The 56,691-nt window shown below is 60.0% G+C and carries 52 protein-coding genes (2 of these 52 cut by a window edge); 25 read left to right on the top strand and 27 right to left on the bottom strand.

Features of this window, described 5'->3' with window-relative positions:
• The 3 genes from JNJ66_04895 to JNJ66_04885 all read right to left on the bottom strand — a co-directional run.
• Positions 1 to 689 carry the 5' portion of a hypothetical protein gene (locus tag JNJ66_04895; GenBank protein ID MBL8159770.1) on the bottom strand. Its footprint begins 295 nt before the window's first position, so the window shows 689 of its 984 coding nt (coding positions 1–689); it begins with the start codon at positions 687 to 689; its stop codon lies off the left edge, out of view.
• Between the two features lie 137 nt (positions 690 to 826).
• Positions 827 to 1,492 (bottom strand): DNA repair protein RadC, encoded by a 666-nt coding sequence (gene radC / locus JNJ66_04890; protein ID MBL8159769.1) that lies wholly within the window; start codon positions 1,490 to 1,492, stop codon positions 827 to 829.
• Between the two features lie 77 nt (positions 1,493 to 1,569).
• Entirely contained in the window at positions 1,570 to 2,469 is a 900-nt protein-coding gene (locus JNJ66_04885; protein MBL8159768.1) for an LssY C-terminal domain-containing protein, read from the bottom strand.
• Positions 2,470 to 2,520: 51 nt separating this feature from the next.
• Here JNJ66_04885 and JNJ66_04880 point away from each other — a divergent pair, with 51 nt between their 5' ends.
• From JNJ66_04880 to JNJ66_04830, 11 genes are all read left to right on the top strand, one after another.
• Positions 2,521 to 3,792, top strand: coding sequence for a glycoside hydrolase family 1 protein (locus tag JNJ66_04880; protein ID MBL8159767.1), 1,272 nt, complete (start codon positions 2,521 to 2,523; stop codon positions 3,790 to 3,792).
• An 86-nt stretch (positions 3,793 to 3,878) separates the two neighbouring features.
• Entirely contained in the window at positions 3,879 to 4,433 is a 555-nt protein-coding gene (locus tag JNJ66_04875) for a hypothetical protein (GenBank protein ID MBL8159766.1), read from the top strand.
• Between the two features lie 214 nt (positions 4,434 to 4,647).
• Positions 4,648 to 5,493 carry an NTP transferase domain-containing protein gene (locus JNJ66_04870; GenBank protein MBL8159765.1) on the top strand — a complete coding sequence of 282 codons (846 nt, stop codon included), beginning with the start codon at positions 4,648 to 4,650 and terminating at the stop codon, positions 5,491 to 5,493.
• 180 nt (positions 5,494 to 5,673) lie between these two features.
• Entirely contained in the window at positions 5,674 to 5,883 is a 210-nt protein-coding gene (locus JNJ66_04865; GenBank protein MBL8159764.1) for a hypothetical protein, read from the top strand.
• A gap of 683 nt (positions 5,884 to 6,566) precedes the next feature.
• Complete coding sequence (rsmH, locus tag JNJ66_04860) at positions 6,567 to 7,451, top strand: 16S rRNA (cytosine(1402)-N(4))-methyltransferase RsmH (GenBank protein ID MBL8159763.1); 885 nt, start codon at positions 6,567 to 6,569, stop codon at positions 7,449 to 7,451.
• Between the two features lie 300 nt (positions 7,452 to 7,751).
• A complete protein-coding gene (locus JNJ66_04855; protein MBL8159762.1) occupies positions 7,752 to 8,096 on the top strand; it encodes a hypothetical protein in 345 nt (114 codons plus the stop codon).
• Positions 8,097 to 8,110: 14 nt separating this feature from the next.
• Positions 8,111 to 9,874: a penicillin-binding protein 2 gene (locus tag JNJ66_04850; GenBank protein ID MBL8159761.1), complete on the top strand. Its 1,764-nt coding sequence runs from the start codon at positions 8,111 to 8,113 to the stop codon at positions 9,872 to 9,874.
• Between the two features lie 45 nt (positions 9,875 to 9,919).
• A complete protein-coding gene (gene mraY / locus JNJ66_04845; GenBank protein MBL8159760.1) occupies positions 9,920 to 10,975 on the top strand; it encodes a phospho-N-acetylmuramoyl-pentapeptide-transferase in 1,056 nt (351 codons plus the stop codon).
• Between the two features lie 22 nt (positions 10,976 to 10,997).
• Entirely contained in the window at positions 10,998 to 12,272 is a 1,275-nt protein-coding gene (locus JNJ66_04840; GenBank protein MBL8159759.1) for an FtsW/RodA/SpoVE family cell cycle protein, read from the top strand.
• Positions 12,199 to 13,359 carry a UDP-N-acetylglucosamine--N-acetylmuramyl-(pentapeptide) pyrophosphoryl-undecaprenol N-acetylglucosamine transferase gene (locus tag JNJ66_04835; GenBank protein MBL8159758.1) on the top strand — a complete coding sequence of 387 codons (1,161 nt, stop codon included), beginning with the start codon at positions 12,199 to 12,201 and terminating at the stop codon, positions 13,357 to 13,359. Before JNJ66_04840 ends, JNJ66_04835 begins: the two co-directional genes overlap by 74 nt.
• Positions 13,356 to 14,291, top strand: a complete 936-nt coding sequence (locus tag JNJ66_04830) for a hypothetical protein (protein MBL8159757.1) — start codon at positions 13,356 to 13,358, stop codon at positions 14,289 to 14,291. Before JNJ66_04835 ends, JNJ66_04830 begins: the two co-directional genes overlap by 4 nt.
• Before the next feature lie 1,118 nt (positions 14,292 to 15,409).
• Here JNJ66_04830 and JNJ66_04825 read toward each other — a convergent pair.
• The 3 genes from JNJ66_04825 to JNJ66_04815 all read right to left on the bottom strand — a co-directional run bounded on the left by JNJ66_04825 (position 15,410) and on the right by JNJ66_04815 (position 20,371).
• Positions 15,410 to 16,198 carry a hypothetical protein gene (locus JNJ66_04825; GenBank protein MBL8159756.1) on the bottom strand — a complete coding sequence of 263 codons (789 nt, stop codon included), beginning with the start codon at positions 16,196 to 16,198 and terminating at the stop codon, positions 15,410 to 15,412.
• A gap of 84 nt (positions 16,199 to 16,282) precedes the next feature.
• Positions 16,283 to 19,201 (bottom strand): ATP-binding protein, encoded by a 2,919-nt coding sequence (locus JNJ66_04820; protein ID MBL8159755.1) that lies wholly within the window; start codon positions 19,199 to 19,201, stop codon positions 16,283 to 16,285.
• 78 nt (positions 19,202 to 19,279) lie between these two features.
• Positions 19,280 to 20,371 (bottom strand): hypothetical protein, encoded by a 1,092-nt coding sequence (locus JNJ66_04815; protein MBL8159754.1) that lies wholly within the window; start codon positions 20,369 to 20,371, stop codon positions 19,280 to 19,282.
• Positions 20,372 to 20,626: 255 nt separating this feature from the next.
• On the opposite strand from JNJ66_04815, the gene JNJ66_04810 reads away from it, so the two are divergent.
• Entirely contained in the window at positions 20,627 to 21,403 is a 777-nt protein-coding gene (locus tag JNJ66_04810) for a hypothetical protein (GenBank protein MBL8159753.1), read from the top strand.
• Between the two features lie 29 nt (positions 21,404 to 21,432).
• On the opposite strand, the gene JNJ66_04805 is transcribed toward JNJ66_04810, so the two are convergent.
• From JNJ66_04805 to JNJ66_04795, 3 genes are all read right to left on the bottom strand, one after another.
• A complete protein-coding gene (locus tag JNJ66_04805) occupies positions 21,433 to 21,825 on the bottom strand; it encodes a hypothetical protein (protein ID MBL8159752.1) in 393 nt (130 codons plus the stop codon).
• Between the two features lie 102 nt (positions 21,826 to 21,927).
• Positions 21,928 to 24,243: a type I DNA topoisomerase gene (gene topA / locus JNJ66_04800; protein MBL8159751.1), complete on the bottom strand. Its 2,316-nt coding sequence runs from the start codon at positions 24,241 to 24,243 to the stop codon at positions 21,928 to 21,930.
• Between the two features lie 165 nt (positions 24,244 to 24,408).
• Entirely contained in the window at positions 24,409 to 24,882 is a 474-nt protein-coding gene (locus JNJ66_04795; protein ID MBL8159750.1) for a hypothetical protein, read from the bottom strand.
• Positions 24,883 to 25,115: 233 nt separating this feature from the next.
• Between JNJ66_04795 and JNJ66_04790 the strand changes: the two genes are divergently transcribed.
• From JNJ66_04790 to JNJ66_04775, 4 genes are all read left to right on the top strand, one after another.
• Positions 25,116 to 27,734: a glycosyltransferase gene (locus tag JNJ66_04790; protein MBL8159749.1), complete on the top strand. Its 2,619-nt coding sequence runs from the start codon at positions 25,116 to 25,118 to the stop codon at positions 27,732 to 27,734.
• Positions 27,735 to 27,758: 24 nt separating this feature from the next.
• Entirely contained in the window at positions 27,759 to 29,390 is a 1,632-nt protein-coding gene (locus JNJ66_04785; protein MBL8159748.1) for a glycosyltransferase family 39 protein, read from the top strand.
• Positions 29,391 to 29,504: 114 nt separating this feature from the next.
• Positions 29,505 to 30,176 carry a hypothetical protein gene (locus JNJ66_04780; GenBank protein ID MBL8159747.1) on the top strand — a complete coding sequence of 224 codons (672 nt, stop codon included), beginning with the start codon at positions 29,505 to 29,507 and terminating at the stop codon, positions 30,174 to 30,176.
• A 29-nt stretch (positions 30,177 to 30,205) separates the two neighbouring features.
• Positions 30,206 to 30,589, top strand: a complete 384-nt coding sequence (locus JNJ66_04775; protein ID MBL8159746.1) for an FKBP-type peptidyl-prolyl cis-trans isomerase — start codon at positions 30,206 to 30,208, stop codon at positions 30,587 to 30,589.
• Positions 30,590 to 30,654: 65 nt separating this feature from the next.
• Here JNJ66_04775 and JNJ66_04770 read toward each other — a convergent pair whose 3' ends face one another.
• The 3 genes from JNJ66_04770 to JNJ66_04760 all read right to left on the bottom strand — a co-directional run bounded on the left by JNJ66_04770 (position 30,655) and on the right by JNJ66_04760 (position 33,191).
• Positions 30,655 to 31,863: an ABC transporter permease gene (locus JNJ66_04770; protein ID MBL8159745.1), complete on the bottom strand. Its 1,209-nt coding sequence runs from the start codon at positions 31,861 to 31,863 to the stop codon at positions 30,655 to 30,657.
• A gap of 2 nt (positions 31,864 to 31,865) precedes the next feature.
• Positions 31,866 to 32,573 carry an ATP-binding cassette domain-containing protein gene (locus JNJ66_04765; protein MBL8159744.1) on the bottom strand — a complete coding sequence of 236 codons (708 nt, stop codon included), beginning with the start codon at positions 32,571 to 32,573 and terminating at the stop codon, positions 31,866 to 31,868.
• A 135-nt stretch (positions 32,574 to 32,708) separates the two neighbouring features.
• Positions 32,709 to 33,191, bottom strand: coding sequence for an Hsp20/alpha crystallin family protein (locus JNJ66_04760; GenBank protein ID MBL8159743.1), 483 nt, complete (start codon positions 33,189 to 33,191; stop codon positions 32,709 to 32,711).
• A 172-nt stretch (positions 33,192 to 33,363) separates the two neighbouring features.
• Here JNJ66_04760 and JNJ66_04755 point away from each other — a divergent pair, with 172 nt between their 5' ends.
• The gene (locus JNJ66_04755) at positions 33,364 to 34,014 is read left to right on the top strand and encodes a type II secretion system protein (GenBank protein MBL8159742.1); all 651 of its coding nucleotides are present in this window, start codon (positions 33,364 to 33,366) and stop codon (positions 34,012 to 34,014) included.
• 8 nt (positions 34,015 to 34,022) lie between these two features.
• Here JNJ66_04755 and JNJ66_04750 read toward each other — a convergent pair whose 3' ends face one another.
• From JNJ66_04750 to JNJ66_04730, 5 genes are all read right to left on the bottom strand, one after another.
• Positions 34,023 to 35,318, bottom strand: coding sequence for a DUF2130 domain-containing protein (locus JNJ66_04750; protein ID MBL8159741.1), 1,296 nt, complete (start codon positions 35,316 to 35,318; stop codon positions 34,023 to 34,025).
• A gap of 128 nt (positions 35,319 to 35,446) precedes the next feature.
• Positions 35,447 to 36,184: a hypothetical protein gene (locus JNJ66_04745; GenBank protein MBL8159740.1), complete on the bottom strand. Its 738-nt coding sequence runs from the start codon at positions 36,182 to 36,184 to the stop codon at positions 35,447 to 35,449.
• Between the two features lie 156 nt (positions 36,185 to 36,340).
• Positions 36,341 to 37,078, bottom strand: a complete 738-nt coding sequence (locus JNJ66_04740; GenBank protein ID MBL8159739.1) for a hypothetical protein — start codon at positions 37,076 to 37,078, stop codon at positions 36,341 to 36,343.
• A complete protein-coding gene (locus JNJ66_04735; protein MBL8159738.1) occupies positions 37,075 to 37,812 on the bottom strand; it encodes a hypothetical protein in 738 nt (245 codons plus the stop codon). The genes JNJ66_04740 and JNJ66_04735 overlap by 4 nt, the downstream gene beginning before the upstream one ends.
• Before the next feature lie 94 nt (positions 37,813 to 37,906).
• On the bottom strand, positions 37,907 to 39,034 hold the full coding sequence (locus tag JNJ66_04730) for a methionine adenosyltransferase (protein ID MBL8159737.1): 1,128 nt from the start codon (positions 39,032 to 39,034) through the stop codon (positions 37,907 to 37,909).
• A gap of 354 nt (positions 39,035 to 39,388) precedes the next feature.
• Between JNJ66_04730 and JNJ66_04725 the strand changes: the two genes are divergently transcribed.
• Both JNJ66_04725 and JNJ66_04720 read left to right on the top strand, forming a co-directional pair.
• Positions 39,389 to 39,895 carry a hypothetical protein gene (locus tag JNJ66_04725; GenBank protein MBL8159736.1) on the top strand — a complete coding sequence of 169 codons (507 nt, stop codon included), beginning with the start codon at positions 39,389 to 39,391 and terminating at the stop codon, positions 39,893 to 39,895.
• 129 nt (positions 39,896 to 40,024) lie between these two features.
• A complete protein-coding gene (locus JNJ66_04720; protein MBL8159735.1) occupies positions 40,025 to 41,278 on the top strand; it encodes a replication-associated recombination protein A in 1,254 nt (417 codons plus the stop codon).
• A gap of 2 nt (positions 41,279 to 41,280) precedes the next feature.
• Here the strand turns inward: JNJ66_04720 and JNJ66_04715 are convergent, their stop codons facing one another.
• A complete protein-coding gene (locus JNJ66_04715; GenBank protein ID MBL8159734.1) occupies positions 41,281 to 42,369 on the bottom strand; it encodes a glycoside hydrolase family 6 protein in 1,089 nt (362 codons plus the stop codon).
• Positions 42,370 to 42,575: 206 nt separating this feature from the next.
• On the opposite strand from JNJ66_04715, the gene JNJ66_04710 reads away from it, so the two are divergent.
• Positions 42,576 to 43,037, top strand: coding sequence for a hypothetical protein (locus JNJ66_04710; GenBank protein MBL8159733.1), 462 nt, complete (start codon positions 42,576 to 42,578; stop codon positions 43,035 to 43,037).
• Between the two features lie 63 nt (positions 43,038 to 43,100).
• Here JNJ66_04710 and dprA read toward each other — a convergent pair whose 3' ends face one another.
• The 4 genes from dprA to JNJ66_04690 form a co-directional block, all read right to left on the bottom strand.
• Positions 43,101 to 43,964 (bottom strand): DNA-protecting protein DprA, encoded by an 864-nt coding sequence (gene dprA, locus JNJ66_04705; GenBank protein MBL8159732.1) that lies wholly within the window; start codon positions 43,962 to 43,964, stop codon positions 43,101 to 43,103.
• A gap of 742 nt (positions 43,965 to 44,706) precedes the next feature.
• Positions 44,707 to 45,465 carry a hypothetical protein gene (locus JNJ66_04700; protein ID MBL8159731.1) on the bottom strand — a complete coding sequence of 253 codons (759 nt, stop codon included), beginning with the start codon at positions 45,463 to 45,465 and terminating at the stop codon, positions 44,707 to 44,709.
• Positions 45,466 to 45,691: 226 nt separating this feature from the next.
• On the bottom strand, positions 45,692 to 46,015 hold the full coding sequence (locus JNJ66_04695) for a hypothetical protein (GenBank protein MBL8159730.1): 324 nt from the start codon (positions 46,013 to 46,015) through the stop codon (positions 45,692 to 45,694).
• Positions 46,016 to 46,189: 174 nt separating this feature from the next.
• Positions 46,190 to 46,603: a transcriptional repressor gene (locus JNJ66_04690; GenBank protein ID MBL8159729.1), complete on the bottom strand. Its 414-nt coding sequence runs from the start codon at positions 46,601 to 46,603 to the stop codon at positions 46,190 to 46,192.
• Between the two features lie 65 nt (positions 46,604 to 46,668).
• Here JNJ66_04690 and JNJ66_04685 point away from each other — a divergent pair, with 65 nt between their 5' ends.
• The 3 genes from JNJ66_04685 to JNJ66_04675 all read left to right on the top strand — a co-directional run bounded on the left by JNJ66_04685 (position 46,669) and on the right by JNJ66_04675 (position 48,715).
• On the top strand, positions 46,669 to 47,358 hold the full coding sequence (locus JNJ66_04685) for an AAA family ATPase (GenBank protein ID MBL8159728.1): 690 nt from the start codon (positions 46,669 to 46,671) through the stop codon (positions 47,356 to 47,358).
• Between the two features lie 57 nt (positions 47,359 to 47,415).
• The gene (locus JNJ66_04680; GenBank protein MBL8159727.1) at positions 47,416 to 47,820 is read left to right on the top strand and encodes a hypothetical protein; all 405 of its coding nucleotides are present in this window, start codon (positions 47,416 to 47,418) and stop codon (positions 47,818 to 47,820) included.
• 136 nt (positions 47,821 to 47,956) lie between these two features.
• Positions 47,957 to 48,715: a ZIP family metal transporter gene (locus tag JNJ66_04675; protein ID MBL8159726.1), complete on the top strand. Its 759-nt coding sequence runs from the start codon at positions 47,957 to 47,959 to the stop codon at positions 48,713 to 48,715.
• Positions 48,716 to 48,757: 42 nt separating this feature from the next.
• Here JNJ66_04675 and JNJ66_04670 read toward each other — a convergent pair whose 3' ends face one another.
• Positions 48,758 to 49,321, bottom strand: a complete 564-nt coding sequence (locus JNJ66_04670) for an aminoacyl-tRNA hydrolase (protein ID MBL8159725.1) — start codon at positions 49,319 to 49,321, stop codon at positions 48,758 to 48,760.
• Between the two features lie 248 nt (positions 49,322 to 49,569).
• Between JNJ66_04670 and JNJ66_04665 the strand changes: the two genes are divergently transcribed.
• Together JNJ66_04665 and JNJ66_04660 are read left to right on the top strand one after the other, a co-directional pair.
• A complete protein-coding gene (locus tag JNJ66_04665; protein ID MBL8159724.1) occupies positions 49,570 to 50,640 on the top strand; it encodes a hypothetical protein in 1,071 nt (356 codons plus the stop codon).
• Between the two features lie 394 nt (positions 50,641 to 51,034).
• Positions 51,035 to 51,289, top strand: a complete 255-nt coding sequence (locus tag JNJ66_04660) for a hypothetical protein (GenBank protein MBL8159723.1) — start codon at positions 51,035 to 51,037, stop codon at positions 51,287 to 51,289.
• A 143-nt stretch (positions 51,290 to 51,432) separates the two neighbouring features.
• On the opposite strand, the gene der is transcribed toward JNJ66_04660, so the two are convergent.
• From der to JNJ66_04640, 4 genes are all read right to left on the bottom strand, one after another.
• Positions 51,433 to 52,815 (bottom strand): ribosome biogenesis GTPase Der, encoded by a 1,383-nt coding sequence (gene der / locus JNJ66_04655; protein ID MBL8159722.1) that lies wholly within the window; start codon positions 52,813 to 52,815, stop codon positions 51,433 to 51,435.
• A 57-nt stretch (positions 52,816 to 52,872) separates the two neighbouring features.
• The gene (locus JNJ66_04650) at positions 52,873 to 53,565 is read right to left on the bottom strand and encodes an rRNA pseudouridine synthase (GenBank protein ID MBL8159721.1); all 693 of its coding nucleotides are present in this window, start codon (positions 53,563 to 53,565) and stop codon (positions 52,873 to 52,875) included.
• 24 nt (positions 53,566 to 53,589) lie between these two features.
• Positions 53,590 to 54,579, bottom strand: a complete 990-nt coding sequence (locus JNJ66_04645) for a response regulator (GenBank protein MBL8159720.1) — start codon at positions 54,577 to 54,579, stop codon at positions 53,590 to 53,592.
• A 63-nt stretch (positions 54,580 to 54,642) separates the two neighbouring features.
• Positions 54,643 to 56,691: the 3' portion of a PAS domain-containing protein gene (locus JNJ66_04640; protein ID MBL8159719.1), read on the bottom strand. Its footprint extends 606 nt past the window's final position; the window shows 2,049 of its 2,655 coding nt (coding positions 607–2,655); its start codon lies off the right edge, out of view; the stop codon is at positions 54,643 to 54,645.

Here is a 56,691-nt window from a genome sequence, read left to right as displayed (position 1 = left end):
GCGTCCTGAAACTGGTAGGCGTGCTTGAGGAACTGGCTGCCGGTGTCGAGCAGGGTGTCGAGCGCATCGTCAAACAGTTCGAAATGGTCGGGGTTGTGGGGGAGCAGGGAGGGTAAATCAATCTCATGCCGGTGGAGGTATGCCTCCAGCTCATGCCAGGCATTCAATACGATGGCCTCCAGGTCGCTTTTGGGCGACAGCGGCCAGTTGGCCAGGCGCGGCGCGATGGCACCAGTGTAATCCACCAGGAGCGCATGGCGGGGTGCGCGGATGACGAACGGCTTAAGCCGCCGGCGCTCGCTGGCGGGTATGTCCAGCAGATAGAGGCTGCGGCAGGTCGTTGGCAGCCGGTCCGGCAGAATATCGGTAATCCACATGCCGGCCGACGCCGGTCCGGGCGGCCGTCCGGCCACGATGCCCGTCCGCTGCATCCGGGTGATGCGCACCGTCAGCTCCAGTATGTCATTGGCGTCGGTGGTGGCGCTGCGCAGCTGTTGGAGCGTTGCCGACTGCCGCAACCACTGCCGTTCGGCCTGCCGCTGGACGGCCTCCGGCTGTCCGGTCAATACCAGTGCCTTGCCGTTCAGGTAGCGGTAGGCAAAATGGCGCATCATATCCGCAGTGGCTGTCGCCATATGCCGCTGGCGGTCCTCAAAATAGTGCCGCGAGGCGGCGCTGTGTGTCGTCATCGTCTGTCCCCCTCATGTTTTACTTCTCAAGCATACGCATCATCGCAACGTTATTCCTAATTTTTCCGCACTGCGTTTCATAAAAGGTTAATGCCTGGCTGGTGTTGCCCGGCAAGGATGGCGGCCGTCGGCACCTGCTAGAGAAGGTGATGCTGCCGGAAGCTGTAGTGGCCGCTTCTGGTCACGATGACATGGTCGCGCAGCGGAATGCCCAACATCTGCCCGGCTGCCGCCAGCTGCTGGGTCAGCGTGATGTCCTTGGGGCTGGGCGCGGCGTGGCCCGACGGATGGTTGTGAGCCACGATGATGCTGGCCGCCCGGTCGACGATAGGATCGGCAAAGACCTCACGCGGGTGGGCCAATACCGCATCCAGCGTGCCGATGGTGATGGTGCGCTGCGCCAGGAGCCGCTGCCCGCCGTCGAGCGACAGGCAGACACAGTACTCCTGTTGCTTATGGCGGATATCATCCAACCGCGCCAGGATATCGCGCTGGGTCCGCAGCGGCTCCTCGCGGCGCAGCACGTGCCGCCGGGTCAGCTCCATGGCAGCCAGCAGGCGGCTGGCGGTGGCCACGCTGACGCCTTTGACGGCGGTTAGCTGTTCGACCGTCAGGACATCAATGCCGCCGTCGAGCAGCTTCTGGATCTGCCGGGCGATGTAGCTGACGTCGCTGCCGCCATTGCCGTTGCCGATGACCGTTTCCAGCAATTCGAAGTCAGACAGGTGCGCCGCACCTTTCCGGACCAGCTTTTCGCGGGGCCGGTCACACAGGGCCAGGTCACTGAGGCGGCGTTGTTTCATTCTGGGTATGGTACTGCCGCAGGCCGGCAAGGCCAAGACCCAGTTAATGTACAGGTGTGGAATTATGAAAAATGCGCTTATCGCGGGCTGCGCCTGCCCGGTGTCAGCTTTGTCGCGACCGGTCCGCGCAGTTCCAGTACCCGGATGGTGCCGTCGCTGATGAACTTGTTGTCAAACTGCTGCCCGCGCACCTGGAACGGCTCGCCGGCCTGGACGATGGTCAGGTCGCGCAGCAGTCCGGCGTCTTCCAGTGTCTTGATGATCAGGTCGCGTTCACTGTCGGTGTCCTTATTGTTGCGGTGGGTGATCTGGCCGTTGCGCCAGCGGATACCATAGGCATGCAGATCCTCTATGGCCGCGCCGATCCAGACTTCACGCTCCCGTCCGAACAGGTGCTTCAGCTTCTCGACCCAGTAGTGGTAATGCGTATGATGCGTGTGGTGGGCCTTGCTTTCGGGCAGTTCCAGCCGCCAGAAGCGCACATGGTGCCGCGAGTAGGGGCTGAGCTCGTCGTTGCTGGGAATCTGAAAACCGATATCATGCGGCCGCCCGAACAGATACAGCTTGGAAAACGGCGCCGTCGGATAGGATAGACGGAAGGTGATGGCCAGCCCCTCGCGCAGCATGTTGCGCAGGGTCGCCTTGTCGGCCACGTACCAGCCGGCCCGGGTCATGGCCTCGACAAAATGCTTGCGGCTATGTGCCACAACGGCGATGTTGACCGGGTCCGACGGCCAGCCGTCACTCGTTGTCGAGTACATCGGAATATGGTTGGGCTTGATGAATACCCTGAACAGCCGCACCAAAGCTGGAATCGCACCGTACGCCAGTAGACAGTACAACAAAAACAAAGAGACCGCGAGTGGCAGTCGTTCGTCAAAATAAGGAAGGGCAGTGAAGACGGCAAAGTAAATGATGTAAGCACCGATCACGAAGATCGCTATCCGCCATAATGCCCGAAAAATCGTAAACAGCATAAGTCTTGTGCCACTAGTATACAATAGAAGCAGGTAATTGAAGCGTTAGCGATGTCCAAAACAAAAAAATCCCCCTCCGCACCATTCCTCTGGGGCGCCAGCAGTTCGGCGCACCAGATTGAAGGCGGCACTTTCAACCAGTGGACCGTCTGGGAGAAGAACAACGCGGCCGTCCTGGCCGAGCAGGCCAAATACCTCGGCCGCCAGTACCCCGATTTCAAGCGCCTCCGCCCCTATATCACTAAGCCCGAGAACTACATTTCCGGCCGGCTGGCCGACCACTACAACCGCTACGAAGCCGATTTTGATATCCTGGAGCAACTCGGCCTCAACGCCTTCCGCTTCAGCATCGAATGGTCCCGCATCCAGCCCGCCAGCGAGCACGACTGGGAAGACGAGGCTGTTGATCATTACCGCCGGTATCTGCAGTCCTTGAAAAAGCGCGGCATCACGCCGGTCGTCACGCTCTGGCATTTCACGCACCCGGTCTGGTTCGAGGCCAAGGGCGCCTTTGAACAGCGGCGCAACATCCGTTACTTCGTGCGCTATGTGCAGCGGCTGATGCAGGAGCTGGGCGAGGATATCGAATACGTCGTGCCCATCAACGAGCCCGACACCTACGCCCTGGAAAGCTACGCCCGCGTCGAGTGGCCGGCGCCACACCCGACGCGCCTCAACGGGCTCAAGGTGTACTGGAACCTGCTGGCAGCCCACCGCCAGGTCTACCGGCTGCTCAAACAGCAGCGCGGCCAGCACTATCAAGTGGGCTTCAATAAAGGCTACGCCTACTATTACACTGCCGATGGTGCCTGGAATAGCCGCCTGGCCGCTTGGGGCGCCTACCTGCTGGCCGATGACCTGGTCATGGCCCTGCTGCGCCGCCAGTACGATTACGTGGCCGTCAACTATTACTTCGCCGTCCGCCTGCGCGGCTTCCGCGTCAACAATCCGCCGAACGAACCGCTGAGCGACATGGGGTGGGGGATGCAGCCGCAATATCTGGCGCCGGTGCTGGTGCGCCTCTATCGCCGCTGCAAAAAGCCCATCCTGGTCACCGAGACCGGTGTCGCTGATGTCGATGACAAATACCGCAAATGGTGGATTACCGAGAACCTCAAGGCCCTCTCTGCCGCCCGGAAGCAGGGCGTCAAGCTTATCGGCTATATGCACTGGGCACTGCTGGATAATTTTGAGTGGGCCCATGGCCGCTGGCCCTGCTTTGGCCTGGTGGCGGTCAACTATGCCACGCTCAAGCGGACGATACGGCCGAGTGCCAAGTGGTATGCTGCCGCGATTGCTTACTTCCGCCACCGCCACCCCTGATGCAACCGCTCATATTGCTATTGATTATTTTTATAAAATAGTGTATAATAGCTATTGTCACATTCCCGAGACGAAAGGTGACACCCATGTCGCAGGATCCCACCGCTACCAACGGCGGCGACCCCTACGAGAAGTTCAAGGCGCTGACCGCCCCGCACTCCCAGCTGACCATGGCCCTGTTGCCCTACTCGATCCAGGGCATGACGGGCCAGGCCGCCGGACTCGGCTCCATGGGGCCGCTGTTCGGCGCAGCGCTGGGTGCGGCCGGCGGCATGCTCGGCGGTCTGCTGAACAGCCTGCCCGGCATGTCCGGTGAACCCGTCGCCCCCAAGACGTCGGGGGAGTACCTGGTCGACGTCATGCAGATGCGCACCGACTTCGTCGCGGCGCTGGTGCACTACGTCACCGTGGCCGAAGCGCTCGGCCAGACCGAGACGACCGACTGGACCAGCGGGATCTTCCCGCAGCTCAAGCAGGCGGTCAACACCTCGCAGGAGCCGGAGGTCCTGCTGGCGGCGATCGGCAGGCTGCGGCCCCAGGTGGGTCAGGGTGATCCGGCCCACCGGGCCGTGAACTACTTCCTGACCTCCCTGACGGGCCTGAACCTGCTCATGAGCACGCTGGGCGCCCAGGGGGGCTGACCCCCCACGGGGCCGCACCGTCACACCGACGGTGCGGCCCCTTCGCACGTTTACAGGGAGGGTCAGACACTTGTCCGGACATAATATTGACTTATTTAATCATTTGTGCTATAATACATCGGTACTAACATAAGGATGTATCCCGACCGCCAATCTATGGTAGGCTGTGTGGGTACCATAATTCACCATCAGGTGTAACGAGGAATATTCTATTATGTCATCAGTTAAGCATGCCATTATCGTCGCTGCCGGTTTCGGCTCCCGCCGTCTGCCGGTCACGAAGGCTGTTGAAAAAGAAATGATGCCGCTGCTGAACCGTCCTGTCGTCGACTATATCGTCCAGGACTGTATCGACGCCGGTGTCGAACACATCGTCTTTGTCGTTGGCGAAGGCTCAGAACAGATCAAGAACTACTACAGCACCCACGCCGTACTCGAGAAGTATCTCGCCGACCGCGGCAAGGACAAGCAGCTGGGCCAGATCGCTCCGCCGGCAGTCTCCTTTGACTTCGTCGAGCAGACCAACCACCAGCTCTTCAATATGTACGGCACCAACACCGCCGTCGCCATCGCCCGCAACCTGATTCCAGCCGGCGAGCGCGCCCTGGTCCTGATGGGCGACGCCTTCCTCTATAGCACTGGCCGCAACACCATCCGCGAAATGGTCGAGACGACCACTGAGGATGAGGCAGCCGTTCTGGCTATCGAAATCCCGCGCGAAGAAGTTACCCGCTACGGCGTCCTCGACGTCGACGAGAACGGCTACCTCCGCTGCATGGTCGAGAAGCCAAGCGTCGAAGAGGCCCCGAGTAACCTGATCAACTCCGCCGAGTACATCTTTACCAGCGACATGCTGGACGAGGTCGTCAAGTTCCACAACGAAGAGTACCCGGAAGGCAAGGAGCGCTACGTCAACATCGAACCGCTCGAGCGCTTCCTTGCTAGTGGCGGCAAGATGAAAGTCGCTACGCCTGCCGGTGTCTTCCTTGATGCCGGTACCACCGAAGGCTGGCTCCGCGCCAACATCTACCTGGCTAAAGAGCAGGGTATCGAGTACTAGAAATTCTCAGGCAAACCAGAAGGGCAGCCGCTGTATGCGGCTGTCTTTTTATGTGGAATATGACCTCCCGCCACCAGTGGGGGCGGGGCATACGCTTTTTCATGCAATGCAATTTCGTACATACGTCAAAGAAATGACATAAGACTTGACATTCCATCTTGCTTATGCTAGTATCAAATCATGAAAACAAACAACACAAACACCCAAAACATCGAAAGCGCCGTCGCCGAAGAAGTAGCCCTACTGAGCGAAACCTTCAAAAGCGACATGAAGACCTCGGTCCTGGTCGTCTCCCTGATGGCCAACCTGTTCGTCCTGACTGCCTGGCTGGTCCTCCAGACCACTAGCAGCTACGACGCCGAGATCATCACCGCCCTGATGAGCCGCTAGGCTCAAAAAGGGAAACACCCTTTCCAAAAAACAGCCCTCCACATAAGGGGCTGTTTTTTGTATCCCTGTTAATTTGCATATTTTCCACAAAAATGGGGATAAACGGCAGCGTTATGGGAATTCTTACATAAAAAGGTATTGCAGGGCGGCTGGCCGGGTAGTATGATGATGTCAGTGGAAAGCGGTAAAGGTAAAAAACGCAAAAGAAAATAATTGCCTTACCCCAAAACACAAAAACCACAATCAGCAAAAAACACGGAAGAATGTAGCAGCTACATATCGATGTAGTTAGACGAACTTTAACAATACGTCTTACTTGTATTTCAAAACAAATACAAACAGGGTAGGTAACCTCAAAAAACAAAAAGGTATCATGAAGCGCGATATCTGAGGCCAGCTACCTGACAGTCAATGGGTGGGCAGAAGACGGACACCACAATCTCGTCTTAGCACCTATCCCTATATTGTTTCATTACAATATGGGGCAATTTACACCTCCCAAAAACTCCACCTCACACAAGTCTCTCACTCTCACCGATAGAGGGCGCAGACAGCGATGACTCTCTTTCGCTATCCGCATTCACTCTCTATCAACCACAAAAACAAAAATCATGCCACGGCGGCCAGCCGCAAAAACAAATACATTGACTGTCAGATAGGTGGCCTCATACTATAACAATAGTATGCCACCAGAAGTATCCTCCCACCACATCCCAGTATTGCTTGACGCGACGCTCCAGTATCTGGATCCGCAGCAGGGTAACAGCTACCTTGATCTGACGGCCGGCTACGGCGGGCACGCCCGTGCCGTACTGGAACGCACAAGGGCAGCGTCAGCCATGACGCTGGTCGACCGGGATGAAAACGCCATCACGGCACTCGGGCCGCTGCAGCAGCAGGGCGCGACGCTATTGCATAGCGATTTCCTGACCGCCGCCAAAGGCTTAGTACTTGAAGGCAAGCGGTTCGACCTGATCCTGGCCGATCTTGGGGTATCATCGCCCCAGCTCGATGTGACCGAAAGGGGATTCTCCTTCCGGCGCGAAGCCGCTCTGGATATGCGCATGGACCAGCGGGCAGAGCTGAGCGCGGCCACAGTCGTCAACGACTGGTCGCAGGAAGCCTTGGCCACGGCCATCTGGCGCTACGGCGAAGAACAGAAGTCCCGGCGGATTGCCGAGGCTATCGTCGCCGCGCGTCCGTTGCATGCCACCACCGAGCTGGCGGACGTCATCCAGGCAGTAGTGCCCCGCCGCAAGGCGATAGACGCTACGATGCGCACCTTCCAAGCTATCCGAATCGCCGTCAATGAAGAACTGACGCTGATCGAAGGATTGCTGGGTCTGATACCGGATCTCCTGACGCCTGGCGGCAGGGTGGCCATCATCAGTTTCCACAGTCTCGAAGACCGGCTCGTCAAACGCTTCTTTGCCGAAGAAGAGCGCTCGGGCTACGAAGCCCGGCTGCGCGTACTGACCAAGCGGCCGATCGGAGGCGACACCCACGACGTTACCAATCCGCGCGCACGGAGCGCCAAGCTCCGGGCCGCAGTAAAAACCAAAAACTAGTCGACCCGCCCCAAAAAATGAGCAATCATCAAAAAGGGAAGACGAAACGAAAGGACGCAAGACATGCCAATCAAAGTTGTCGACGCATCAGAAGTACAAAAGGTTGAGGTTCACTTCCTCTAACCAGACCACGGTCTGTACTATAACAAGCCTTAGCGCTTGCATATAAGCGGGCTGGGCTGCCTCCAAAATAAAAGGCAGCCCCTGCTCGCTGTCTCAGCAGTTTCAGGGCCGGTCGCGGTTCTGTTCAAAAAGCATAAAAACAAATACTAAAAACAGTAAAGAAAACGTACAATATTAATGACGCAGTACTATGCAGCCAACGCGAACCGTCGCGATGCAGCTTGGCGGCGGAATCAGAACACTGTAGCCTACCGGGTCCAACGGGGCCTCGGTCCGGTTGCCAGTACAGTGATGGTGATTCTGCTCCTAAGCGTGTTGGGTCTCATCTACCTGACACAGCTGACAAAGACGAGTACCTACGGCTATAAGATCAACGAGCTTGAAACTAAGCGCCGCGAGCTGGAAAGCCAGCGTGCTGATCTTGAGGTCGAAAGTGCCCGTCTGCAGGCGCTGGAACGCGTCAAGAGCAGTTCTGTGGCCGATGCCATGACGACGCCGTCACAGGCTGATGCCCGCAACTAACCGGTCTTTTTTGTATGAATCCCATCCCGCACGCCCTGACCGGCCGCACTCGCGTCATCGCCGTCCTCTTTCTGATAATAGGCGCCATCTTTGTGATGCGCCTGTTTTATTTGCAGGTGATCCGCCACGATTATTACGCCGGGCGTGCCGCGGCGGCCCACGAAAGTAAGTTCGACCTGCCGGCCACGCGGGGGACTATCTATGCCAAGAGCGGTGACCAGGTGGTGCCGCTGGTCATGAACGAGCCGGTCTATACCGTTTATGCCGATCCGCACATCATCAAGGACGAGAAGGACAAGCAACAGATTGTCGATGTCATGAAGCGCGTCGCCGGCGGAGAGCTGGTTGAGGGGTTTGAGAAGCGGCTGGACAACAAGCAGAGTATGTACGCTGTCATGGCGCGGCAGGTCAGCAAGAAGCAGGCTGATATGATCAAAGCGGAAAAATTGCCGGGGGTCGGCGCGCAGGAAAGCCAGAAGCGGGTATATCCCGAAGGCGCGTTGGCGGCGAGCATCCTGGGCTTCGTCGACCGCGAGGGCAAAGGGCAGTACGGCGTGGAAGGCTCAATGGAGGAGCGGCTGCGTGGTGAGGATGGCCTGCGGACGGCGGATGTCGACGTGAACGGCGTGCCCCTGACGGTGCGCAGCAGCACCGACGTCATTCGGCAGCCCAGGGACGGAGACAATGTGGTGTTGAGCATCGACCGCAATATCCAGGCCTATGCCGAAGGGGCGCTGGACCGCGGGCTGAAGAACGCAAAAGCCACCCGCGGCTCGCTGCTGGTCATGGACCCGAACAACGGGCGGGTGCTGGCCATGGCCAACCTGCCGAGCTTTGACCCGGCCAAATATTATGAGAACGAGGATTACGCGGTCTTCCAGAATCCGATTGTCAGCGACCCGTATGAGGCCGGCTCCGGTATTAAGACGCTGACGATGGCGGCCGGCCTGAATGAGGGCGTGGTGAAACCGGAGACGACCTTCAATAACCTTGGCTACGACACTATCGACGGCATTAAGATCAAGAACGCGCTGTCTACTCAGAACATCGGCACCAATGATATGACGCAGGTGCTGCAGTTCTCGCTGAACAGCGGGGTGATGTTCGTGTTGAAGCAGATGGGCGGCGGCCGGGTGAACGACAAGGCGCGCTCCACGCTGTATTCCTACCTGCACGACCGGTACCGGTTGAATGAGCCGACCGGTATCGAGCAGACCAATGAGCAGAAAGGCTCGATGTACCGCCCGGACGAAGAGCTGGGCAATAACGTGCAGTATGCCACCATGGCCTTCGGCCAGGGGTTCAGCGTGACTATGCTGCGGGCGGCCTCGGCCTTCGGTTCGATCATCAATGGCGGCAAGCTCTATAAGCCGACGCTGGTAGAGGGTGTGCGCGACGCAAAGGGCGCGCTGATAGAGCAGCAGCCCGAGCTGGAACGGGGTGATGTGGTGTCGCCGGAGACATCGGGTACCATCCGCGAGATGATCCATCAGGCCCGGACGCGCGGCTTTGGGACTGTTGATAAGCCGGGCTATCTCATCGGTGGCAAGACCGGCACCTCGCAGACCATCGATCCCAAGACGGGCAAATACCGCGAGGATCAGACCATCGCGACCTACACCGGCTTCGGCGGCAACGAGACGCCGCGCTACGTGGTGATGGTGCGCATCGTCGACAGCCAGCTGCCGGGCTTTGGCGGCACGGTCGCCGCCCAGCCGATTTTTGCCGATATGTCGAATTGGCTGCTAGAATATATGAGAGTTCCAACAATAAAATAAAGACTCCTCCTGAGTGACATCCAGGTTGGATCTAGGTCATCCATCGTGCACGATTCCATTTTTACCCAAGAAGCTGTCCTGGCGTTCACTAACGCACTTATCAAACTGTTTGCGCTTGGCTTCGTCGGCTTTGCGGCCACCATGCTGCTGACGCCGTTCTATACCTTCACCGCCTATAAATACCGCTTCTGGAAGGTGCAGCGTACCACCAGTACCACAGGCGAGCTGCTGCAGGTCTTTTCTAAGCTGCACGCCGATAAGTTCCGCCGCAACATCCCCACCATGGCCGGGGCGGTCATGGTCATCGCCATCGCGCTGGTGACAGTTATCTTCAACCTTGACCGCCAGGAGACCTGGCTGCCGCTGGCGGCGCTGATCGGCGGCGGTATCGTCGGCCTGATTGATGACATCATCAACATCCGGGGTCTGGGCGGCGGCGTCAGCGGGCTGCGCAGCTCCATCAAGTTCAGTATGATTGCGGCGCTGGCGGCTGTGCTGGGCCTGTTCTTCTTTACCAAGCTGGGCGCGAGCAACGTCTTCCTGCCGTTCATTGGCAACATCGATATCGGCTGGTTGCTGATTCCGCTGTTTGTGGCGGTGGTGGTCTCGACGGGTAACGCCGTCAACATCAGTGACGGCCTGGACGGGCTGGCTGGCGGGTTGCTGGCGATCTCGTACGGGGCCTTCGGGGTCATCGCGCTGCTGCAGGGCTTCCCGCTGATTGCCGGCTTCTGTTTCACGGTGGTTGGCGCGCTGCTGGCGTACCTCTGGTTCAATATCTATCCGGCCCGGTTCTTCATGGGGGATGTCGGTTCGTTCGCCTTGGGAACGGCGCTGGGCGTGGTGGCGATGCTGACCAATACGGTCTTTCTGTTGCCGATCATCGGCCTGCTGTTCGTGCTGGAAGCGGGCTCGAGCCTGATTCAGATCCTGAGCAAGAAATATCTGGGCAAGAAAGTCTTTATCTCCGCACCGTTGCACCACCACCTGGAAGCCCAGGGCTGGCCGGAGACCAAGGTGACGATGCGCTTTTGGGTGATTGCGCAGGTCTGTGCCATGGTCGGGCTGCTGATAGCTTTAGCCGGAGGCTATATTATATGAGAACTGGAGGCTATATCATCTGATGCGTGAACTAGCCTTCCGCCGCCGCGGCGCCACCAAAGCCACCGGCGAACCAGACCTGATACGCCGCCACCGTCCGGACTACCTGCTGATAGTGGCCATGGTCTTTCTGATGATGCTGGGACTGGTGGTGCTGTATGGCATCAATGTCGCGCTGTCGCAGCGCTATGAGAATGATAATTTCGCGCTCAAGCAGGTGATTTTTCTCGGGCTGGGTGTGGCTGTCTTTGTAGCTGCCTCGCGCCTGCCGCTGCGCCTGCTGGAGAAATATGCCACCAAGGTGCTGCTTGCCGGGGTGGTTGCCTCGGTGGTGCTGGCCGGGTTGGCGTTGGTAGGCAGCTCCCTGGCGCTCTGTAGCGGTGGCGCCTGCCGCTGGTATAATTTCGGATTCACGTCGTTCCAGCCGGCAGAACTGCTGAAGTTCGGCCTCTTGCTCTACCTGGCGGTCTTCCTGTCGGCCAAGGCCAGGATGGGGCAGCTCAATAATATCCGTGAGACACTGGCACCGGCCGGTTTCGTCGTCGGCGTGCTGACGGTCCTGGTAGTGGTGCTGCAGAAAGATATGGGCACGGGTCTGGTGGTCATCGCCATCGCCCTGAGCATGTTGCTGATGGCGGGCGTCAAGGCGCGCTACATGCTGGGTATTCTGGGGTTGATGGCTGCAGCCGGCCTGCTGTTCATCGTGACGGCGCCGCACCGGATGGCGCGGGTGCTGACCTTCATCAATCACGAGACGTCTTCGGAGGCAGCCGATTACCACATCGAGCAGGCGCTGCTGGCCATTGGCAGCGGCGGGTTCTTTGGCAACGGGCTGGGGCAGAGCAAGCAGGCCTTCGGGTATCTGCCGGAGGCGGCCAACGATTCCATCTTTGCCATCATGGGCGAGACGTTCGGCTTTATCGGCACCTTCATCATCCTGGTGGCCTTCTCCTTGCTGATATATCGTCTGCTGCTTATCCTGCAGCAATCCCAGCGGCCGGAGCTGCGGCTGATCATGGCGGGCATGGTGGCCTGGTTCGGCGTGCAGGCGATGATCAACATCAGCTCGATGATCGGGCTGATTCCGCTGACGGGCATCACCCTGCCGTTTTTGAGCTTCGGCGGCACCAGCCTGATCTTCACCATGCTGCTGATGGGCATCGCTTTCAATATTTCGCATTACACCTCATATCGATCAAACTCTAATCCGGGAGCCAGTGGCGGTGAAGATAGTAGCAGCCGGCGGCGGGTCGGGCGGTCACGTAACGCCCGTTCTCAGCGTCTTCAACGAGCTTAAGAAGACCGACCCGGCGCTCCAAGCCTGGTTTGTCTGTGACAAAGGGTTTGCCAAGCAGGCAAAAGCCCTGATGCAAGAGGCCGATGTAGATGTAAAAGTCACTACGATATCGGCAGGCAAGTTCCGCCGCTACCACGGCCGTACCTGGGCCGAGCGGCTGCTCGACCTGGAGACGCTGGTAAAGAATCTGCACGATCTTATCTTCATCGTCATAGGTTTTATGCAAAGTCTCTGGCTGCTGGCCAAGGTACGGCCGGATGCGGTCTTTACCAAGGGCGGCTTCGTCTGTGTGCCTATCGGCCTGGCGGCGCGGCTGCTGCGTATCCCGCTGGTCATTCATGACTCCGACACGATTCCCGGGCTGACAAACCGCATTTTGGCGCGGCACGCCACCACCATCGCCACCGGTGCGCCGCTCGACAACTATAAATACCCGGCCGCCAAGAGCCACTACACCGGCACGCCCATCAGAGCCGCCTACCGTCCGGCGGATGCCAAGGAGCGGCGCGGGCTGAAGCAGGCATTGGGCTATGATCCTGACTTGCCACTGGTGCTGGTGACGGGCGGCGGGCTCGGTTCGGCCTTCCTGAATACCGTGGTCACCGAAGGTGCCGCCCGGGTGACCGAACGTGCCCAGCTGGTGCATCTGACGGGCGTCGGCAAGACCGGCGAGGCCGAAAAGGCGGCCCGCAGCCTGCCGCACTACCATGTGCTTGATTTCGTCGACCGCACCATGCCAGACCTTATCCGTGCGGCCGATGTTATCGTTACCCGGGCCGGTGCTACGGCGCTGCTGGAGGTGGCGGCGGCCGGTGCGGCCGTCATCATCGTGCCTAATCCTTTGTTGACCGGCGGGCATCAGACTAAGAATGCCGCTGTCTATACCAAGGCTGATGCCGCCCTGGTCGTTGACGAAGCCCGTCTCAAGCAGGAGCCGGAAGTGCTGGCCGCGACCATCGTGGCGCTGTTGCATGACGCGCCGCGCCGCAAAGAGCTGAGTGCTAACATTCTGGGCCTTGCCCGGCTGGATGCCGCCCGCGAACTGGCCCGCCTCATCTCGGCAGCCGCCCGGAGGCGGCCGGCATGAAGTTTCTGAAAGGGTGGGGGAGCCGCAAGCAGGCAGAAGAGCCGGTGCGCCGCGTCCGGCTGATGGAAGGTCAGAATGAGTATGTTTTCCGTCGCAGCCGCACGCTGACGGGGAGCGCCTCGTCTAAAGTATCGACTATCGAGTCCCGGCAGCGTGACCTGAAATCGCCGCGGTTGAAGCTGCATGAGCTGCATGGTCACCGGCGGCGGCTGCTAATCGGGCTCGGTGCCCTGTCGGTACTGACGCTCGGCTGCCTGTACGCCATCGGCACCTCGCTGGCGCTGGTCAATGTGCGTGCCGAGGGCAACGTGGTGCTGACGAGCGACGAAGAGGCCGAGTTGCAGGGCCGCATCCGTTCATTCAGCTCGGCGTACCCCGGGCAGGCTTTGACTATGCTATTGGACCAACCCCGCCTGACTGCTTACTTGCAACAGGACCGCCCCGACATCGACACCGCCTACCTGACTCACTCGCCGTTCCTGCCGGCCAACACGGTGGTGGTGCGCTTCAGGACGCCGCTGGTGGCTTGGAATGTCGGCGGACAGCAGTTCTATATCGATTCAGACGGCACTATGTTTAAGCGGCTGCACGGCAATGCACCCACCTTGACCGTCGAGGACGCCTCGGGCGTGCTGCCTAATGACAGTCGCACTTCCGTTGCCTCCAAGCGGTTTATCCGATACCTTGGCAAGCTGTTGGGTGCGATCGAGCACAAGGCGATCGGCTCGGTCAGCCGTGTGGTGATTCCCGCTTCCACCAGGGAACTGAACGTATATTTTGAGGGCAGGGACTACCCGGTAAAAACGCACATCGACCGGCATCCGGAAGGGCAGGCGGCCGATATCGCCAGTGCCTTGCAATACCTCGACAAGCAGGGGACGAAGCCGCAGTACGTTGATGTGCGGGTCGAGGGGAAGGCGTATTACAAGTAGCCGGGTAGGAGGTGTCACAAGGCGGGCAGCTCCCCGCCACCACTCTCTTTGTTCTAATTTTGTTCTACAGCATGATAGGGCGCCCGCGGTCAGCGGTGCACTAAAAAACTATACTAACATACAAAATGTCACAAAAAGCAAATACAGCGGAGGACAAGGGGAGAGAAGCGTGAAAAGTGTATAAAAACTATATTTTTCACGAAAAAGCAAACTATGGCCATGGTACTGTGGAAAAGTCAAATTCAGGTGGGTTTTTAAGGTTTGGTGGGCTTCTCGCTTTAAGGTTGAGGCTGTGCGTGCCCGTATGGCGGGCTCAGGGCGGATATGTCGATGCGATTGGCATGCACATAACCGGATGTGCGCATAGGTATATGTATCACGCAGTGCGCGTACTGTGGGCGCATCACACATCAGACTGCCCCGGTGCTGCGCTTGTTTGAAAGTGGTATCGAAGCTCGCTAAAGTTATTAAATTTTAATGTCGCGGGTACCGTAGGCAGTGTTTGCGGATACATGGCGTGCAAACGGATTAATAAACGAAATGCCAATAAAAAACGTATATACGTAGACGATTACTCATACAGCTTTGCGTATATACTTATGTGTCGTAAAAGATATATTGTACGACATAACGTATATAGCAAAAAGACGTGTATGCATGCGGCTTATGTATATTGATTTTTGCTGTCCGGACGTGCTGGCTTAAGTATGCGCCCACTATGTGCCCTCTTTTTTGCTCTATCGTCTCTGCGGGCCCCGGATATGGGCTTTGCCTATGCTTGGCTGCGGCTTGCTGCTGTCGGCGTACTGATCACGGATGAAGTTCTAAATTTGTTCCATGGGCGTTCTGTGAGTATTTGCCGCGAGCGATAACTGGCCGTAGGGCGTCGTTCAAAAAACCAGTGCCCGCAGTGAGGCGGCGCTGCGTTGGTACGAGCGCGGCCGCATCAGCTCTGTTCTATATTTGTTCTATGATGCGTTCTGGTTGTTTTTTGCGTATGTGCACATGTACTAAGGCGCGCTCCACAGAGAACAGTTCTATTTTTGTTCTACGCGCCCCTCCCCTGCTTCACTCCTGCCAAAATTGTACGCCCCCGGCTGGCTGCCGGGGGCTTGGTGCTACGTCCTGGGTCCGGTGCGGGCGAAGCCCGACTCGGGAAGGTAGCGCATGGCGCCGACGTAGTCGAGGCCGAAGATCGCCATCTTGGTCAAGTCGACCGTGGCGATCGGCTCGAGCGGCGTGGCTGCGTGGCAGACGGCGACCGCCGTCTCCATGCTGGCGAAGCGGGCCGCCTCGAGGATGGCCGGGTCGCTGACGGCGCGCAGGCACATCAGCCCCCTACTCATCCGCAGCGCCCGTTCGTTGAGCGCCGACCAGAGCGGGCCGTCGTGCGGGTGCTCGATCTGCCAGTTGAGGCGGATGCGTCCCTTGCCCCAAGTGGCCGGCCAGACCTCCGGGTTGATCAGCCAGTCCTCCACGCTGTTGATGTCGATCAGCTGGGCGGCCAGCAGATCGAGGGCGTGAGCCACATCCGGCTCTGCCGGGTCCAGCGTGGTGCTGTAGCGGCGCAGTGTGGCATTGGTGTTGAGGCCGCCGTGGTGCGGGTCGAACTGGTAGAGGATCATGTCCCGCTCCAGCTCCGCGAACGGTTCACTGGGTGAGCCGGCCGGGCAGACGGCGAAGCGCTCCAGGTGACCCGGGAACATCTGCTCCACGCGGATCGACTGGTGGCGTCGCAGCACCAGCGGCGACCCCTTCTCTGCCACGCCGGCTTGCACCAGGTGGAAGTGGGTCCGCAGCGGCTCGCCCAGGTTGAACAGGGCTGGGGCGACATCGGTGATGAGTCCCCTTTCGTCGCAGATACCCTGGGCGATGGTGTTCAGAGCGCTGATGAGCTGAGGCGTCATCGTCATGCTCTCTTTTCCTCTCAGTGTAGTCGGGAGAGTTCCCTTATGACTATTATATCACAAAAATCTAAAAAAGTAAAATATTTAGCGCAAAATCAGTTCGTGGCCGTCGTGCATGCCGCCAGACTGAGGTGCCGGCCGGGCTGGCGCTGAGGCTGGAGCCGGAGCGGTACGGGGTGGTGCCTGTGGGGCGCCTTCAGGACGGGCGTGGCTGCCCGAGGCGGCGCGTGGAGCGTCCCCGCCGCCTTCGCCGCCCTTGTTCTTGCCGCGTGAGCGTGAGCGGCTACGTTTGCGCTTGGGACGGTCGCCGCCTTCATCGCCGGAAGCCGACTGCCCGCCTGCCGGAGCCGGACGGGCGGAGCGTTCACTGCGTTCTTGGCGCGGCGTTTCGGGCTGCTGGGCAGAAGGTGCTTGTGGGGCCGTAGCAGCCCGTGTGGCTGCGGGAATGGCGGCAATCGGTTCCTTGGTCGTCTTGGCGGCTGGAGCAACCTTCTTGGCGCCATCATCAACCGGCCACTTCTTCTGCTGTGCTGACGATTTGGGGGCCTGGTTGCCGCCTCCCCCGCCGTTATTGCCACCGCCAGCCTGGGCTGGCAGCTGTTGGCTGGTCGGGTTCATCAGGGCTTGAATCTCGGCCTTGACCTCGTCATGCGGACGGCCGAAGGTGCGGCGGGTGTTCTCGATGATGTAGGCGCTGAGATCTGTCTGGTTGGCCGGCAGTGCCAGCGTGGTAGCCGAGAAGGCCGGGGTCTTCTCGCCCTTGATGACCATGCTGACGATGAAGTGACGGTTGTTCATCTGCAGCAGGTCTTCCGGCAGGAACTGCGGCTCGAAAGGCTTGGAAAGGACCGGTGCGTCATCGGCACTGACGCGGAAAGAAATCATCGTACCGACGTTACCAAAGACGGCCGAACGTACTACATCCGACATCTGGGCGGTGTACTGGTTGGCGACGGTCAGGTTCAGGCCGTACTTACGGGCCTCTGACAGGATGGTGGCGAACGAGTCGGTGGCGAAGTTCTGGAACTCATCCACGTAGAGGTAGAACGGACGGCGGTCCTCGACGTTGGGGATGTCACTGCGGCTCATGGCGGCCAGCTGGATCTTGGTAACCAGGAACGAACCGAGGATGGAGGCATTGTCCTCGCCGATCAGACCCTTGCTCAGGTTGACGATGAGGATCTTGCCTTCGTCCATGATCTGGCGGATGTTGAAGGTGCTCTTGGGCTGGCCGATGATGTTGCGGATGATCGGGTTGGCCGTGAAGGCACCCACCTTGTTCAGCACCGGCGCCACAGCTTCGGAGGCGAACTTGTCCTGCCAGCTGGCGAACTCGATGTTCCAGAAGTTGAGTACCACGCTGTCGGTGACGTGGCCAAGGACGTCCTTGCGGAATTTTTTATCAGTCAGCATGCGGGTGATGTCGAGCATGGTCGAATCCGGGTAATCAAGCAGGGCCAGGATGGTGTAGCGCAGGATATACTCCAGGCGCGGACCCCAGGAGTCACCGAACATGCGCTTCAGCACGCCGATGATTTCGGAGCTGATGTTGTTCTTCATGTTGGGGTTGATGACTTCCATCGGGTTGAAGCCGACCGGGAAGGCCGTGTCGGCCGGGTTGAAGTAGACCACGTCCTTGATGCGGTGGGCCGGGATGAACTTCATGTTGTTGACGGCGAAATCGCCGTGCGGGTCGATGATGGCGTAGCCCTGGTTGTGGAAGATATCGCTCAGCGCGAACAGCTCCAACAGGCCCGACTTGCCCGCACCGGTCTGCCCGATGATGTAGATGTGACGGCCGCGGTCAGAGCGGTACATGCCGAACTGCTGCTGGTAGCCGCGGAAGTTGGTCAGGCCGAAGGCGCTGATGTTGTTGTCGTCCGGGGTGCCGGCCAGTACCGGCAGCTTGGCGGGCGGCTCGGCGGTCTTGGAACTGGCCCAGACGATGTTGGGCGTCTCGACGTTGGTGTGAGGCAGGTGGTAGAGCGAAGCCAGCTCTTCAATATTCAAAATGATGCCCTTGTCGATGAAGAAACGGGCTTTGGCCTGAGCCAGCGCCTCACGGTCGTAGGCCGGGTTCTTCATGGTAAAGCCGTTGAGGTTGGTACTGTTGTACTGTTTGAAGGTGCCGACGATGGCCTGCATGCGCAAGCGGGCGGTCTGCTTGTCGTTGCCCACATACACTAAGCGGATCTTCACCTGGTAGCCCAGCTTGGTACTCTTCTTCTCGGCTTCGGCCAGGCGGGTCTTTTCGCGCTCGGACAGTTCCTTGGCGGTGCCGGCTCCTGGCTCCGGTGGTTTCCAGAGCGCCTCAAAGAAGCCCTTCACCCAGCCGGCGCCGGTCATGAAGCCGTCTCCCCCGCCGCTCTTGACGCGGGAGATATAGGCGGCGGAGCGCTTGTGCCAGGTGTCGGCGATTGGCCGGGCCATGACCTGGATCCACATTTCCTCACCCGGGTCGTCGAGCTTGGCGAGGGTGGCGGTGATGGCGGCCAACGGGTCGACGTCGAAGGTCTGGAAGGACTTGATGGGCAATACCTCGTTGTCAATCAGCCCCAGCTCGGCGCTGTAGATGACGGATTGCCGGATGTCGCGGTCGGCGTAGTCCTCGTCGGCCTCGTGGATCTGGACGGTCGGGTACTGGGCGTAAATCTGGCCTTCGACGAAGTTCTGCAGGTGCTTGGGCACCCAGACGTAGAAGCGGATGTGTTTTTCGATGGAGGCGATCTCGAAAGAGATGTGCTCCTGGAGCGCCCCTTCCAGTCGCAGTTCACGCGGTGAACGCAGGATGCCGTGCAATGAGGCGAACATCTGCTCGGCTGCCAGTTCCTGTTTGTCGTTGGCGCGCGGAATCTCCAGGACCAGCAGCGTGTGTTCCATATTCTGGACTGTGGTAGCCTTGCGGTTGTTCTGCCATGTGAAATAAGCCAACACGGCGACGATTGGCAACCATATGTACCATTTGCCTAGGATACCAAGCAATATTGAGAAGACTACATCCATAATAATCCTGCCTTCCTATTGTCTCGCAATAGGAAACAAGGTGCAACTACTATACGCTAGTGTTTTGGTGATGGCAGTCTAAGCCTTTGCCGCGGTCTCTTTGACCGGTTGGGGCTGTTCGGCCAGGCCGTAGGTGGCCTTGGCGACGCGCTTGAACTGCGATTTGCCCTGGAGGTTGAGCAGGATGGTGGTCTCTTTGACCTGGCGGTGCTTTAGGACGCGGCGGACGATATCGTCGCGGTGCAGCGGGCCGCCTTCCTTGCGGAGGATGTCGGTGATGATGTCAGCGACGGTGCCCTTGTTGTAGCCCCAGTCTGCCAAGGCGTAGATGCCGCGGCCGATCAGAACAAAGCGCTTGTCCTTGATGAGCTCGTTGTGGATGGCCTGGGTGGTCACGTCCTTGCGCTTGAAATCTGAGTCCTTGATGGAATCGGCGATTTCGGAAAAGTGCATCGGCTTGTGGTTCTCTTCCAGGATGACATAGATCTTGTCACGGATGTTCTTGGGATTGACACTTGGCCACTTGGCAAGGCCCCAGCGGTCCTTGAGTTCGGCAAGATGCTTGCTGGTGCGGGCCAGGGCGCGGACATGGCTGGGGTGGCCGTGGTTCAGCTTGTCGTGCAGCTCTTCGGTGGACAGCGGCTCACCGTGCTTCTTGATGGTAGTGACGATTTCGTCGACGTGGCCGCGGATGGCCTTTGCGTCGTGCTTCTCGCGGATACCGACGGCGTGGTGGTAGTGGTCGTTCTCTTCAACGACAGCCAGGTTGGGAGCCAGCTCGGCGACAAAGGCGACATGTGCCTTGTCACGCTCGGCGTGTTCGCCTTTGCCAAGACGGTGTGCCAGGTCTCCGACGCGGGCGACGCCGCCCATTTCGTGCAGGTGGCGGACGAAGTGCTTCTCGAGGGCGGTGACATGCGGCAGCTTCTCCTCGTCCTCGGCAGCGATCTTCAGGCGGATCATGATAGCTTTTTCAAGCTGACGGACACGCTCGCGGGTAATACCCAGCAATTCACCGATCTGCTCCAGGGTCTCTTTACGATCGTACAGACCAAACCGGCGCGCCACGATTTCGCGCTCACGTTCCCGCTCGACTGTAGCGAGGATATCTTGAACGGCTGAGTGGACGTCGGGCATTACGGCCTCTGGTGAGGATGAGGAATCGCTCATGTATTCTCCTTATTTAGTAATGTAATGTATTGGCTAATATATAAAGTACTATATAACAAAAGCATATGAGTGTCAATTATATTTTTCGTGTGTTTTTTGATGCCCTCCGGGAGATGTTTCGCATGTGCTTAATTATAGCATGAAATAGACGATGAAAACAAATTAGTTGCTAGTAAGCCGAAGGCCGCCCGGTTCCTTCCCTGTTGATGCTTATGATTTTATAGTTTTGCTATATACTGAAGAAAAGATTTTGTCATGAAACAGATACGCACAGCTATTGGAACAAGGGCGCGGCGGCGATCGCTGGCTGCCGGCGTCACCACTTTTAGCGTGGTCGCAACGGTGGGCATCGTGCTGTTGCAGGTAGGGTTGGCGGCGGGCTCCACGGTGTCGGTAGAGGTGGAGGATGCGCTGGCCAACGACCAGCCGGGCGGCGTCCAGCTGATTGAAGACACGGCTGCTTCCGGCACGGGCGCCCTGCTGTTTGGCACGGTCACCGGTGGTCCTGTCAGCGGCGGCGATGATGGCAGTGACGGCGCCTGTACGGCTCCAAGCGGCCTGGCGATGCAGGATGTCCCTGAAGCGACGAATTATCCCTGGAAAAAGACTGGCGCTGAGGCCATTGTCTACTTTGACACCAGTACGGTCGGAGCTCCCTATGACGCCTGGGTGAGCAATGCGGCCGCAGCTTGGTCCGTCAGTCCTTGCGTAGAGATGCGCGTGGCCGAAACGGGCTGCAGCACCCAGGCTATCTGCGTCACCATGACGGCCCACCCCCAGGATACGGACGCCCAGGGCAATATGGGCTGGACTGGTTTTCAGTATGCTAATGGCTACCTGACCACGGTCCATATGGATCTGTATGTCACGATCGACCAGGCGGTCCTGAGCCATGAGATGGGTCATGCTATCGGCCATGGACACCGCACCACCGAGCATGTGCTGATGAACCACTTTGTCGATCCGGGGCTGCTTGAGCCGGATGATATAGAGCTGCAGAACCTGTTGGTGCTGTATGCGAACCAGCAGTAGATGGCCGCTAAACAATCAATCGAGTGCTCCTAAAGGCTGGTAATGACGCTCTGAAGTTCCTGTCTGTATCCAGGCTGGTCGATGTCGTGATGGGTGTTAGCGATGATGCGCAATGGCCAGCCAGTGGACTGATGGATATCGCTCACGGCTTCACGGAACGTCGGCCACGCCGCCAACTCCTGATCTCCCGCCAGAACGGCTGCCCTGCGTACATGTGTCCGTTCTAGCAGTGACATCAGGCTGTTGGTCTGGAACTCGGCCAGTTGCTGCAGTGTACACCACCCGGTGAACTCAGGTGCGATGAGCGGCATATATTCCTTGAAGTAGCCGCTCGGACTGCATAGCGTCAGTGTATCCAGCGGCCGCTCAGCGCTGGCCAACAGGCTGATCATGGCGCCGAGCGAGAAGCCCCAGAGCGACACGGGGCGTCGTCCATCCAGGGACTGATGGGTATCAAGCAGCTCAAGTAACCCGGCAACCCACTCTGAGGGTGCGAGCGTCGATGACAGTCTTCATTAATCGCTTTACTTGGCAGCGGCCTTGCGACGGAAGCGTCCGCCCTCACCCTTGGCTGGTGCTGCGGCCAGTAATTCCTTGGCCTGCTCAAGCGTGACAGCCTTCGGCTCGGTTCCCTTGGGAATCTTGGCGTTCTTCTTGCCATCAGTGATGTATGGACCGTAGCGGCCGTTGAGGACCTTGATGCCATCACCCAGGTCGGCAATGTTCTTTTCGGCCTCCGCCTTGAGCTTGGCGTCATATAGCTCCAGAGCTTCATCAAGCGTGATGGACATCGGGTCAAGCGGCTTGATGCTGACGAACAGCTTATCTACCTGGATGTAGGGGCCAAAGCGGCCGACGTTAGCCTTGATGTCGCGGCCGTCCTTCGTCTGGCCTACGGTGCGCGGCAGCTTGAACATCTCGAGTGCCTGCTCCAGGGTGACGGTCTCCAGGCGGGCCCCGGCTGGCAGCGGTGCGAACTTGGGCTTGTCTTCCTTGTCTTCGGCAGAGCCGAGCTGCAGCATCGGGCCGTAGCGGCCGAAGCGGGCCAGGACGGGCTTGCCGGTCTTTGGATCGGTGCCGATCTCGCGGGCCTGGGCGACGGTGCTGCGGTCGATGCCGCCCGAATCTTCGATGAGCTTGTGAAACGGCTTATAAAATTCTTCCAGCATCTTGTTGCGGGCCAGTTGGCCGCGGGCGATCTGGTCGAAGTCCTCCTCTACCTTGGCAGTGAAGCCATAGTCGACAACCTGATCGAAATGGCCGGTCAGGAAGTCGCTGACCACCTGTCCGGCGGCGGTCGGCACCAGCTTGCCGCGGTCGGCGCCGGTCTTTTCCTGGACCAGTTCACGCTCAACGGCGTCTTTGCCAAGATTCAGTACGACGACGTCGCGCGGCGTCCCCTCGCCTTCGCCCTTCACGGCGTAGCCGCGCTCCTGGACGGTATTGATGATGGTGGCGTAGGTCGATGGCCGGCCGATGCCAAGGTCTTCCAGCTTCTTGACCAGGCTGCCTTCGGTGTAGCGGCTTGGCGGCCGGGCGAAGGTCTGGCGTGCACTGGCGCTGAGCATGTCGAGTGCATCTCCTGCGGTAACCGATGGCAGCAGGTCCGGATCTTTCTTACTGCCGCCGTACACGCGCAGGAACCCGTCAAAGACGATGACTTCCCCCTTGGCCTCGAACTGGTGCTTGCCGGTGGAGATGGTGATGGTGACGACGGTCTTCTCAAGCTTGGCCGGTGCCATCTGGCTGGCCAGGGTGCGGCTGCGGATCAGGTTGTAGAGTTTCTGGTCGTATTCGTTGCTACTGCCCTTCTCGAGTGCCATGTTGGTGGGGCGGATGGCCTCATGGGCCTCCTGGGCACTGGCGCTCTTGGTCTTGAAGGTGCGCACCTGGTGGTACTCTTCGCCGAAGGCCTTCTTAATATAATCGGCGGCTGCGGCGATGGCCTGTCCGCTCAGGTTGACCGAGTCGGTACGCATGTAGGTGATCTTACCGTCCTGGTACAGTTTCTGGGCGCTGGACATGGTGGCCTTGGAGCCGAAGCCCAAACGGCTGTTGGCATCCTGCTGCAGCGTACTGGTAGTGAACGGCGGCGCCGGATTACGGGTGCTGGGGCTTTTGGTGACATCGGCCACGGTGAAGGTGGCTCCGAGTAAGCTCTCTAAAAAGGCCTGCGCCTCGGCTTCTGTGGCAAAGCGGTGCGGCAGCTCGGCCTTGAACGGCTGGCCGGCGGCGGTGAATTCAGCAGTCACCTTAAAAGTGAATGAGCCTTCAAAACCATTGATTTCACGCTCACGCTCCACCAGCAGCCGTACCGCCGGCGACTGGACACGGCCCGCCGATTTGCCGCCCGGCACCTTCTGCCAGACGACCGGAGACAGTTCAAAGCCCACCAGCCGGTCAAGAATCTGGCGCGCCTGCTGGGCCTGCACCAGGCTCATGTCGACGGTGCGCGGGTTTTTGACCGCATCTTCGATGGCGCTCTTGGTAATCTCGTGAAAAACGATGCGGTTGGTCCTGGCCGGGTCGAGGCCCAATACTTCGCACAGGTGCCAGGCGATCGCCTCTCCCTCGCGGTCCTCATCCGTCGCCAGCCAGACGGTTTCAGCGGACTTGACAGCCTTTTTCAGTTCGGTAATGACCTTACGTTTCTCGGGGTCGACCTCGTAGACGGTGACGAAACCCTTGGCGGTGTCGATCGGCGGGCTGCCGTCCTTGGTCTTCTTGGCGATACTGCGGATATGGCCGATGCTGGAGAGTACCTGGAAGTCCTTGCCCAGGTATTTCTCTATGGTCTTGGCCTTGGCGGGGCTCTCGACGATGACCAAGTTCTTAGACATCGTGGTCGCCCTTTACGTTTGTTGTATATATGTATTCGTTTATCATAATGCTTCGCTTACTCTAATGTACTTGGCTTGGTTGATGCAAGTGTCTTATTGAGGGTGCGCACCCTCCCGGACCAGTTGCCGGGAGGGGCGCAGCCTATTGTCGTGCAGCGCCGGAGGTCAGTCCTCCGGGTCGACGGGCACCACCCTGAAGTCGATCACCGGTCCCCACTCGGGGCTGCCGGGCGGGTTGGGCTCGAAGACGCCGATGCCGACGAATGCCGGTTTGGTGTCCCCGTCCAGCCCGTCGATGACCAGGCGGATCTCGTCGCCCTCCCCGGGGATCTGCTCGATCACCCGGGATTCATTGCCGTGCTTCTTCTGGATTGCCGGGTCGGGGCTGTTGTAGGCCTCGGCGAAGACCGGGACGTTGCTCAGTGTCTGTCCGGGTGCCGGGCAGATCTGCACGTCGACCGCCAGGTGCTGGCTGCTCAGGCGCTGGGTGTCGACCAGGAAGATCGCCGCCCGCGTCTGCCCGGTCGTTGGACGGACCTCGTCGCAGTCGACGCCCCCACGGTTGCTGATGACCACCAGGGTCACCGCAGCCGCGACGATGGTCAGCAGGATCAGCGCTCCACGTCGTCTAAGAATCAACGTTTTCTCCTTGGTGCAGGCAATGTTCGCACATTGCTGGTGACAATAAGGCGACTGTCAGTATACACTATTGTCAATAGGCAATATATTGGCTATTAAAGAAAATACATCGTAAAACTGTCGCGTTACCTCCTAAAACGCTTGTTTTTAATAAATATACTTGCAAAAAACTGAAAAATGTGCTAATATATAAATAAGACTACTAAACACCAGGGAAATGGGAAGGAAGAGTCGTGGGAGCTAATAATTCCGTCAAGCAGGCGTGGCGTTCTGTCAAACCGCTGACCACCATCATCGTACCAACCTTTAATGAAGCGGATAACGTGCTGTTGCTCGTTGGTCGGATTCGCCTGGCTCTCAGTGGCCGGCCGGTCGAAGTACTGTTTGTTGATGACAGCCCGAACCTTGATACCATCAAGGCTGTGACGGCTGCCCGCGTGCTGTACCGTACGCCGACTTTCCATGTCCGGATGTATCACCGCGAAGGTGATGCCCGTCACGGCGGCCTGTCCGGCGCTGTGACCGACGGTATCCTCCGGGCCCGCTCGGAGCAGATCATCGTCATGGACGGCGACCTGCAGCACCCGCCGGAAGTACTGCCCCGCATGATCGAGGCTGCCGAGGCTCAGAATGCCGCCGGCGTCAGCCCCGACGTGGTCATTGCCAGCCGGTACTGTGCCGGCGGTGATGCCGGCGGGCTTGACGGCGGCATCCGCCACTTCGTCTCCCGCGGCTCCACGTTCCTGGCCAAGGCTTTCTTTCCCAAGCGCCTGCGCGGCGTCACCGACCCGATGACCGGCTTCTTCCTGTTCCGCCGCGAGGCCATCGACCTGGGGCTGCTGCGTCCGAAAGGCTTCAAGATTCTGCTTGAGATGCTGGCGCGTCACTCCAGCCTCAACGTCACCGAAGTGCCGTTTGAGTTTGCCGAGCGCACTGCCGGTGAAAGCAAAGGCTCATTCAAGCAAGGCATGCTGTTCATGGGCCAGCTGGCCGTACTGAAGCATGTCAACAGTATTGATTCTGTCGCCCGCATCCCCCGCTTCGTCCAGTTCGGCCTTATCGGTGGCGGCGTTTTCGCGGCCGGGCTTGCCCTGCTGGCGCTGCTGGTAGAGCGCCTGGGCATGTCGCCGGTCTACGCCAACGGCATCGTCCTGGTGGTTACCTTCCTGCTGAACTACCTGCTTAATAAGAACATCACCTGGCGTGACCGCACCGTTACTAACGGCGCCCTGGCCAAGTTCATCGCCTCGCGGGCTGCCACTTCGGCGGTCAACTACTACCTGTTTGCCTGGCTTATCGCTCAGTCGTTCAGCTTCACGCTGGCCGGCCGCAGCTTCAACTTCGAGCTGCACTACCTGGCGGCCAGCGTCGTGGCCCTGGCGGTAATCATGGTGCTCAACTACATCATCAGCGACCGCTGGGCCTTTGCCAGTGCTGCCGAGAAAGCAGCCGGCCGCCACCGCGTCTTCCCGATGGGCAAGCTGGCCCTGGGTGCCCTGGTGGGCATCCTGGCTGCTGGCGTCTTTGTCCAGCTGCAGCTGACGCTGGCCATCCTGATGGCCGTCATCGGCGTCGGCATGTTCGTCCAGGCCAGCATGGAAGTCTGGCGCATGACCTACGCCTACCGCAGCCCCGAAGCTGTCAGCCGCCTGCGCTTCCCCGACCCGAAGACCCCCAAAGAGAAATTCCTGATGATCGTCCCGGCCCGCCATGAGCAGGAAGTGCTGGACACTACCCTGTTGCAGCTGGCTAAGCAGACGCACCCGAATGTCGATATCATCTCCGTCATCTGTGACGACGATCATGAGACGCTGGCTGTCGCCCGCTCTGCCGCTGCCATCAGCGACCGCATCACTGTCGTCGAATACCCGCTGCGCCCCGGCGTCAAGCCGAACAAGCCGCTGCAGCTGAACTACGTGCTTGAGACGGTCGCTCAGAAAGATTACACCGTCATCGGTATCGTCGATGCCGAGGATGGCGTCCACCCCGAGCTGCTGGCCCACGTGGACACGGCTTTCAACGACCGCAAGGTCGGGGTCGTCCAGGGCGGCGTCCAGCTGATGAACCACCATTCCAGCTGGTACTCCCTGCACAACGTCCTTGAGTACTACAAGTGGTTCAACAGTGCCATGGCCTTCCAGTCCGACAACCGCTTCATGCCTTTAGGTGGCAACACCATCTTCATCCGCTCTAGTCTTCTCCGCCGTGCCGGCGGCTGGCCAGTTACGCTGACCGAAGATTGTAGCTTGGGCGTGTTGTTAAGTGTCAAGTTCAAGACCAAGACGGCCGTCTACTACGACCCACGCCTGGCTACCCAGGAAGAAACACCTGACACGTTGGCCGGACTCTTCAAACAGCGCGTCCGCTGGTGCCAGGGCTTCTATCACGAGTGGCGCAAAGGCCTGTGGCGCCAGCTGCCTTCCCTGCGTCAGCGCCTGCTGGCTGGCTATGTGCTGGCTGGTCCGGCCATGCTCGCCTTCTCGACCGTCATGCTGCTGGTCACCCTGATCGCCATGGCTCAGCTCAAGGCGCCGGTCGCCCTGGTACTGCTGATGTTCATCCCGCTGATCCCGTTGGCACTGCTGCTGGTGCTGAACGCCGTCTTCCTGAGTGATTTTGGCAAGGCTTTCCAGCGCAAGGTCACCGTGCGTCAGTATGCCACCCTCTTTGCCACTTTCGCCCTCTACCAGATGGTGTTGAACATCGCCGGCCTGTGGTCGATGATCCGCGAACTGCGCGGCGACACTACCTGGCACAAGACTGCTCACAGCGGCCGCCACCGTGGCGCCGAAACCCAGGCTTCCGTTGCACAGAATACCGCTACGGCAGCTATAATGGGTGAGAAAGCCTAGGTAATAAGGATGGGTACTGCCACTATGGCCAGCAAGAAACCAGCAAAAAAGAAGATTGAAACACCACAGACTCTCGGCCAGCGCCTGGCCGCCTGGCTCAAGACCTACCGGCTTGATGTCCTGGTAGCCAGCGTGCTGCTGCTGATCGCCGGCGTCGTCGGTGCGCTGAACATGCCGAACTCACCGCAGCGCTTCGAGGACGAAGGCACCTACGTCTCCCAGGCCTGGGCCGTCCAGTACAAGGGCGACCTGGCCCACTACACTTACTGGTACGACCACCCACCGGTCGCCTGGATCCAGCTGGCCGGTTATACGGCCCTGACCGGCGCCTTTGACCGCCACGCCTCATCCATCACCGCCGGCCGCGAATTCATGGTGGTAGTCCACCTTGTCAGCGTACTGCTGGTCTTCATGATCGGCCGGCGCCTGGGTATCGGCCGCAGCGTCAGCGCGCTGGCGGCGGGGCTGTTCGCCCTGAGCCCGTTGGCAGTCGAGTTCAGCCGCTACGTCCTGCTCGACAACATCGCCCTGCCCTGGTTGCTCGGCGCCTTCTTCCTGGCCCTGACGCCGCGGCGCCACCTGTTGCCTATCGTCGGCAGTGCCATCTGTATGGCTGTGGCCATCCTCAGCAAGGAGACGTTCCTGATCTTCCTGCCGGCCCTGGCCTACCTGCTGTGGCAGAACAGCGATAAGCGCAACCGCCGCTTCATGCTAGCCTCGTTCTCGGTGGTCTTCATCGCCATCGTCAGCTTCTATGCCCTCTACGCCCTGCTTAAGAACGAGCTGTTCCCCGGTGAGGGCCATGTCTCGCTGCTGGGCACGCTCCTCTGGCAGCTCTTCGGCCGCGAGGGTAGCGGCAGCATCCTCGGCGCCGACAGTGACGCCCGCAACCTCTTTAACTTCTGGATGGACATCGATGCCTGGCTCTTCTGGGCCGGTGTGGCCGCCATGCCGTTCGCCTGGTTCGTCCGCAGCGCCCGCCCGTTCGTGGTGGCGCTGGCTATCGGCCTGATCATGATGCTGCGCGGCGGATACCTGCCCTACCCGTACATCATCGCCCTGTTGCCGCTGGCGGCCATCGTCATCGGCGCCGCTGTACACCGCTTTGTCGTGGTGCCGCTGCTGGATGCCCGCAAGACCAAGTTGGTGCTGGCCGGCAAGGTAACGGCTGGCATCGCAGCACTGGCCCTGGTTGCCGGCTTCGCCACGTATGTAGTGCCCGCCTGGCAGCCGCGTCTGCAGGCCAGTATGACTGAGGACGTTGACAAGTCGAGCCGCCAAGCGGTTGACTGGATCAATAAGCATGTCACCCGTGACAAGCGCATGGTCGTCGAGTCTGCCCTGTGGACCGACCTGCAGGACAAGGGCTTTAACAAGCCGGACCCGGTCTGGCTGTACAAGACCGAGACCGACCCCGAAGTAGCTGCTGAGATCAGCGGCTGGCAGAGCATCGACTACATCGTGCTCAACGGCCCGACGCTGGACGAACGCAACCGCAAGGAATTCCCGACCGTCTTTGAAGCCAAAGACCACGCCAAGCTTGTCGCCGACTTCGGCCAGGATAATCAACGTATCCTGGTGCTGAAGGTCGACAAGAGCGGCACGGTGCACACGCCCAAGAAGGACGCATCGTCCACCCCGAAGTCAGAGAAGTAACCGATCGCTGTCCTCATGACAATAGCCGCCTCGTTCTGGGGCGGCTATTGTTTTCACGTGAATAATATTGTAAAGCATAACCAACCGGCTTGACGGAGTTGTATACTGTAGGGTATGAGAAACACTACCGCACGAACAATCATTGGCATAGCAATCATTCTCCTGGGCATCGGCACCCTGCTCGATGGACTGGAGATCTTTAATTTTGGCGACCTGGTTGAGCAGTACTGGCCGACGCTGCTGGTCATCGTCGGGCTGGTCATGCTTATCAACAGCGCGCGCAACTATATCTGGGCGGTGGTCATCATCGCCGTCGGCGTGGCCCTGCAGCTGCGCGAGCTTGATGTGCTACCCGACTTTAACCTGTGGAGCCTGTTCTGGCCGACCATCCTGATCATCATCGGTGTCTCAGTGCTGACCAACCGCGCCGGCCGGGCTACCAAGCATCTGAGCCAGGAAGAACGCGATGACGTCGTTGCGCTGCTGGGCGGCGCCGAGAATAAGAACAAATCGGGCGACTACAAGGGCGGCAAGGCGACGGCCATCATGGGCGGCGTCAAAATCGATCTGCGCAAGGCGGCCATCCACAAGGAGGCGACGCTCGAGGTGGTGGCTATCATGGGCGGCGTCGAGATTATCGTGCCGGAGACTTGGGTGGTGCGGCCGGCGCTGACCCCCATTTTAGGCGGCGTCGAGGACAAGACGTACAGTGCAGGCGCCAAGAACGCACCGGTGCTGCATGTCGTCGGTGATGTTATTATGGCCGGGGTGGAGATCAAGAATTAACTAACTGGCCACCACGGAAAGGACTCTTTATGAATCAAGATAGGCTTGAAGGCACCAAGATGGCGGGGTTTGACCCGGTCGAAACCGTAACGGAACTGCACATCATCGATGTTGCCGAAGGCAACGGCCAGGTCGTGCCAAGTGGCGCGGTCATCACGGCGCACTACACAGGCGCTCTGGCTAAGGACGGCACTATTTTTCAGAGCTCACACGACATGGGGCGGCCCATCACCTTCCCGCTGAGCGGTGTCATCGGCGGCTGGCAGCAAGGTGTGCCCGGCATGAAGGTTGGCGGTACGCGCCGGCTGGTGATTCCGGCGCCGCTGGCGTACGGCTCACAGTCCCCTGCTCCGAACATTCCGGCTAATTCGGATCTGGTGTTTGATATCGAGCTGGTGTCAATCGATAATTAGCGGTTACGTTCGCATAAAAACACCCGGATGCATTGCGGTCCGGGTGTTTTTTGTATGCTGCGGCTTTACTTGCGGGCGAAAATTTCCTTCAGGCTCAAGCGGCGACTGTACTCCAGCGCCCCGAAGCGGAACAACCGCACGGCGACGCTCAGTGCGATGGCCGCCGCCAGGACAAGCAGTGCTACGCCAAGGGCCGTCTCCCACGGCTGCAGGTTGCCCACGGCATTGCGGAGCATCAGCGGAATTGGTGCGGTGGGCGGGAAAAGCGTCAAAAAGCGCACCAGCGGGCTCTCTGGCGCCGAGATGAACAGTGTGACGGCATAGAGCGGTGCGAACAACAGCGTCATGACGACGCCGAAGAAACTGTTGGCCTCTTTGGCGGTGGGAGTAGCTGCGCCGATAGCGATCAGCAGCCCGGTATACAGCATGAAGCTGGCGAAGAAGATGGCCGCCCCGACGGCGATGCGGCCGGCATCCAGCGGAATGTTGGTGATGTCAAAGTTGGGCAGATTGAACTGCGAGCCAAGCAGGAAGTAGCCGGCGACGACTGGTATCAGGATGATGAGTATCTGGGCCAGGGCCAGGACGATCAACGACAGCACCTTACCGACAATCAACGTGCGCGCATCCACCGTCGTCAGGAGCATCTCGATGACCCGGTTCTCCTTCTCTTCGGTGGTGCTGGTCAGCATCTGGTTGCCAAACAGCGCCATCAGGATATAGAACAGTACCAGGAACATGCCGGGGGCGACGAGCTGCTTGAAGCCGTCGTAGGCGTCGCCGTCGCGGTAGGTGGTGGCGCTGTAGGTAACGTCGTTCTGCAGGATGGCTTTGACCTGCGGATTGATGGCGCCGGCCACTGATTGCTTCAGAATAAGCTCGCTGACCCCTTGGTAGCGGCCATTGTCGAACAGTCCGACGTCGCGGCTGTAGATTTCGACCGGCTGCCTGCTAAGGTCCTGAGGATAGTAGAAGTACGCGTCAAGCGAGCCGCTGGTGACGGCTTGGATGCCTTCCTCCTTGTCCCTGAGCACCTTGGCATCAAGCTGGCGCAGAATGGCCGATTGTACCAGGCCGGACCTGTCGGTGACGGCGAGCGAGAACTTATCGTTATTGTTCTGCGTGGCGGCTTCTTCTGTCGTCTTGTTGGAGAAGTAGATGATGGCAGCGATGGCGGCGAATATCAATGGGAACGACAGGGCTGATATCCAAAAGCTCTTCTTTTTGAGTGAGCGGATGACTTCAAAACGGAAGACGGTACTCAGGTTATGCATGGTTACGCCTCCTCCTGGCGACTATCGTGCTGGCCATAGACTTTGATGAAGATGTCATCAAGCGACAGGCCGCCGAATTCTTTGCGGACAGTCTTGACCGGACCGTACGCCCGGGCGGCACCGTCTTTGAGCAGGATGATGCGGTCGCAGAGGCGCTCAACCTCTTCCATCTGGTGCGTCACGAAGACGACGGTAGCCCCGGCCCGTTGGTGCTCCTCGATGATTGACATCAGCAGCCGCCGGTTGACCGGATCGAAGCCCTTGGTCGGTTCGTCCAGGATGAGAAGCTCAGGGTCGTTCATGATGGTGATGCCAAGCTGCACCTTCTGCTGTTGGCCGCCGGAAAGCTTATCGAGGCGCAGATTGGCCTTGTCGGCCAGCTCGACCCGCTCCAGATATGCAAGCGACCATCGTTTTGCCTCCTGGGGAGACAGGCCTTTGAGCTGTCCGAAGTACGACATGATATCGAGTACTTTCTCTTTCTTGTAAAGGCCGCGTTCTTCAGGCAGGTAGCCCAGGCGTACGCCGCCATCGACGCGGTATGGCTTGCCATCGATAAGCAGCCGCCCGCCGGCCGGCTGGTAAATGCCCAGCAGCGCCCGTATGGTAGTGGTCTTGCCCGACCCGTTGCTGCCAAGCAGGCCGAAGGTCTCCCCGCGCCTGACCTCGAATGAAAGGCTGTCGATGACGGTAGTGTCTCCGAAGCGCATAGTAAAATTTTGGATTTCGATAAGTGGTGTCTGCATCCCCTTCACCTTAGCCTGACTCGCTCGGAGCAGTCAAGATTTCATTAAAACCCCGCCATGTTGCAGGCGGGGTTTGCAAGCGCTTCAAGCTTGGCGCTGCTATTTCTTGGCAGACTTCTTGTCTGTTGGGCCGGCTTCTACGGCGTTGGTGCTGCGTTTGATGGCGATGTGCTTCGGTTGCGGCAGTTCCTTGTAGGGCACGTGAACTTTCAGTATGCCGTTTTCCAGCTTGGCATCGATGGCGTCGACGTCGGCGTTCTTGGGTAGCGCGAAGCGGCGGAAGTACTGGTTGACGCTCTGACGCATCAAGTAATTCTTGCCCTTGCCGCCATCTTCCTGGCGCTCCTGATGCTCGGCACGGATCTCCAGGGCGTCCTCATGCTGGTTGATGGTGATTTCTTCCTCGCGGAAGTTGGCGAGGTTGGTCTCGATGGTCAGACCTTTTTCGTCGTGGTAGATGTCGGTCGCGGGCAGCATGTGGTTGTTGTTGCCCAGGTTGCCAAACGTGTCATTGAACAAGGAATTGACTTGTTCGTGCAGTGTGTTGAGTTCTGCGAAAGGGTCCCATTTTACGATTGCCATAACAATAATCCTCCTTTCTTACCATTCACCGCGGCACCGTTAGTAGATACCGCTTACGATTCTAGTGTAAAAAATTGGCACTCTCGTGTCAAGAGTGCCAGAAGCGACCGAACGGGCGTGGTGTGTGGCTAAAAAAACTGGTAGAATCAGGCCAGAAGTAATAAAGACACACATGAACATTCTAAGGAAGTATTGCTGGCAGCGCGACAAGGCACGTGGCTTTACAATTGTCGAGTTGCTGATTGTGATTGTGGTGATCGGTATCCTGGCCGCAATCGCCCTCTCTGTTTTTGGGGATTCCCAGCGCCGGGCACGCAATCTTGAAACATCCGAACTGGTAAAAGTGTACAAGAAGGCCCTGGTGGCGTACGTGACCGTCAACGGGCGCTACCCTGCTGATGAATCAAGCTGTCTGGGCTTTGGTTATGGCGATTATTCAAACGACAGTATTCCCGGCGATTGCGTGACGTGGAACGGCGATGAGTCGATTGTCGAGAATCCGCTCATCCTGGATCCGCTGAAGCAATACACCGGACTTGCCAAGGCGCCGACTTCTAAATATGCGCCCCGGAGTGATGGCGGTGCGATGATCGGGGCCACCTTCGAGTACATCGGCGGCGTGAACCTGGATGGCCAGCCGCATCCCTGGTGGATTACCTATCTGCTTGGGGGGCAGAACCAGAAATGTCTTACCGGCCCCGTAGTGTCGTTGCCGAGCTGGCCGAATTTCAGCTCCACGCCACCCGCAAGTGGTCCGACTGAGGGTCACGGCAGTATGGATAGCAGCTGCTGGATTGCCACGCCCGACCCTGCGCGGCTGTAGGCCGATGATTACACCAGAGCCGCCTGCTCCAGCTCCTCCACCCCATCACCCAGCTCCAAGCCCTTGATGCGCAGCATGGCCGCCTGTCCGACATGCCCTTGCATGCTGCCGATGATGTTGGCGGTGCCCATCAGCAGCTTCTGGGCTTGCTTTTCTCGCTGGGCCCAGAGTTTTTCATAGGCGATGCGCTCTTTGGTGACCTGCGTGGTCATTTCCTGGTACGTCTCGACCATGCTCTCAATCTGCTGGATGAACTCGTGGCTGGTGACGAAGTTGTATAGTGCTTCGGCCTTGTCGCCGCGGTTCTCGGCGATGGCTTTCTGCATGCCGGCGTCAAGCAGGCTCTTGCGCAGCAGTGCCCCTAGTACGATGGCCAGTTGCGGTTTGCAGATCCAGACGCCGCTGTGCTGGCCGATATCCTCAGTAATGTGCTTGGGCATGACCTCGGTGACGATGATGGCGATGGATGCCCGGGCGTTGCGCGCATCCTCTTTCAATTTAGGAATCCAGCCGTCCACCCAGTTCTTGGTCCGCTTGATTTCCCAGATGATACTGCCGCAGCCGGTGCCGCGCGGACTCTTGACGGTCTGCATGATATCGCCGCCACGCACGCCTTTGGCCACCGGCGCTATCTCGTCGTCGCGGAAATTCGCGGCCAAGGCCTCCTCCAGGTCGAGCTCCATGATTTCGCCTTGGAGCTGCTGGCTGCCCTGGGCGGCCTTGCGCTGGGCTTCGTCCAGGGCCTTCTGCAGGTCGGTGATGGTCTTTTCCTTGGCGGCAAGGTTAAGCCGGGCTTTCTCGTCGGCCGATTTCTGCACTTCCTGCCGGATCTTTGCCTCTTCCTCGGCAATCTTTTTCTGGGCCTCGAATTCGGCGTTCTCCTTGGCCTTGCGCTCTTCGCGCAGTTCGCGGGTCAGTTCGGTCAGCTGCTCGCGGAGGGCTTTGCTGTCGGCTTTGGCACTCTCGGCGTCGTCGCGCAGCGTCTTGATGAGGCTTTCCTGCTCGATGGCTGATTTTTTCTGGGCGCTGGCGGCTTCCATGGCCAGTTTCTGCTTCTCAAATGCCAGGTCGGCTTCGGCCTGTTTGTGCATCATTTCTTTTTCACGGGCGAGGGTGCGCCGGGCCAGGGCTTCTGCCTCTTCCCGCTCCTTCTTGATGGCGCTGTCCTGCTCGGCCTTGATCTTTGCCAATTCCTGTTCGTGCTTGTGGCGTTCGGCGGCCAGCACGCGGGCCTCAATCTGGCCTTCCATGGCCTTATCGATAGCGATCTCAATGCCGCAGCCGGTACAGATAACGGTAGTCATGATTCCAGTATAGCGGCCATGATGGCAATCGGCTGTAGTGTTAAACAATACAAAAGCCCACCGGTGGTGGGCTGTGGGTGGGCCACCCCGGCGCGAAGCGATGTCGCGCCGGGGTGGCCCGGAAGAGGTCAGCCGGCTGCGGCCTCCTGGACGGCCAGGCGCAGCGGCTGCAGCGCGTCGGCCGGCAACAGGGTCTGCTGCAGCGCCTCCAGTACCTGCGGGGCAGTGATGACGCCGCGGCCGATGTAGCGCCGGGCCAGGCCGCCGTAGACCTGGCAGACGGTGCTGTCCACGTGGTAGCGGCTCTCCTCGTCCAGTTCACCGTCGTCGGTCAGGCCGAGCATGGCGGCCAGGAGGTGCTGGCCGATCTCGTCCAGGACGGTGAAGGTGCGCCCGCTGTAGTGGGCCGCGCCGTACACCCGCATGAGGTGTCCGATGCGCTCCATCCACTCGGCGTGCTGGTCGTCGGTCAGGGGGCCGGCGTTGACGGCTCCGAGGCGGCAGTACACCGCGGTCGCGACCGCTGCGGCGACCCGCCACTTCTCCCAGGCGGAGACGCCGGTCTCGTCGTGGCGCTGGACGCCGGCCGCCGGACGTGCGGGCGGCTCCTGCAGCGTGCCCAGCATGACCGCCCGGACGCCGCCCACCACCGCGGTGCAGTGGCCGGCCAGGGCGCCGATGATGGCGTCGCTGTCGGCTCCGGCGCGTTCGATGCGGCCGGAGTGCTTCAGGATCTTGCCGATGACGCCAGGATCGCTGGCGACACAGCTGATCAGGCCCAGCTGGAAGCCGGGGTCGTCCAGGACACTTCTGGTGAATTCCAGGCGCTCGCGCTCGGACTCGTCCAGTGTGCAGCTAGGGGGCATGGTCTTCCAATCGTCGAGGGACGGATGTGATGACGCCGCTGTTACAGATACGGCGAGTCAATTATAGAATAAAAATATAATAATGCAATAGAAAAGAAGACGGCCACCCCGGCAGCGGGCTAATCGCCCGTGCCGGAGTGGCCACATGTCCCGTCCTCAGGACTTTCTCGCCGGCCGCCCAGGGACGTGCCGGTCGAGTGCGGAACAGAGCGCCGCGGAGGCGGCGGGCGGGAATGCCTGCCGGAGCTCCTCCCTGAGTTCGTCGGGGATGCCATCCCGGGCCTGCGTGATGCGTGCCCAGGCGTCCACGATGGGCCGGTCGGTGTCGTACGGCGCATCCAGCGTGGTGCGCCGGAACAGGCCGCGGTCCTGCCGCTGGTCTGGCCGCCCTGCCTGTGCGGCGGTCAGCTCGATGAGCTGCCGGACGGCGTCCTCCCAGATGTCATACGCCTCATCGACGCTGACGCTCCGGATAGCCGACCGTTCGAAATGGCTGCGATGCGGCGCGACAGACATCGCCGCGCCGATGCGCCAGAGATCATCCTGGGACAGGCCCCGCAGATGCTCCATAGCCCCGGCGATGGTCCGCCTGGACCGGTTGCTCATGATGGCGTGGAGGCTGTCGATGATGCTGTCGCACCGGGTCGCCAGTGCCTCCAGCCGGGCGGTCTGCCACTGCTGGGTCCGGACCGACAGGATGTCGGTCAGCCAGCGTGGCCAGCGGCCGCCCGTCCGCACCAGCCGGGTCGCGACGGAGCGCTGCCACCGTGGCAGATAGTCGCGGATGACGGCCGGATTGGTCATGAGGTGGGCCCGCATCGTTGCGCGCCAGCCGGGTTCGGTCAGGAGGCAGCTGATGACAGCCCGCCTCTGGTCGGTCGTGTGACTGGTCATGCTGCTCCGTTCTGGTTGGCGGTGTGCCGGCGATGCGCCTCGTCCAGCACCTCGAAGGTGCCGTACGGCAGGGTCAGCCGCAGCATCTCCCGGACGGACACCGGGTCGACGTTGTGTGCCACGGCCAGCTCGGCCCAGGCATCGACGATGGCCGGGTCAGGGTTGTACGTGTGGCCCTGCACGGCGCTCAGGAGCTGGTGCAGGTCGATAATGCCCTGGTATTCCGGGCGCCGCAACCTGTTCCTGAGGACGAGGTCGGCGATGGCGCCCTGCCAGTAGTCGGCGAGCTCGTCGACCGTCACGCGCTGCATGCATGCCGCCTCGAAGCGTTCACTTGATGGCACGAGGGACAGCGTCGCGAGCATCACCCACAGGGTGTGGTCGGATAGACGCGCCAGGCAATTCAGCTGGCGGATGTCGGCTACGGTGTCCCTGGGTCGCGTCAGGTGGGCCAGGACGCGGACGAGGGTCTCGCAGTGCACGGCCAGCCGTGCCAGCTGCTCGTCCCGGCGGCGCCGGGTCTGCTTGAGCAGCAGCTTGACCATCCAGTTCAGGCCCGGCCGCTCGAGCGGGCTCAGGCAGCGGATCAGAAAGTGGTCAGCCCTGGAGAGATGCAGTCGGCTGATGTCCGGGTTGACCATCAGGCAGCCATGGAAGGCTGCCTTCCAGCTTTCATCGTGCAGCAGGTTTTCCAGGGCCGTGCGCAGTCCGGGGCTCATGGTCAAAGCGGTCATGACTCCTCAATCGGTCGTGGGAACGGGCCCGTCCGGAAAGTGGACGGGTTCTTTATATTATACTACATTTAACTATAAAATGCAATTCAAAAGCTTACGCTGCACCCACGACACGTTCCCAGGGCACGTCTTTACGGCCGAAGTGGCCATAAGCGGCGGTCGGCAGGTAGATGGGCTGCTTCAGACCAAGGGTTTCAATAATATTCTTGACGGATGGCACGAGCAGTTCGCGGGCGTACGCCTCTATGTCGGCCTGAGGCTTGGTGCCGGTGCCGAACATCTCGATGGTGGTCATCACCGGCTCTTTGGCACCGATGTAATAGGCCACCGCCACCTCGGCCCGCTCGGCCAGGCCGGCTGCCACGATGTTCTTGGCAAGATAGCGCGCTGCGTAGGCGCCAGAGCGGTCAACCTTGCTGGGGTCCTTGCCGCTGAACGCGCCGCCGCCGACACGGGCGAAGCCGCCGTACCCATCGACGACGATCTTGCGGCCGGTCAGGCCGGCATCGGTATAGGGACCGGGAATGTACCAGATGCCGGTGCCGTTGACAATAAGCTGCTTCGGACTGATGGCGTAGCCGTACTCCTTGAGGACGGGTGAGACGATATGCTCGTGTACATCCTGCTTCACTTCATCGTGCGACACGCTTTCATCGTGGGCGGTGGCGATGGTGACGTGGCGGATGCCGCTGGGGCGGCCATCCTGGTATTCGACGACGACCTGCGCCTTGCCGTCAGGGCGCAGATAGCCGATGACCCCTTCTTCCCTGACCTGGTCGAGCCGGCGCGTCAGCGCATGGGCCAGGACGATCGGCAGCGGCAGCAGTTGCTCCGTCTCGCTGCAGGCGTAGCCGAACATCATACCTTGGTCGCCGGCGCCGTATTCTTCGACGCCGATAGAGATTTCCGGCGATTGCTGGTGGATGTAATCACGCACTTCCGCGCCATCGTGAAAACCCCATTGCGGGTTGGTGTAGCCAAGGCGCCGGATCTGGGAGCGGGCGATGTCTGCGAATTTGACGGCGGCGGTGCTGGTGATTTCGCCGGCCAGCGTCACCTGCCCGGCACCGACCAGAACCTCGATGGCCGTGCGGCTGTGCGGATCCTGGGCCAGCAGGGCGTCGAGGATGGCGTCGCTTATCTGGTCGGCGATCTTGTCGGGATGGCCGGCGGCGACGGATTCGCTGGCAAACAGCGTCGTATTGTTGTTGGTTCGGGGCATAAAAATAACTCCTTTCGTATCTGCCGTGTGCGCGCCGGCAGGCAGGAAGGAGCTGAACAATCGGTGGATGTGTCATATCTCCCCTGCCGTCCTTGACAGTAAGCGTGTTACTGGCGCCGACGCGGGCTAGATGAAGCACCTGGCCATCCGTTGTACCGACGGAAGGGCTGGTTGCTGGCAGGTCATAGAGCTAGGTCTCTCGCTGCACTCGTGATACGGGTTTGGTTTGTAAGGTACGGGATTAGTGTAAGCGGTATGGCGGGGTTTGGCAAGGGCAAAACGATGGACTATCTTGCAAAATTATTATATTATAGCGCTGCTCTGCGCCCTGTACCCTACGACAAGGAGAGCGGCATGAACCGAACCAACTGGCGTATCGTTGCTGCCGGCATCGTCATGCTTGGCTGTGCGCGGCTGTTGGCCGTGCGACTGCTGCGCAAGCACGACACGGCACTCAGTGAACAGCGTGATCTGCAGAAGGCCCTGGACAGCGAGCGGCTCAGGCATGAGTATGAGCTGAAGCGGGCCGAGACCGAGTTGGACATTCTGCGGTCTGAACTGATCCGGCGCGACACCAACCGTGATGGGATCTGGCTGCTTGTCGGCATGGTCCTGCTTGCTGCATGGGTGATGAACGTCATCGTCCAACCACTGCTGCTGGGCAGGCCGCCGGGCGGCGAGGCCTTCGACATGATGCTGGTCATCGGACTGCTCGGCGTCGCTTCGGTGGCCCAGGGAATCCGCCGGCTTTCGCCGGCACGCACGCTCTGGGGATTCGCGGTGCAGTGGGCGTGCGTCATCGTGCCGCTCGGCTTCGGCCTCATTCTGGGCTACTGGCAGCTGACCGGATTTGGGCTGTAGGCCCGGGTAGGATAGCGGCTGCCCGGGCTCCGGGCCCGTCTTCCCCGCCCGCGTGGGAACGTATTCACGGCTGGACCGTGATTCACCCGTGCGAGGCGGGGCGTTTTCATACATGGGTATAATAGGAATATGAACCATGCCCCACTCGCCGAACGGATGCGCCCGGAAACCCTCGATGACATCATCGGCCAGCAACACCTGGTCGGTGCCGGTAAGATCATCCGTGAAATCATTACCGCCAAGCAGCCGACCAGCCTGATATTGTGGGGGCCGCCGGGCAGCGGCAAGACGACACTGGCGCGCATCATCGCCCGGGAGACCGGCGCGGCCTTTGTGGAGCTGAGTGCGGTCGTTGCCGGCAAGGCTGACGTCAAGAAAATCATTGATGAGGCAAAGGAACGGTTGTACGGCAAGGCGTTTGCGCCCGGCGGCACACCAAGTTTATTCGACGTGCCGACAGAAAAGACCGACGCACAGGCCAGTGCCCGCAAGACGGTACTGTTCGTTGATGAAATCCATCGTTTTAACAAGGCGCAACAGGATGCCTTTTTGCCGCATGTCGAAGACGGCACCATCATATTGATAGGCGCAACCACCGAGAATCCAAGTTTTGAAGTGATCACTCCCCTCTTGAGCCGCTCGAGGGTGCTGGTGCTGGAGCCGCTGAACAAGGAGAATATCCTGGCAATTCTGCGGCACGCCGCAAAGCGCGAACACCTGGACAGTAAGCGGCTTCCAGACAAAAGCCTGGATCTGATGGCGGAGCTGTCCGGCGGCGATGCCCGGGTGGCTCTGGGCAATCTGGAGCTGGCTGTGCAGCTGGCCGGCACAAAGCAGATCACAACCGAAGTAGTGGAGACGGCCGCCCAAAGCCGGTTGCCCGGGTATGACAAGCAGGGCGAGCAGCACTACAATATCATCTCTGCATTCATCAAAAGTATGCGGGGCGGCGATGCTAACGCGGCGCTCTATTATCTGGCGCGCATGATCCAGGCCGGCGAAGACCCCAAGTTCATCGCCCGCCGCATGGTCATTTTTGCTTCCGAGGATATCGGCCTGGCGACGCCCGGCGCGCTCAACCTCGCCGTCGCAACCTTCCAGGCCGTAGAGCGGATCGGTATGCCGGAGTCGAATTACATTTTGTTCCACTGTGCGACGGTGCTTGCCAGAGCGGCAAAATCGCGCGAGACGACCGATGCTATGCAAGCGGCCCTGGCGGCTGCCAAGCAATACCCCGACCTGCCGGTGCCGTTGCAACTACGCAACGCACCGACGTCATTGATGAAGGACCTGGGCTACAATAAGGGGTATGAGTGGCAAGCCGGCTTTACGCCCGACGAAGGCTTCTTGCCGGACGAAATTCGCGGTCTGAAGTTTTTCTAGGCTTACTGCTGCTCGGGCAGGTCGTAGACGGCATTGGCAATCAGCCCCTGGGCATAACTTTCGAACCACTGGCCGGCAGCCGGGCCGCCGTTGCAGGTGCCATCGGACTGGCCAGGAGTCTTGATCCATAGGTACGCATCGACGTATTTACCCAGCGACGGCGTAGTGGTCGGTTTGACCCCAAGGCCACGGCCGGGCGGGTTGCACCACTGCCGATCGGCGGTCGGCCCTTTGCCGTTGCGGCTAGTGTCGATCAGGTAGTGCTTGTCGCCGACCAGCGCGGCGACGGCATCGCCATACTCAGCGACATCAGCGGTAAAGTCGAAGTTCGAGACGTTCAGCGAGAATCCTCGAACCTTATTGATGCCGACCTGCTGCAGCAGACCGGCGGCTTCGGCAGGCGTCTTCCAGCTGGCATTGCCCGCATCGATATAGACGTACGCCTTGGTCTTGGTGGTGAAGGCGTCGACGGCATAGGCCATGTCGCCGATGCGCGTTGCTTTGGCGCCCTCATTCAGACACTCGAGTTGCGGTAGGGCATCCGGCTCCAGGACGATGATGGCCTCGCGCTGGCCGATACCGTTGACGATCTGGTCGATCCAGGAGCGGTATGCCCCCGAGTCGCCGGCACCGCCTGCAGAATACTGGCCGCAATCGCGCCCGGGAATGTTATAGAGGACGAAAGCAGCGATTTCGCCGCGGCTTTCTGCTGCGGTCACGTCACCGTTGACTGAGCCGCCCGGGTCGTTTGACCAGTCGCCGACCCAGATGGCAATCGGCGTGCTACTGATGGCCTCAGCCCGTCCCTCTGCGGCCAGGCGGCCATCGTTATAGATACCTTTGCCGCGGTATGGGGAGGAATTGTCGGGAATGGTGGTCGGGTCGGTGCCAAACCGGACGGCTTTGCTGCCGCTGGCGGTCGGGTCGTCAATCACATTGGCTTCTGGCACTTCATTGCTCGCTTCCGCCTCGTAGTTGACGACAGGCCCGGCGGCCAGGGTGCTCAAGGTGTACAGCCCGATTCCCATCACGCACAAGCCTACGGCCGAGGCAATCACAAAGTTAGGTTTACGTCTTTTTTCGATTTTCATTGCTGTGTTTCTTTCAGCCCACCTGAGAGGTTTATGCTTATATATTGACGCGTATAAGCCGGTATGTCAAGGCTCCTTAAACTATACTTAACAATGTTTTTGACGGTTGACAATAGCCTTGCACGGGCGTACTCTGGAGGCGTACACCGAACAGGCCGGCGTTGGTGCCAGTCTGTTTGATCGCACACTCACGGAAGGTGCTGGACATGTCGATTACTGACGACCGATCTCGCAAGGGGCTGACGTCCGCGGAGCTCTGGCAACAGGAGTGGGACTCCTTCTGCGAGTTCGTCACGGCACTGGCCGCCCTGCTGGGCATCGAGCTGGCAGCGGCCGAACGCGCAGAGGGGAGCTCAATGGCGAGCTTCCGCTTCCTTGGCGCTGACAAGCGCAACGACACCGCCGCCTGGGCGGCCGCCTACCAGCGGCTGTTCGGGGAGATGTCGCAGTGCCTGCCCATCGGGCCGGTCGATACCCATCTCCACCTGGCTGAACAGCTGGCGGCGCAGCATCGACTGCGCATCGGCGGCAGCGTGCGACCGATCTTCGGCTTCGTCCTGTCAACCCGCGGCAACGGCTACACAGTGGTGCCGATGCGCGCCAGCGTGAACACGCTCAGGGCGGTGGTCGCTGCTCGCCGCGCGGCGGTCGAAGACAAGGCCGCCTGATTCCGTGGGTTCCCGGCCCGATGCGCACCCAGTGGCGCATCGGGCCGGACCCCATTCCCATGCCTAGCCGAGTGTCCATTGGTTTGCTCCCAAGGCACGTATCTTGCCTGTTATCTCAAGCATCGTCATCGTCTGCATATATACGACCATCGACAGGCCGCTTTTTTGTTGTAATAACTCTCCGTCACGCTCGCCAGCTGCCAGCTCCGCAAGGAGTGCCTGCTCCTCGGCCGAGGCCGCTTCAAAGATGGATGATTGGGTATGGCTTATGGCAGACTGCAATCCGATCGCTTCCAGTACATCGCTGGCCTGGGTCACGACCGAGGCGCCGCTTTTTAGCAGCTGGTTGCAGCCTGCCGACATCGGACTGGTGACATTGCCCGGCACTGCCATGACCACCCTGCCCTGCTGCAACGCCCAACTGGCCGTAGAGAGCGTGCCGCTGCGTGCAGCCGCTTCAACGACGACGACGCCGTCGCTCAGGCCGCTGACGATGCGGTTGCGCTCCAAGAAACGGAACTGCATGGGTGGCGTGCCGTCAGGGTGCTCGCTCAGCAGTGCTCCGCCTGCTGCGACGATGTCGGCTGCCAACCGGGTGTGGCGCGTGGGGTATATGGTATCGAGGCCTCCCGCCAGGATAGCGACGGTGGTGCCTCCGGCTTCGAGTGCCGCCTGGTGGGCGATGCCATCAACTCCAAGAGCAAGGCCGCTGACGATGACGACTCCCCTGGCCGACAGGTCAAAGGCCAGGCGTCGCGTGACCTCAATGCCATAGGGGGTCGGCTTCCGGCTTCCCACTATGGCGACGGTCGGCGGACGCCCTCGCGGCAGTGCTCCGATGTAATAAAATATTTCAACTTTAGGGTCAATATCTTTGCCCCTCTGTAAGAACTTATGCTTCTCTGAAGATGTGGTATTGCTTTTCATTATTATTTATGTAAAAAAGTATTGACATTTATGAACTGCCGTGCTAATATAACTGACGGTAAGTTATTGTGCTTCCCTCGCGCAATAACTACATGCACCTTATACCCCCTATTTAACAGTTTTACTGTTAGGTTGCACATCGTGGTCTGCCTAGTTTTTGACCCTCCACTAGCCAGACTGGTGCCTCGAGCATCACACTGGTGTGTAATCTAATCCCTTTAACCGGCGGACCTCTCGAGATTGTGAGGTGGGTCACGCTTGAGGCTGGCTTTCGGGCTGGCATCTCTGCCCTTTATGGGTGGGTTGAAGGGTCAAATGGCGCTAGGTGATGCCCACCCTTACCTAGCGCCTTTTGAGTTGGTGGGATGTTTCTCGACACGTATTGCTGCGTCACAATTTCCAGTGCTCGACGCCGTACCCTTTGAGTACGACTTACTCCGCGCTTCAATTGTTCCTTGCACTACGCGCCGAGAAGAATTCCCTTTTCCCAGACCTTTGCAGTCTGGGCTTTTTATTTTTGTTATGTTTCGCAGTCTCTCATGACCGCACTGGGGAGTGTAGCGGGTAGATATTAAATAAAAATAAAAACACGCCGGATGGCGCTTAATTATGAGCAGTTCATTAAATGACAGTGGCCAGACAGAAAAAAGACCGGTATATATAGGTGGTGCCGACGGACGGCCCAGGCGGCGCGGAATGCGCTGCCCAGACCGTCGCGTCGCTTGGGCGGCCGAAGCCGCCGTCACCGCCGGAAGACCGACTCGTGGAAGTCCTCACTTGTGCCCGCCGGCTGGAAGCCGTTGTCCAGGTTGAGGACGATCGGGAGGGGCTTGCCCTCAGGGTTGCCCTGCGGCCGCACAAAGATGGCGGCGCACAGGTTCGTGGTCGAAGCTGCTGGCTGGTAGGCGCGGAAAGTGATCTGCTTCCCCGTGCCCGCGGCACCCAGCAGGTACTCGTTGCCGTCGAGCATCAGCGGGTCGACCCGTGTCCTGCTCCATACGATGCGGGACTGCAGGTCGCTGCCCAGCCGTGCCAGTTCCTGCTTGGACGGCAGGGGCTGGTTCGGGTCGAAGTTGGGGTCCGTGGCTGCCAGGACGGCCATGAGGCCCTTGGGGTCCATGCCACGGTACTGCGTGCCGCAGAGCCATTCGACGAACCGTTGGGCGACGAGCGCCTGCCGGTTCGGCTTGGACTGTCGCTTTTCCTCATCGCTGAGGATCGGCTTGCCCATGGCCCGTTCATCCTGCTTGCCGGGTTCATTGGCGGTGTAGCGGAATGGGAGGTCATTGCCGCAGGGGTGGGATTCGGTCGAGGGCATCGCGGTGCCGGCAGTAGGTGCATCCTTGGCCGGCTGGTCGTCGGCGAAGACGATGATCAGGCTACCCGCAGTGATGGCTGTGAGCAGGATGGCGGTCAGCCAGATAAGGCGCTGTCTGGTGCGCCGGCGTCGCTGTGCTGCCCGGCTCGGCCGTGATGGACGGGATGGCGGCTGTTCGGTCACGAAGACTCCTGGGGCGATAGATACGGTGGTCGGTTGTGGCGGTGCTGGCTGGGAGCGGGCCAGTGGAGGCCGCTTGTGCCAATTACTAAATTATATAATAAAATATAAATAAATGCAACAAAAAAACACCTTTCGGTGCTTGAGAAGATATACTGTCGTACTAGTGCTTCAGACGTGGAAGCGTGAGCGCCGTAGCGCCACGCCTCCACGTCATCCGCAGTACTGGTCAGGCCCCGGTGGCCGCGGCGGTCTGCTTGAGCAGGGACGCCGGGATGCTGCCCGCGGTGTGGTCCGCGGGCGCTCCCTCGACGACGATCACCTGCAGCGCGCCGGCGGGTTCACTGGTGTGGCCGCTGATGCCGCTGAGCCGGAAGGCGTTCGCCAGCTCGGCCAGCGAGGGCATTCCGCCGGTGCTGTTGAGGGCGATGGCGAAGGCGCCGCCGGCGAGGAGCAACAGGATCACCGCCAGCAGAGCGATCGCCTGCTTGCGACGCCGGTCTGCCGTGATGGCGGCCCGCTCGGCGGCGGTGGGGCGGATAACGGTCTGCATGATGTTCTCCTGAGAGACGCGCCGACGGTGGTCGGCAGACGGAAATGACGAGGTACTGCGGAACCGGCGAGGCCGGCAGGCGTCTGGTGACGCTTAATATTAACTATAGCACAAACGTGTATAAATGTCAATAAAGAAAAAGCATTTTGGATACTTTGTCAATAGCCCACCCGACTACTGACAATCCTTACACCGCCCGCTCAGCTCCAGACTGTGACTACTGAGGCGTATTCCCTTTTGGGCGGCAATATACTCCAGTAGCTGTTCAAGGGAGCTGGAGTCAAAGCTGATAACCAGCCCGCAGCCGTCACAGTACAGATGGTGGTGGTGGGCGTGATACGGCGCGGCCAGCTCATATTTACGCTTGAAGCCCAGATTGACCTGCTGGGCGACGCCGAGCGAGCAGAATAACTCGAGGGTGCGGTAGACCGTGGCGCGGTCGATATCCGGCACCTGACGGCTGATTTCTGACAGTGCCAGGCTGTCGTGGGCCTCGCAAAGGGCTGTGAAGATGGCCAGGCGGGGTTTGGTCAAGCGGAGATTTTTGCGGGCCAATACTTTGGTCAGCCGCTGATAGAGCGCGTTCATGATGCAAATATAGCAGCTATTGCGACATTTTTGCAATTAATTGTTGTCTAAGCTACGGTAAGGGCATGAGAATCGCATTCACAGGAAAAGGCGGAAGCGGCAAGACGACGGTGTGTTCGCTATTTGCCCGCCGGGCAGCCCAAAAGGGCCGCCGGGTCTTGGCGCTGGACGCCGACATTAATCAACATCTGGCAGCGGCCCTGGGCATTGGTGCGGAACTGCCCGGCATGGGGAGCGGCTTGGGTGACATTGCAATGCATCTGCGCGGTGACAATCCGCGTTTCGACGCGGCAGCGATGCATAAGACCACCCCGCCGGGTAGCGGCTCTCGGTTCGTGACCCTACGGCCGGACGACTGGTTCATTGAGCGCTATACGCGCTCCGCGGAAGGCCTGATGGTGGCTGGAGCCGGCGACATTCCGGCGGAAAATATCGGCGTCAAGTGCTATCACGGCCTGAATGGTGCTGTCGAGCTGGTGCTGGGGCACATGCTGGATCGGGAGGACGAATACGTACTGGTTGATATGACGGCTGGGGCGGACGCTTTCTCGTCAAGCATCTTCACCAAGGTCGACGCTATCGTGCTGGTCGTGGAAGCGACGCAGAAGTCACTAAGCGTCTATCACCAGTTCGGGGAGCATTTGGCCAGCTATGAGATTCCGCTGATCGTCGTGGCCAATAAGGTTGAGGACGATGAAGATATCACATTCATCAAAGAGACGGTCGGGACGGTATCTGCCCTTTTCGGGCTGTAAAAAGGGGCATTGACTGCCGGCCATTAGGAGTCGGAGACCAAAGTGGAAGGACGACCCATGTCGTACTCGAGCGTGGCCGCCATCGTCGCCGAGCGCGGCCTGGCGCTGACCGCCGACAACGAGACGGCACTGACGGAGGCTGTCCACGACGCCATCGTCGCCGACCTGCCCGACGGCGCAGCGGCACTGATCGCGCAGATCGATGCCTTCCTCGCCGGTGAGGCAGCCGTGACGGCTGGCGGCCAGAGCTACCTGGAGGCCGACCACGATCCCAAGTCGGAGCTCGGCAAGCAGCTCATGCGCATCTGCGGCACCGATGTCGCCCGCGAGGCGTTCCAGCGGCAGTACGGGGTGGTCATCAACTTCCTCAACTGCTGCATCGTGCTGGTCAGCCGCCAGGGGTTGCCGCCGTCATGGCTGGCGATCCGTCAGGTCGGTTCGCAGGCGACGCCGGACTGCTGAGTTCCGTCGCCCTGGTCCGTATGACGTGCTTTTCCTGCTAGTTGCGGGAGGGTGCGCCATACGGGCCGCAATACAAAATCAAGTGATCCGGTGACAGACGGCTCCGCCTGCTCCCGGAAAAGGTATACTAAGAACCATGGATGTCATAATTTTGTTTTTTGCCGCCCTTGCCGGTGGTCTGCTCTCGCTTGCCGGAGGGCTGCTTTTGCTGCATAAACGTATCAAACGCGAAACCATCATGCTGCTCGCAATGCCGTTCGGTGCTGGCGCCCTGCTAGGTGCGGCCTTCTTTGATGTATTGCCCGAGGCGATGCACGAGGCCGGCGATAACCACGCCATCCTGCAGTGGGCGTTGGTGGGGTTCGTCTTCTTCTTCCTCATGGAGCGGACGGTGCGCTGGTTCCATCGGCACCATGAGCACGCCGAGGAGAACTCGCACAAATCGTTGATAGTGCTGGGTGATACTATCCATAATGCCATTGACGGCGTGGCGATCGGCGCGGCCTTCCTGATAGATGTACCGCTTGGCGTAGCAACGACGGTGGCGGTGGCGGCGCATGAGATTCCGCAGGAAATCGGTGATTTCGGGTTGCTGCTGAGCAAAGGCATGCCGGCGCGCAAGGTCTTGCTGGTGAATCTTGCCAGTAGCCTGGCGACCGTCGTAACTGCTTTTGCCGCCTACTTCCTGGGTGGCAGCATTGAGCTGGTGGTGCCGTATCTGCTGGCGATTGTCGCGGGTTGTTTCATCTATATCGCGGCCAGCGATATTATTCCGGATATTCATGAGCAGCCGCAGCGGAAGGCTGATATCCAATCCGGTCTGTTGGTGGTGGGCATCGCGGTGGTACCGCTGACGGGCTTGCTGGTGGAGAGTCTGACGGGCGTCGGGCACTAGCGGCGGAGCAGTTCTGTTGCCGGGCGATAGGGCCGGCTGGGATTATGACGCGACGGAGGTGTGCGCCTCGAGCCGTCCGTCCAGGAACTGATCGACGTATTGTTTGGTGATGTCGAGCAGCTTGCCGTCCAGCTGGGATTGTTCCTCTTGTGTGAAGCGTCCAAGTACGAAGTCGGTGGCGGCGGCCACAGTAGCGAGCGGACTGCCGATACCGACGCGCAGCCGGGCGTAATCCTGCCCCAGGTGCTGGGTAAGTGACTTGATGCCGTTGTTGCCGGCGTCGCTGCCGCCGATACGGGCACGGATGGTGCCGAACGGCAGAGCCAGCTCGTCGTGAATGACCAGGATGTCGCTGTTTTCAAACTTGTAGAAGTCGCGCAGGCTGCGGGCGGCTTCGCCGCTAAGGTTATAAAAGGTGGTTGGCTGGACAAATAGGAGCTTCTGCCCGCTATCGGTAACGGTGCCGACGGCCGCTTTGAACTTGGACTGAAGCTTGAGCGGTTCGCTGTAGGCATGGGACAGCTTCTCTACTAAATAATAGCCGGTATTGTGCCGGGTGCGGGCGTAGCCGTCGCCAGGATTGCCAAGGCCGATGATGCATTTCATAGGGTTATAGTACTAGATGCCGCGATGATGACGAAATCCGGCGCCGGGCTGAACCGGTTGTGACAAGGTGCTTATGCTGGCCCGACAATTGACTAAACTTTAATAATGTGCTACAGTCCGCGCTATGCGTAGTGTTAAATGATCCTTAACGCTGCACGCACCATTCACAAGAAGCGCCGCACCCGGTGCTTACCACCCCGACCTCAACTGTCCGCTCCCCACCCACCCTCAAGGAACCGTGAACTGACATGATCGGCCCTATCCTGCTCGGCTTCGTCGCAGGCATGCTCTGCCTGCTGATCCTGGCCGGCCTCGCCCTGCGTCATCTCTGGCGGCACCACCGTCAGGCAACCACCAACCTGGTGGCGAGCCTGAAGAGCCGCTGCCAGCTCACCCGGAAGGAGAACGACCGGACCGTCATGCACTTCAGCTCGCCCGACGCGATGCTGCTGCTGATTTTCACCCGGCTCGCCCAAGGAGCGCCGACGACCCCGTCCGCCGTCATCAGGACGGACGGCACGTCCCCGCTCCTCGACCACGAAAGCGAGAGTGATCGCAGGGCTCTGCCCGGCGCTGACCCGCGTCCGGTAGAGCCCGAGCGCGACTCTGAGATCGACTCTGAGATCGACCCTGAGACCGACCCCGACGATGCAACCGACACCGGCCAGGAGGCCGGAGACACCGAATTCAAGGAGTGTGTCGAGCCCGCACCCGGACTCGACGCGGCAGTCCAGCCGGACGACGAGCCGGACGACGAGCCGGATGGCGAGAGCGACGAAGAAGGCGACGACCTCGACCCCCCGCTGCGGTCCGAGTACGAACCGCACGAGTTCCCCTCGGCCGTCCACGACTGGTACTTCCAGGTGAGCGGCATGACTGGCGAGCGGTACTTCCGCCAGCTGATGCAGCTGGCGAAGATCCTGGCCCTGGAGCCGGGGTTCAACCTCAACACCTTCCTCGAGGAGGTGGCGTACCGGCACTACCTGGAAGGCGGACTGTCTGGCAGCTACGACGTGGCCAGCGCCACGGGAACGCTCGATTTCGGCCGCACCGAAATCGAACGCCGTCTGCGGATGGCCGACCGTGCTCGTGACCGCGAGCTCCGCACCCGACAGCAGGAGGCCGCCGATGCACTGACCGGACCGCTTCCCTCATGGGGACTGGTTCGGGCCACACCGCTGGCTGCCGCGACCGCGGCCGCCCTCACCCCCACCACGCCGTCGGACGACGGAAGGAAGGAGGCGCCTGCGCCCCCAGTCGTACAGCGAGTCCTGAGCACGCGACCGCTCAGGGAACTCGCCCACACCACAACTTTATAGGGCTCGCCCGGCCCAGTCGCACCGCGCCCCGCCGCACCCCCCGTCCGCACAGCAACGCCTGACCGCGTGGAAGGACGCGGACTGGCCTTCTGCGGCGCGCCGGGGTGACATGAGAGTCCCCCGGCGCGCCCTGCAATAATGCTGCGCTTCTTGTGAAACGAACCATACTGTACCTCGGCTCCCGATGGAGCACCAGACCACACGCCCGTCCAGGCGTGTTTTTAATTGACAATGGGTTGACACGCATAAAGATTGTGCTATATTCAAGCCGTACACAGCCGGCCATGAGCATCGACTCACGGCCGGCTGTTGATACTCGCAAGAAGCACCTCCGCAATTGAAATACAAGAAATGAGGCACAGGCGCACGTCCACCCGATCGAGATGAGGTCAGCATGTCCCTCCACTCCGCCCACGACTACCCTATTCCTGCCGGTGTGCCTGGTGAGCACGGCAACTGGATGTCGCCCTTCTCTCCCGGCAGCCGCACCATCATGAAGGAGCTGGTCAGGCGCGGCCGGCCGGCGCCGTTCCTGCTCTGCACCGGAGACACATCGCATCGGCTCCGTGGCCGTCATCGCCGCGGCTGCCAGCCGTCGCGTGTGCCGCTGTGCCGTCGGCGCTGGTGGCGGGCGATGAGCCTGCACTAGCCGCCTATTGCGGCATCTTGTATGGGTGGCCCACCGGCCGCCGTTTCGTTGTACCGCTCCTGCCTGCATCACCCTGCGGGCAGGAGCGGACGGCGGTGCTTCTTGCCGCTCAACCCTTGCACGCTACGAAAAACGCACCTGGACTAGGTGCGTTCTTTGGTTTTGTGATCGATGCCAAGTTCCCGATTCTTTTTCATAACTTTTTCATCCCGATAACTTATCTTAATGGAGGTGCCGACGAAATCGCAGGTCTCGCGCAGGGCCCGTTCTAGGTAGCGCTTGTAACTCCAGTGTAGATAGCGCAGGTCGCTGCCAAAAAGGATGAACCATGGCGGCTGGGTGTCGCTCTGTACCAAGTAGCGGAGCTTTGGATGGCGGTTGCGCAGGCCGGCTGGCGGGTGCTTGGCGATGCACTGGGCCAGCAACCGGTTAAGCTTGGAAGTCTGGAACTGCTGGCGGCGACGGAAGTCGATCTGGCTGGCCAACTCGAAGAGTTTGGTGACGTTCTGGCCGGTGACGGCACTGGTGAAGATCAGGGGTGCCCATGGCACGAAGTCGAAGGACTGGGAGATGCGGGCAGCCAGCTGGTCGCGCGAGAAGGCGTCTTTTTCGTAGGCATCCCACTTGCTGACGACGATGACCAGGCCTTTGCCAGCTTCGCTGATGATGCCCGCCAGCTTCTGGTCGAGAGCGGTGTGCGGCTCGCCGGCATCCATCAGTAACAGACAGACATCCGCCTGTTCAATGGCCTGCAGGCTGCGCAGGACGCTGAATTTCTCGGGGCCTTGTTCGATGCGGCCGTTGCGGCGGATGCCGGCAGTGTCCAGCAGCTCGACGTCGCGCTTTTCGTAGCGGACGCGGACTTTATTGACGTCGCGCGTGGTGCCGGCGATGTTGGCAACCAATGCCTGCTGCTTGCCGGCCAGCCGGTTGAACAGATTGCTTTTGCCGACGTTCGGCCGACCGATCAGGGCGATGCGCAGCGTGTTGTCTGCCGGTGTGTCGTGACGGGCGGGAATTTCGGCGGTAATGGCCTCTAAAATCTGCTGGGTGCCTTGGCCGTGCTCGGCGCTGGAGCGGATGATGGTCTTGATGCCGAGGCGCAAGAACTCTTCTGGCGGCAGGTTTCCCTTGAGGTCGACCTTGTTGGTAATAAGTATGACCGGTTTCTTGCTTTTAAGGGCCTTCTTGGCGACAATACGGTCCTGGTCTGAGACGTACTGGGTGGCATCGACGACTACCAGGATGACATCGGCAGCTTCGGCAGCTTCAGTGATCTGATCCTGGATACTGGCTTCGAATTCATCCTCGGCCATCTTCAGGCCGGCGGTGTCGACCAGCCAGAAAGCACCTTCGTGATTGTCGGTGAGTTTGTAGGTGACTTTTTCGATGACGTTGTCGCGCGTGGTGCCCGCCTCACGCGCAACAATGGCCCGCTGCTCGCCGACGATACGGTTGAACAGCGAGCTTTTTCCGACATTGGTCTGACCGACGATGGCGACGGTTGGGAGGGGGCGTGAACTCATTACTTTAATTATAACATTTCTTTAATAAATAGTCCAGAAATAGTGGCACGCACGGCCCTATGAAAGCAATGTCGTGTTGGCGGATTGTCCCATCTGCAAGCCAGCCAGGCTGTACGGTCCGAAATGGGTGCGGTGCAGACCTGTGACTTCGTAGCCAAGGGCGGCGAAAGTCCGGCGGATCTGGCGGTTGCGGCCTTCCTTCATGATTACTTCGTAGCCGCCCTCGTCGAGGCGGCTGACCTGGAACTTGCTTGGGCCGTCGGGTAACAGGATGCCATGCTCATTCAACATCTGTTGGTGAAGTGGTGCAAGCGGCGTATTGAGCCGCACTTCATAGCGTTTTACCTTGGCGAAGCTGGGGTGAGTCATGCGGTGGGCAAAATCACCGTCATCGGTCAGGAGCAACAAGCCCGAGCTGTCCTTATCGAGGCGGCCGACCGGCTTGAAAGATTTGTAGGCTTTTGGCAGCAAGCTGTAAATAGTCGGCACCTCTCCCTGCTGGCGTCGCGAACAGACGTAGCCTGTCGGTTTATGGAAGAGGATATAGGTAAACGTATGCAACAGCGTCCTGACCGGCGTGCCGTCGACGGCGACGGTGTCCTTTCCCCTTTTGACGCGGCTGCCAAGTACGGCTTGTGCGCCGTTCAGTGTGACGTGGCCGCGCTCAATAAGGCCATCGGCTTCGCGGCGCGATACGCCAAGTTCTTCGGCCAATAGCTTATTAAGCCGGACGCTTTCATCGGATTGCATGACGCTTTGCAGTATAACAGAATCTTACTGCTTAGGCTGTGCCGGCGGAGTGCCAGGAGCGGTTGGAGCTGGCGGCAGCGGTGGCATGCCTGATTGCGGAGTCGGAGCGGTGAAGGTCGGCGGCTGAGGAATCGGTGCGGGTGGGAGTGAGGCGGTCGGGGTTGCAGGAGCATCCTGAGAAGTCGCCGCCGGTTCTGTGGTGGGAGCGGTAAACTGCTTGATCTGCCCGTTGATCAGACTCTGTTCCTGGTTTGTAGCCAGGACGGGCGGACGGCTGTTCATGTCCAGGCCGGCCTCTTTGGCCAGTTCCTTGTCGAGCAAATCGGCTATGTTCACCTTGCTGGCGAACGGGTCATTGATCGGACTGATGGTGCGGTTCCGGCTGGAGGCGGGCTCGACCGGGTTGGTAGAAGCCGGTGCTGGCTGTGTCTGTGGTGCAGGTGCTGCGGCCGGAGTCGGACTTGCCGGAGCTGAAGGCTGGGCGGCTGCAGGTTCGGTTGGTGCAGCGGGTGCCGGGGCGGCGGGTGCTGGCTGTGGCGCTGCGGGTGCAGCGGCAGCAGGCGCGGCTGGTGGTTGGGCTACTTGTGGCGTTGGCTGCTTAGGATCGGTGAAGACGCTGGTAGCTGGCGTTGCTACCTGGGCGACGTTGTCACCGAGCACTTCGTGGACGACGCGGACGACGTCTTCGATGCCGACCTGAGATTTGACAAGATAACGGTCTGCGCCAAGCTGTTCACCGCGCGCGCGTTGCTCATCCGAGCTAAGCGCGGTCATCATGATGACCTTGATATCGCGCGTCTCGGTCGTTGACCGCAGGATATCGAGCATGTCGAAACCGCTGATCTTCGGCATCATCACGTCGCTGACTACAAGATTTGGGCGTTCTTTGATGGCCATCGCTAATGCTTCTTCACCATTTTCGGCAGAAACAATATCGTAGCCTTCGGCAAGCAAGCGTACGCCATAAATTTCACGCAAGCTTTTGTCGTCTTCTACTAACATTATCTTTGTCATATTACCCCCTATTGTACGGTCAATTGTATAAAAAAGCCATAAGTATTTTGCCTATTTCCCTGCCTATACCTTCGCCTGGCTTGTCGGAGCGGCCAACGGCTGGGCTGCGGGCGCTGGCGTAACAGTTTGAGCGGACGGCGAGCTGACGGACTGTAGTACATCACTGATGGGCGGGTTCGTGCTGGCCGCGGCGGTCAATGGAGCGGGACGCTGCGGAACCGGGGTGCTGGCTGGACGTTCTTCCAGCGAGGCGGTCACCGAAGCGGTCGAGGCCAAGGCGGCCTCGATGGCGGCCAGAGTCGGTGCTTCCAGTCCGTCGTCATCCGTCGCTGTCGCCGCCGGGCCGACCGGTACGGTTGCGGAAACGGGCACTGCGGCTATCGGCGCCGCGGGCTGGACCGGCACCGCTACGACCGGACTTGCCGGTGCGGCCGTGGCCTGTGCGGGCGGGGTCTTGGACGGCGCGGTAATGTCAGCGAACAGACCGGCCGGCGCCGGTGGGATATCGAGCTTCGGCAGACCCTCGGAGAATTCGTAGGCGTCGGTCTGGCTCGGCTCTGGAGTGATGGGCGGTTCTACGGCGATGGGTGCGGGAGCGACGACCGTGCGGTTGAAGGACGACTTCATAGTGGCATACGGATCAGGGGCCGACTGGCCGTGTGGCAAAGCGGATGAGCTGGCAGTCACGACACTGGCGGCAGGTTGCGGGGCGACAACGGTATCCTGAATGACCGGTGCGGCCAGCGGCGCGCTTGGTGCAGGGGTGGCCACCGGAGCTGGCGTGGCGATGAAGCCGTCGATGACCGGCGCTTGCTGGGTGGTAGGCGCGGGCGCGACTGCGGTTTGGACGGGTGCTGGCGTGACGGCGGGGGCTGCTATCGGTGCGGCAGCGGCAGGCGCAACAGGTGCGGCGGCCGGGGCCGGCGTGGCTGCAACGGCATGAGCCATCTTGGCGGCGGCTTCCTGCTTGGCGGCGTCGGCGGCCATACGGGCCTTCATCGGGTCATGTGCGGCGCTGATAGCCTCTGCCTCTTTGAGCTGCTTGACCTCGACGTTGCTCAGACGCTGCAGGGAGACAAAGAACGTACTGCCCTTGCCCAGTTCGCTCTCGAGCCATATCTTGCCGCCCATCGATTCAATCAGCTTTCGGCATAGGTACAGGCCCAGGCCGGTGCCGCCGATCTCACGCGTGGCCGAATTGTCCACCCGGTAAAACTTTTGGAACAGGTGTGGAATATCCTGGCTGGGAATACCGATGCCGCTATCCATGATGCTGACGTTGATACGTCGGTTGTCTGCCTGGACATCCACCCTGACCGTCCCTGCCGGCGTATATTTAATGGCGTTCTCAATCAGGTTGGCCAGCACTTCCCTGAAATGGTCGCGGTCGAAATTGCTGTAAAAAATTGGCGCCAGCTTGCGATCAGCTTCTTTGGTGTGGCTGCCGTCCGGTACGAATTCCAGGGTGAGGCCTTTTTCGCGGGCCTTTTGCGTCAGGCTGTCGACGATCTCACGGGCAAATGACACCACATCCGTCACCTTTGGATTCTGCACCAGGCGGTTGTCATCGGCCCGGCTGACTTGCAGCAGGTCCTGGAACAGCCGGCCAAGGTGCTGGACGGAAGCCTGGGCTTTCAACAGATAATTGCGGGCCTTGTCGTCAATGGTGGCGGTGGCGGGATTGAGGGCCAGGCTGACGTAGCCCTCAATGGCCGCGACCGGCGTACGCATCTCATGGCTGGCAGTACTGACGAACTCGGCGCGGGCGCGCTCCTCAGCCTTCTCGCTGGTGATATCGCGGACGACGACGATGACGGCTTCGACCTGGTTGGTGCGGTTGATGATCGGCGAGACGACCAACGAGGCCAGCATCTTGTGCTCGCCGTTGGTAATGACGGTCAGGTCGTTATTGACGATAGGTTGCTTGGTGACGCGCACCTGCTCCACCGGGTTCTTGCCGTTGGCTAGTGCCTGCTCGCGGCTGTCGACAAGTTTCAGCACCAGCTCGTAGTGAAGCCCGAGCGCCTCGTTGCCCTTCCAGCCAAGTAATGCCTGGGCGGCCGGGTTGATCAGCTGGATGATACCCTGCTGGTCAATGGCAATCACGCCTTC

The sequence above is a fragment of the Candidatus Saccharibacteria bacterium genome (genome assembly GCA_016789455.1).
In the GTDB taxonomy this organism is placed as follows: Bacteria; Patescibacteriota; Saccharimonadia; order Saccharimonadales; family Saccharimonadaceae; genus CAIJKY01.
This window is presented reverse-complemented; position numbering and strand designations above follow the sequence as displayed.

Excerpts from the sequence above, each read along its gene's own strand:
- JNJ66_04875 (MBL8159766.1), top strand. The coding sequence starts at position 3,879 with ATGTCGCAGGATCCCACCGCTACCAACGGCGGCGACCCCTACGAGAAG.
- JNJ66_04710 (MBL8159733.1), top strand. The coding sequence starts at position 42,576 with ATGTCGATTACTGACGACCGATCTCGCAAGGGGCTGACGTCCGCGGAG.
- topA (MBL8159751.1), bottom strand. The coding sequence starts at position 24,243 with ATGTCTAAGAACTTGGTCATCGTCGAGAGCCCCGCCAAGGCCAAGACC.
- JNJ66_04815 (MBL8159754.1), bottom strand. The coding sequence starts at position 20,371 with ATGAGCGATTCCTCATCCTCACCAGAGGCCGTAATGCCCGACGTCCAC.
- JNJ66_04870 (MBL8159765.1), top strand. The coding sequence starts at position 4,648 with ATGTCATCAGTTAAGCATGCCATTATCGTCGCTGCCGGTTTCGGCTCC.
- der (MBL8159722.1), bottom strand. The coding sequence starts at position 52,815 with ATGAGTTCACGCCCCCTCCCAACCGTCGCCATCGTCGGTCAGACCAAT.
- JNJ66_04660 (MBL8159723.1), top strand. The coding sequence starts at position 51,035 with ATGTCCCTCCACTCCGCCCACGACTACCCTATTCCTGCCGGTGTGCCT.
- JNJ66_04885 (MBL8159768.1), bottom strand. The coding sequence starts at position 2,469 with ATGCTGTTTACGATTTTTCGGGCATTATGGCGGATAGCGATCTTCGTG.
- JNJ66_04735 (MBL8159738.1), bottom strand. The coding sequence starts at position 37,812 with ATGACCGCTTTGACCATGAGCCCCGGACTGCGCACGGCCCTGGAAAAC.
- radC (MBL8159769.1), bottom strand. The coding sequence starts at position 1,492 with ATGAAACAACGCCGCCTCAGTGACCTGGCCCTGTGTGACCGGCCCCGC.
- JNJ66_04850 (MBL8159761.1), top strand. The coding sequence starts at position 8,111 with ATGAATCCCATCCCGCACGCCCTGACCGGCCGCACTCGCGTCATCGCC.
- JNJ66_04690 (MBL8159729.1), bottom strand. The coding sequence starts at position 46,603 with ATGAACGCGCTCTATCAGCGGCTGACCAAAGTATTGGCCCGCAAAAAT.
- JNJ66_04760 (MBL8159743.1), bottom strand. The coding sequence starts at position 33,191 with ATGGCAATCGTAAAATGGGACCCTTTCGCAGAACTCAACACACTGCAC.
- JNJ66_04740 (MBL8159739.1), bottom strand. The coding sequence starts at position 37,078 with ATGACCAGTCACACGACCGACCAGAGGCGGGCTGTCATCAGCTGCCTC.
- JNJ66_04665 (MBL8159724.1), top strand. The coding sequence starts at position 49,570 with ATGATCGGCCCTATCCTGCTCGGCTTCGTCGCAGGCATGCTCTGCCTG.
- JNJ66_04730 (MBL8159737.1), bottom strand. The coding sequence starts at position 39,034 with ATGCCCCGAACCAACAACAATACGACGCTGTTTGCCAGCGAATCCGTC.
- JNJ66_04725 (MBL8159736.1), top strand. The coding sequence starts at position 39,389 with ATGAACCGAACCAACTGGCGTATCGTTGCTGCCGGCATCGTCATGCTT.
- JNJ66_04880 (MBL8159767.1), top strand. The coding sequence starts at position 2,521 with ATGTCCAAAACAAAAAAATCCCCCTCCGCACCATTCCTCTGGGGCGCC.
- JNJ66_04675 (MBL8159726.1), top strand. The coding sequence starts at position 47,957 with ATGGATGTCATAATTTTGTTTTTTGCCGCCCTTGCCGGTGGTCTGCTC.
- JNJ66_04680 (MBL8159727.1), top strand. The coding sequence starts at position 47,416 with ATGTCGTACTCGAGCGTGGCCGCCATCGTCGCCGAGCGCGGCCTGGCG.
- JNJ66_04715 (MBL8159734.1), bottom strand. The coding sequence starts at position 42,369 with ATGAAAATCGAAAAAAGACGTAAACCTAACTTTGTGATTGCCTCGGCC.
- dprA (MBL8159732.1), bottom strand. The coding sequence starts at position 43,964 with ATGAAAAGCAATACCACATCTTCAGAGAAGCATAAGTTCTTACAGAGG.
- JNJ66_04840 (MBL8159759.1), top strand. The coding sequence starts at position 10,998 with ATGCGTGAACTAGCCTTCCGCCGCCGCGGCGCCACCAAAGCCACCGGC.
- JNJ66_04755 (MBL8159742.1), top strand. The coding sequence starts at position 33,364 with ATGAACATTCTAAGGAAGTATTGCTGGCAGCGCGACAAGGCACGTGGC.
- rsmH (MBL8159763.1), top strand. The coding sequence starts at position 6,567 with ATGCCACCAGAAGTATCCTCCCACCACATCCCAGTATTGCTTGACGCG.
- JNJ66_04685 (MBL8159728.1), top strand. The coding sequence starts at position 46,669 with ATGAGAATCGCATTCACAGGAAAAGGCGGAAGCGGCAAGACGACGGTG.
- JNJ66_04750 (MBL8159741.1), bottom strand. The coding sequence starts at position 35,318 with ATGACTACCGTTATCTGTACCGGCTGCGGCATTGAGATCGCTATCGAT.
- JNJ66_04645 (MBL8159720.1), bottom strand. The coding sequence starts at position 54,579 with ATGACAAAGATAATGTTAGTAGAAGACGACAAAAGCTTGCGTGAAATT.
- JNJ66_04695 (MBL8159730.1), bottom strand. The coding sequence starts at position 46,015 with ATGCAGACCGTTATCCGCCCCACCGCCGCCGAGCGGGCCGCCATCACG.
- JNJ66_04820 (MBL8159755.1), bottom strand. The coding sequence starts at position 19,201 with ATGGATGTAGTCTTCTCAATATTGCTTGGTATCCTAGGCAAATGGTAC.
- JNJ66_04810 (MBL8159753.1), top strand. The coding sequence starts at position 20,627 with ATGAAACAGATACGCACAGCTATTGGAACAAGGGCGCGGCGGCGATCG.
- JNJ66_04780 (MBL8159747.1), top strand. The coding sequence starts at position 29,505 with ATGAGAAACACTACCGCACGAACAATCATTGGCATAGCAATCATTCTC.
- JNJ66_04775 (MBL8159746.1), top strand. The coding sequence starts at position 30,206 with ATGAATCAAGATAGGCTTGAAGGCACCAAGATGGCGGGGTTTGACCCG.
- JNJ66_04865 (MBL8159764.1), top strand. The coding sequence starts at position 5,674 with ATGAAAACAAACAACACAAACACCCAAAACATCGAAAGCGCCGTCGCC.
- JNJ66_04855 (MBL8159762.1), top strand. The coding sequence starts at position 7,752 with ATGACGCAGTACTATGCAGCCAACGCGAACCGTCGCGATGCAGCTTGG.
- JNJ66_04770 (MBL8159745.1), bottom strand. The coding sequence starts at position 31,863 with ATGCATAACCTGAGTACCGTCTTCCGTTTTGAAGTCATCCGCTCACTC.
- JNJ66_04745 (MBL8159740.1), bottom strand. The coding sequence starts at position 36,184 with ATGCCCCCTAGCTGCACACTGGACGAGTCCGAGCGCGAGCGCCTGGAA.
- JNJ66_04670 (MBL8159725.1), bottom strand. The coding sequence starts at position 49,321 with ATGAAATGCATCATCGGCCTTGGCAATCCTGGCGACGGCTACGCCCGC.
- JNJ66_04765 (MBL8159744.1), bottom strand. The coding sequence starts at position 32,573 with ATGCGCTTCGGAGACACTACCGTCATCGACAGCCTTTCATTCGAGGTC.
- JNJ66_04830 (MBL8159757.1), top strand. The coding sequence starts at position 13,356 with ATGAAGTTTCTGAAAGGGTGGGGGAGCCGCAAGCAGGCAGAAGAGCCG.
- JNJ66_04785 (MBL8159748.1), top strand. The coding sequence starts at position 27,759 with ATGGCCAGCAAGAAACCAGCAAAAAAGAAGATTGAAACACCACAGACT.
- JNJ66_04825 (MBL8159756.1), bottom strand. The coding sequence starts at position 16,198 with ATGACGCCTCAGCTCATCAGCGCTCTGAACACCATCGCCCAGGGTATC.
- JNJ66_04650 (MBL8159721.1), bottom strand. The coding sequence starts at position 53,565 with ATGCAATCCGATGAAAGCGTCCGGCTTAATAAGCTATTGGCCGAAGAA.
- JNJ66_04720 (MBL8159735.1), top strand. The coding sequence starts at position 40,025 with ATGAACCATGCCCCACTCGCCGAACGGATGCGCCCGGAAACCCTCGAT.